Annotated in this window: 54 protein-coding genes and 7 pseudogenes (2 of these 61 cut by a window edge); 13 read left to right on the top strand and 48 right to left on the bottom strand. The window is 39.8% G+C overall.

Going from position 1 to position 57,671, the window contains the following annotated elements:
• Nucleotides 1-246, bottom strand: partial view of a molybdenum cofactor guanylyltransferase gene (locus NKR21_RS07660; RefSeq protein WP_144455897.1) — the 5' end (the start) only. It extends 336 nt beyond the left edge of the window; 246 of the gene's 582 nt are visible here — the first part of the coding sequence; the start codon lies at nt 244-246; the stop codon falls past the left edge of the window.
• Nucleotides 247-330: 84 nt separating this feature from the next.
• Between NKR21_RS07660 and NKR21_RS07655 the strand changes: the two genes are divergently transcribed.
• The gene (locus NKR21_RS07655) at nt 331-1,248 is read left to right on the top strand and encodes a coiled-coil domain-containing protein (protein WP_012009793.1); all 918 of its coding nucleotides are present in this window, start codon (nt 331-333) and stop codon (nt 1,246-1,248) included.
• Nucleotides 1,249-1,298: 50 nt separating this feature from the next.
• Here NKR21_RS07655 and rok read toward each other — a convergent pair whose 3' ends face one another.
• The 3 genes from rok to ahpA all read right to left on the bottom strand — a co-directional run bounded on the left by rok (nt 1,299) and on the right by ahpA (nt 3,434).
• Entirely contained in the window at nt 1,299-1,880 is a 582-nt protein-coding gene (gene rok / locus NKR21_RS07650; RefSeq protein ID WP_012009792.1) for a transcriptional regulator Rok, read from the bottom strand.
• Nucleotides 1,881-2,350: 470 nt separating this feature from the next.
• Complete coding sequence (locus tag NKR21_RS07645; RefSeq protein ID WP_012009791.1) at nt 2,351-2,809, bottom strand: TlpA family protein disulfide reductase; 459 nt, start codon at nt 2,807-2,809, stop codon at nt 2,351-2,353.
• 82 nt (nt 2,810-2,891) lie between these two features.
• Nucleotides 2,892-3,434: a biofilm-specific peroxidase AhpA gene (gene ahpA, locus NKR21_RS07640; RefSeq protein ID WP_144455895.1), complete on the bottom strand. Its 543-nt coding sequence runs from the start codon at nt 3,432-3,434 to the stop codon at nt 2,892-2,894.
• A 271-nt stretch (nt 3,435-3,705) separates the two neighbouring features.
• Here ahpA and NKR21_RS07635 point away from each other — a divergent pair, with 271 nt between their 5' ends.
• Nucleotides 3,706-4,515, top strand: a complete 810-nt coding sequence (locus tag NKR21_RS07635) for a mechanosensitive ion channel family protein (protein ID WP_088003924.1) — start codon at nt 3,706-3,708, stop codon at nt 4,513-4,515.
• 26 nt (nt 4,516-4,541) lie between these two features.
• Here the strand turns inward: NKR21_RS07635 and NKR21_RS07630 are convergent, their stop codons facing one another.
• The 16 genes from NKR21_RS07630 to fadH all read right to left on the bottom strand — a co-directional run bounded on the left by NKR21_RS07630 (nt 4,542) and on the right by fadH (nt 17,154).
• Nucleotides 4,542-4,784 (bottom strand): YkuS family protein, encoded by a 243-nt coding sequence (locus tag NKR21_RS07630; RefSeq protein ID WP_003211408.1) that lies wholly within the window; start codon nt 4,782-4,784, stop codon nt 4,542-4,544.
• Between the two features lie 50 nt (nt 4,785-4,834).
• Nucleotides 4,835-6,013, bottom strand: coding sequence for an N-acetyldiaminopimelate deacetylase (locus NKR21_RS07625; protein WP_144455893.1), 1,179 nt, complete (start codon nt 6,011-6,013; stop codon nt 4,835-4,837).
• A 32-nt stretch (nt 6,014-6,045) separates the two neighbouring features.
• Nucleotides 6,046-6,756, bottom strand: coding sequence for a 2,3,4,5-tetrahydropyridine-2,6-dicarboxylate N-acetyltransferase (gene dapD, locus NKR21_RS07620; RefSeq protein ID WP_012009788.1), 711 nt, complete (start codon nt 6,754-6,756; stop codon nt 6,046-6,048).
• A 109-nt stretch (nt 6,757-6,865) separates the two neighbouring features.
• The gene (locus tag NKR21_RS07615; protein WP_119124785.1) at nt 6,866-7,324 is read right to left on the bottom strand and encodes a flavodoxin; all 459 of its coding nucleotides are present in this window, start codon (nt 7,322-7,324) and stop codon (nt 6,866-6,868) included.
• Nucleotides 7,325-7,340: 16 nt separating this feature from the next.
• A complete protein-coding gene (locus tag NKR21_RS07610) occupies nt 7,341-8,234 on the bottom strand; it encodes a WD40/YVTN/BNR-like repeat-containing protein (RefSeq protein WP_119124784.1) in 894 nt (297 codons plus the stop codon).
• The gene (locus NKR21_RS07605; protein WP_012009785.1) at nt 8,224-8,700 is read right to left on the bottom strand and encodes a flavodoxin; all 477 of its coding nucleotides are present in this window, start codon (nt 8,698-8,700) and stop codon (nt 8,224-8,226) included. Before NKR21_RS07605 ends, NKR21_RS07610 begins: the two co-directional genes overlap by 11 nt.
• A 186-nt stretch (nt 8,701-8,886) precedes the next feature.
• Nucleotides 8,887-9,309 carry a DUF4275 family protein gene (locus tag NKR21_RS07600; protein WP_144455891.1) on the bottom strand — a complete coding sequence of 141 codons (423 nt, stop codon included), beginning with the start codon at nt 9,307-9,309 and terminating at the stop codon, nt 8,887-8,889.
• Nucleotides 9,310-9,395: 86 nt separating this feature from the next.
• The gene (locus NKR21_RS07595) at nt 9,396-10,277 is read right to left on the bottom strand and encodes a transcriptional regulator CcpC (RefSeq protein ID WP_003211236.1); all 882 of its coding nucleotides are present in this window, start codon (nt 10,275-10,277) and stop codon (nt 9,396-9,398) included.
• A gap of 96 nt (nt 10,278-10,373) precedes the next feature.
• Nucleotides 10,374-10,817 (bottom strand): cyclic-di-AMP-binding protein CbpB, encoded by a 444-nt coding sequence (gene cbpB / locus NKR21_RS07590; protein ID WP_003210874.1) that lies wholly within the window; start codon nt 10,815-10,817, stop codon nt 10,374-10,376.
• A gap of 147 nt (nt 10,818-10,964) precedes the next feature.
• The gene (abbA, locus tag NKR21_RS07585; RefSeq protein WP_003210802.1) at nt 10,965-11,156 is read right to left on the bottom strand and encodes an antirepressor AbbA; all 192 of its coding nucleotides are present in this window, start codon (nt 11,154-11,156) and stop codon (nt 10,965-10,967) included.
• A 149-nt stretch (nt 11,157-11,305) separates the two neighbouring features.
• The gene (locus NKR21_RS07580; RefSeq protein ID WP_144455889.1) at nt 11,306-11,821 is read right to left on the bottom strand and encodes a ribonuclease H-like YkuK family protein; all 516 of its coding nucleotides are present in this window, start codon (nt 11,819-11,821) and stop codon (nt 11,306-11,308) included.
• A gap of 147 nt (nt 11,822-11,968) precedes the next feature.
• Nucleotides 11,969-12,211, bottom strand: coding sequence for a YkuJ family protein (locus NKR21_RS07575; RefSeq protein ID WP_003212254.1), 243 nt, complete (start codon nt 12,209-12,211; stop codon nt 11,969-11,971).
• 183 nt (nt 12,212-12,394) lie between these two features.
• Nucleotides 12,395-13,291, bottom strand: coding sequence for a manganese catalase family protein (locus NKR21_RS07570; protein ID WP_144455887.1), 897 nt, complete (start codon nt 13,289-13,291; stop codon nt 12,395-12,397).
• Between the two features lie 335 nt (nt 13,292-13,626).
• The gene (locus NKR21_RS07565; RefSeq protein ID WP_253602500.1) at nt 13,627-14,982 is read right to left on the bottom strand and encodes an IS1182-like element ISBpu1 family transposase; all 1,356 of its coding nucleotides are present in this window, start codon (nt 14,980-14,982) and stop codon (nt 13,627-13,629) included.
• A 122-nt stretch (nt 14,983-15,104) separates the two neighbouring features.
• Nucleotides 15,105-16,325 carry an EAL domain-containing protein gene (locus NKR21_RS07560; RefSeq protein ID WP_144458573.1) on the bottom strand — a complete coding sequence of 407 codons (1,221 nt, stop codon included), beginning with the start codon at nt 16,323-16,325 and terminating at the stop codon, nt 15,105-15,107.
• A gap of 64 nt (nt 16,326-16,389) precedes the next feature.
• A complete protein-coding gene (gene fadH / locus NKR21_RS07555; RefSeq protein WP_012009780.1) occupies nt 16,390-17,154 on the bottom strand; it encodes a 2,4-dienoyl-CoA reductase in 765 nt (254 codons plus the stop codon).
• Nucleotides 17,155-17,290: 136 nt separating this feature from the next.
• On the opposite strand from fadH, the gene NKR21_RS07550 reads away from it, so the two are divergent.
• The 4 genes from NKR21_RS07550 (at nt 17,291) to NKR21_RS07535 (ending at nt 21,632) form a co-directional block, all read left to right on the top strand.
• The gene (locus NKR21_RS07550; RefSeq protein WP_012009779.1) at nt 17,291-18,148 is read left to right on the top strand and encodes a metallophosphoesterase; all 858 of its coding nucleotides are present in this window, start codon (nt 17,291-17,293) and stop codon (nt 18,146-18,148) included.
• A gap of 156 nt (nt 18,149-18,304) precedes the next feature.
• Nucleotides 18,305-18,802 (top strand): L,D-transpeptidase family protein, encoded by a 498-nt coding sequence (locus NKR21_RS07545; RefSeq protein WP_144458574.1) that lies wholly within the window; start codon nt 18,305-18,307, stop codon nt 18,800-18,802.
• Between the two features lie 73 nt (nt 18,803-18,875).
• Nucleotides 18,876-20,153, top strand: coding sequence for an MFS transporter (locus tag NKR21_RS07540; RefSeq protein WP_041815467.1), 1,278 nt, complete (start codon nt 18,876-18,878; stop codon nt 20,151-20,153).
• 138 nt (nt 20,154-20,291) lie between these two features.
• Nucleotides 20,292-21,632, top strand: a complete 1,341-nt coding sequence (locus NKR21_RS07535; RefSeq protein ID WP_253602499.1) for an IS1182 family transposase — start codon at nt 20,292-20,294, stop codon at nt 21,630-21,632.
• A 147-nt stretch (nt 21,633-21,779) separates the two neighbouring features.
• Here NKR21_RS07535 and NKR21_RS07530 read toward each other — a convergent pair whose 3' ends face one another.
• Nucleotides 21,780-21,947, bottom strand: coding sequence for a hypothetical protein (locus tag NKR21_RS07530; RefSeq protein ID WP_161985290.1), 168 nt, complete (start codon nt 21,945-21,947; stop codon nt 21,780-21,782).
• A 176-nt stretch (nt 21,948-22,123) separates the two neighbouring features.
• Between NKR21_RS07530 and NKR21_RS07525 the strand changes: the two genes are divergently transcribed.
• Complete coding sequence (locus tag NKR21_RS07525) at nt 22,124-22,339, top strand: hypothetical protein (RefSeq protein ID WP_144458578.1); 216 nt, start codon at nt 22,124-22,126, stop codon at nt 22,337-22,339.
• Nucleotides 22,340-22,506: 167 nt separating this feature from the next.
• Here the strand turns inward: NKR21_RS07525 and NKR21_RS07520 are convergent, their stop codons facing one another.
• Nucleotides 22,507-22,695, bottom strand: a complete 189-nt coding sequence (locus tag NKR21_RS07520; protein ID WP_144458577.1) for a hypothetical protein — start codon at nt 22,693-22,695, stop codon at nt 22,507-22,509.
• 420 nt (nt 22,696-23,115) lie between these two features.
• Between NKR21_RS07520 and NKR21_RS07515 the strand changes: the two are divergent.
• Nucleotides 23,116-23,306, top strand: a pseudogene (locus NKR21_RS07515) (hypothetical protein).
• A 128-nt stretch (nt 23,307-23,434) separates the two neighbouring features.
• Here NKR21_RS07515 and NKR21_RS21180 read toward each other — a convergent pair.
• The 8 genes and pseudogenes from NKR21_RS21180 to NKR21_RS07475 form a co-directional block, all read right to left on the bottom strand.
• Nucleotides 23,435-24,673 carry a beta strand repeat-containing protein gene (locus NKR21_RS21180; RefSeq protein WP_301287561.1) on the bottom strand — a complete coding sequence of 413 codons (1,239 nt, stop codon included), beginning with the start codon at nt 24,671-24,673 and terminating at the stop codon, nt 23,435-23,437.
• Between the two features lie 355 nt (nt 24,674-25,028).
• Nucleotides 25,029-26,206 (bottom strand): annotated as a pseudogene (locus NKR21_RS07505) (IS3 family transposase).
• 110 nt (nt 26,207-26,316) lie between these two features.
• A pseudogene (locus NKR21_RS07500) lies at nt 26,317-26,706 on the bottom strand (peptidoglycan-binding domain-containing protein); the annotation flags it as partial.
• A 661-nt stretch (nt 26,707-27,367) separates the two neighbouring features.
• Nucleotides 27,368-28,756, bottom strand: a complete 1,389-nt coding sequence (locus tag NKR21_RS21175) for a collagen-like protein (protein WP_301287560.1) — start codon at nt 28,754-28,756, stop codon at nt 27,368-27,370.
• Between the two features lie 573 nt (nt 28,757-29,329).
• Nucleotides 29,330-30,070, bottom strand: a pseudogene (locus NKR21_RS07490) (peptidoglycan recognition protein family protein).
• 378 nt (nt 30,071-30,448) lie between these two features.
• A pseudogene (locus NKR21_RS07485) lies at nt 30,449-30,568 on the bottom strand (phage holin); the annotation flags it as partial.
• 1,424 nt (nt 30,569-31,992) lie between these two features.
• Nucleotides 31,993-32,280 carry an ArpU family phage packaging/lysis transcriptional regulator gene (locus NKR21_RS07480; RefSeq protein WP_238389174.1) on the bottom strand — a complete coding sequence of 96 codons (288 nt, stop codon included), beginning with the start codon at nt 32,278-32,280 and terminating at the stop codon, nt 31,993-31,995.
• Nucleotides 32,281-32,296: 16 nt separating this feature from the next.
• A pseudogene (locus tag NKR21_RS07475) lies at nt 32,297-32,693 on the bottom strand (DnaB-like helicase C-terminal domain-containing protein).
• A 621-nt stretch (nt 32,694-33,314) separates the two neighbouring features.
• On the opposite strand from NKR21_RS07475, the gene NKR21_RS07470 reads away from it, so the two are divergent.
• Nucleotides 33,315-33,776 carry a YkyB family protein gene (locus NKR21_RS07470; protein WP_012009774.1) on the top strand — a complete coding sequence of 154 codons (462 nt, stop codon included), beginning with the start codon at nt 33,315-33,317 and terminating at the stop codon, nt 33,774-33,776.
• A 34-nt stretch (nt 33,777-33,810) separates the two neighbouring features.
• On the opposite strand, the gene NKR21_RS07465 is transcribed toward NKR21_RS07470, so the two are convergent.
• The 3 genes from NKR21_RS07465 to NKR21_RS07455 form a co-directional block, all read right to left on the bottom strand.
• A complete protein-coding gene (locus NKR21_RS07465) occupies nt 33,811-34,719 on the bottom strand; it encodes a chemotaxis protein (RefSeq protein ID WP_144458071.1) in 909 nt (302 codons plus the stop codon).
• Nucleotides 34,720-34,792: 73 nt separating this feature from the next.
• On the bottom strand, nt 34,793-36,106 hold the full coding sequence (locus NKR21_RS07460; RefSeq protein WP_144458068.1) for an MFS transporter: 1,314 nt from the start codon (nt 36,104-36,106) through the stop codon (nt 34,793-34,795).
• 125 nt (nt 36,107-36,231) lie between these two features.
• Nucleotides 36,232-36,771: an RDD family protein gene (locus NKR21_RS07455; protein WP_144458066.1), complete on the bottom strand. Its 540-nt coding sequence runs from the start codon at nt 36,769-36,771 to the stop codon at nt 36,232-36,234.
• Nucleotides 36,772-37,072: 301 nt separating this feature from the next.
• On the opposite strand from NKR21_RS07455, the gene NKR21_RS07450 reads away from it, so the two are divergent.
• Nucleotides 37,073-37,225 (top strand): hypothetical protein, encoded by a 153-nt coding sequence (locus NKR21_RS07450; RefSeq protein ID WP_169056411.1) that lies wholly within the window; start codon nt 37,073-37,075, stop codon nt 37,223-37,225.
• Between the two features lie 62 nt (nt 37,226-37,287).
• Here the strand turns inward: NKR21_RS07450 and NKR21_RS07445 are convergent, their stop codons facing one another.
• A complete protein-coding gene (locus NKR21_RS07445) occupies nt 37,288-38,172 on the bottom strand; it encodes a cation diffusion facilitator family transporter (protein WP_088003941.1) in 885 nt (294 codons plus the stop codon).
• Nucleotides 38,173-38,463: 291 nt separating this feature from the next.
• On the opposite strand from NKR21_RS07445, the gene NKR21_RS07440 reads away from it, so the two are divergent.
• Nucleotides 38,464-39,633, top strand: a complete 1,170-nt coding sequence (locus NKR21_RS07440; RefSeq protein ID WP_088003942.1) for an aminotransferase A — start codon at nt 38,464-38,466, stop codon at nt 39,631-39,633.
• 25 nt (nt 39,634-39,658) lie between these two features.
• Here NKR21_RS07440 and NKR21_RS07435 read toward each other — a convergent pair whose 3' ends face one another.
• On the bottom strand, nt 39,659-41,488 hold the full coding sequence (locus NKR21_RS07435) for a PAS domain-containing sensor histidine kinase (protein ID WP_144458064.1): 1,830 nt from the start codon (nt 41,486-41,488) through the stop codon (nt 39,659-39,661).
• A gap of 155 nt (nt 41,489-41,643) precedes the next feature.
• Nucleotides 41,644-43,770, bottom strand: a complete 2,127-nt coding sequence (locus NKR21_RS07430) for a peptidoglycan D,D-transpeptidase FtsI family protein (RefSeq protein ID WP_144458062.1) — start codon at nt 43,768-43,770, stop codon at nt 41,644-41,646.
• Nucleotides 43,771-44,106: 336 nt separating this feature from the next.
• On the opposite strand from NKR21_RS07430, the gene NKR21_RS07425 reads away from it, so the two are divergent.
• Complete coding sequence (locus tag NKR21_RS07425; protein WP_144458060.1) at nt 44,107-44,901, top strand: CAP domain-containing protein; 795 nt, start codon at nt 44,107-44,109, stop codon at nt 44,899-44,901.
• A 236-nt stretch (nt 44,902-45,137) separates the two neighbouring features.
• Here the strand turns inward: NKR21_RS07425 and NKR21_RS07420 are convergent, their stop codons facing one another.
• From NKR21_RS07420 to NKR21_RS07375, 11 genes and pseudogenes are all read right to left on the bottom strand, one after another.
• Entirely contained in the window at nt 45,138-46,010 is an 873-nt protein-coding gene (locus NKR21_RS07420) for an NAD(P)-dependent oxidoreductase (RefSeq protein ID WP_144458056.1), read from the bottom strand.
• 13 nt (nt 46,011-46,023) lie between these two features.
• The gene (locus NKR21_RS07415) at nt 46,024-46,809 is read right to left on the bottom strand and encodes an SDR family oxidoreductase (RefSeq protein WP_012009763.1); all 786 of its coding nucleotides are present in this window, start codon (nt 46,807-46,809) and stop codon (nt 46,024-46,026) included.
• A gap of 74 nt (nt 46,810-46,883) precedes the next feature.
• Nucleotides 46,884-47,831: a methyl-accepting chemotaxis protein gene (locus NKR21_RS21375; RefSeq protein ID WP_372585406.1), complete on the bottom strand. Its 948-nt coding sequence runs from the start codon at nt 47,829-47,831 to the stop codon at nt 46,884-46,886.
• A pseudogene (locus tag NKR21_RS21370) lies at nt 47,823-48,845 on the bottom strand (HAMP domain-containing protein); the annotation flags it as partial. The pseudogene NKR21_RS21370 and the gene NKR21_RS21375, both read right to left, overlap by 9 nt.
• A gap of 117 nt (nt 48,846-48,962) precedes the next feature.
• Nucleotides 48,963-49,991 (bottom strand): spore photoproduct lyase, encoded by a 1,029-nt coding sequence (gene splB, locus NKR21_RS07405; RefSeq protein WP_012009761.1) that lies wholly within the window; start codon nt 49,989-49,991, stop codon nt 48,963-48,965.
• An 82-nt stretch (nt 49,992-50,073) separates the two neighbouring features.
• Nucleotides 50,074-50,316: a transcriptional regulator SplA domain-containing protein gene (locus NKR21_RS07400; RefSeq protein WP_044331928.1), complete on the bottom strand. Its 243-nt coding sequence runs from the start codon at nt 50,314-50,316 to the stop codon at nt 50,074-50,076.
• A gap of 97 nt (nt 50,317-50,413) precedes the next feature.
• Entirely contained in the window at nt 50,414-52,132 is a 1,719-nt protein-coding gene (ptsP, locus tag NKR21_RS07395; RefSeq protein WP_012009760.1) for a phosphoenolpyruvate--protein phosphotransferase, read from the bottom strand.
• Entirely contained in the window at nt 52,132-52,398 is a 267-nt protein-coding gene (locus NKR21_RS07390) for a phosphocarrier protein HPr (RefSeq protein WP_003211078.1), read from the bottom strand. The genes ptsP and NKR21_RS07390 overlap by 1 nt, the downstream gene beginning before the upstream one ends.
• 93 nt (nt 52,399-52,491) lie before the next feature.
• Entirely contained in the window at nt 52,492-54,591 is a 2,100-nt protein-coding gene (gene ptsG / locus NKR21_RS07385; protein ID WP_012009759.1) for a glucose-specific PTS transporter subunit IIBC, read from the bottom strand.
• 202 nt (nt 54,592-54,793) lie between these two features.
• Nucleotides 54,794-55,648, bottom strand: a complete 855-nt coding sequence (gene glcT, locus NKR21_RS07380) for a glucose PTS transporter transcription antiterminator GlcT (RefSeq protein WP_012009758.1) — start codon at nt 55,646-55,648, stop codon at nt 54,794-54,796.
• 17 nt (nt 55,649-55,665) lie between these two features.
• Nucleotides 55,666-56,694: a LacI family DNA-binding transcriptional regulator gene (locus tag NKR21_RS07375; protein ID WP_144458054.1), complete on the bottom strand. Its 1,029-nt coding sequence runs from the start codon at nt 56,692-56,694 to the stop codon at nt 55,666-55,668.
• A gap of 93 nt (nt 56,695-56,787) precedes the next feature.
• Here NKR21_RS07375 and NKR21_RS07370 point away from each other — a divergent pair, with 93 nt between their 5' ends.
• Nucleotides 56,788-56,931 carry a hypothetical protein gene (locus tag NKR21_RS07370; protein ID WP_162900848.1) on the top strand — a complete coding sequence of 48 codons (144 nt, stop codon included), beginning with the start codon at nt 56,788-56,790 and terminating at the stop codon, nt 56,929-56,931.
• A 53-nt stretch (nt 56,932-56,984) separates the two neighbouring features.
• Here NKR21_RS07370 and NKR21_RS07365 read toward each other — a convergent pair whose 3' ends face one another.
• Nucleotides 56,985-57,671: the 3' portion of a M24 family metallopeptidase gene (locus tag NKR21_RS07365; protein ID WP_012009756.1), read on the bottom strand. It continues 408 nt past the right edge of the window; the window shows 687 of its 1,095 coding nt (coding positions 409-1,095); the start codon falls outside the window, past its right edge; the stop codon is at nt 56,985-56,987.

The raw sequence follows: 57,671 nt of genomic DNA, 5'->3' as shown, positions 1-57,671 counted from the left end.
CGCCGTATACATACCGGCAAGCGGCCCGTATCCGCGTACCTGCTCATCATCTAACCACACATCTCGTTCACCTCTTTCTTTAAAAAAGGTCAGAAGTGATGGATGGCTGATGATGACCGTCTGTCCTTTCAAAAGCTGTTTTTTCACATGCTCATATAGTGGTTTTCCTTGATACATATAACTTGCCTTTGGCTCTCCAAAACGTCTCGATGCTCCTCCAGCTAAAATGACATTGACTACGTCCATCCGCTCTCCCTCCTTTGATATGGTTGTTCTAATCACTCTCATCTCGCATACTTTATTGATAACATGAATAAGGAGGGTCTATCGATGAACAGGCGTCCTGCTTCTCCCCTATTCCATGATCTATCTCAAGAGAATTTGTACTTAAAAGCGGAAGCAGCAAAATATCAACAAATGATCTCTGATTTACAATCCTCATATACGTATTCTAAAAATAAGAAGTTAACTCAAGAATATCATGAGATGAAAAAGGATTACACGCAATTAAAGCAACAATTGGATGAAATGACCATTGATCAAGATCATACGGCCTCAAAAATACAGGATCTTTCCTACAGCAAATCTGAATTGTTACATAAAATAGTCCTGCTTCATGAAATGCTCCAAAAAGAAACCTTTCATAGAAGGAAAGAAACGGAAGAAAAACACCGATTGCATTTAAAAGTCATTAAATATAAGGAAATCTCTCAACAATTAAATGAACGGATGCAGGATCAAGATAAACGGCTTGCAAAAGAGGAGAAAAAAGGAAATACTTTATCCGCTGTGATTGAGAAACTGCAGCAAACATTAAGTGATAAAAACGCAGAGCTTCATCTATTACAAGAAGGCGTTAAACACCTGCAAGAGCGTTTTTATGAAACACAAGAGAAATTACTGCAAATCGAAAAAGCAAAGGAAGCGATTTTTTATGAAACGCTCATCAGCTATCAAAAGCAGTTAGCCGAAAGCGAGGAATGGATCGCATCTCATTTTGCTGATATTGATCAGTCAGCCCAAACAAATTCACAGCCATTCTCGCGAGAAACCCTCCTGCAAACAACGGAAGAAATCGAACCTATCTTGAAAAAGCTGAACGAACAAGTTCAAACGCTCCAAGCACAAGTTGATGCGGTGCAGCAAAATGGAGAAATCATGACAGTGAAGATTGATGGCTTCAAAAAACAGCGTGACCACCTGCCAAAGGAACGAAGAATTGTCTATACGGTTGATCAAAAAAAGTAATTCTCGCAATAAAAAAACTGCTGGCTTGACGTCAGCAGTTTCTTTTTTATTTATTCGTCTTCTGTTTGAATATCGCCTTCTAGAATATACTGTCCGCGATATGGCTTTTTCACTTCAGGATACATTTTAATTAAGCTTTGCATAAACGTTGTCATATTTGGAATTTCAAGACCGCTCTCTTTTTCAATTTCTTTTTGAAGTTCAGAGCTTTTAATCGCCGCATTATGACGCTTTAACGTTTTAATTGCAGCTTCACGAAGTTTAGCTGCCTTTGAACCAGGGCGGGCTGTGCCTCTTCTACGTCTTGTAGATCCTTCAGGAATACCTACAGGTGCACCGTTTAGCTGCCCTGTTCCTAAAGATGATGCAGAATTAGATTGTGATTGTGCAGGCGGCTGGTAACTTCTCATTTCCTGTGCAGCCAGCTCAGCTAATACAGGCAGTGAATCCGTTTTTCTTTCTGTACGCACTTCTTTTTTTGTATCTGACACTAGACCTGTTCCTTGACGGTCTAATTCTCTTAATTTTGCATAAATCGCATCTCGCTCAATTTGATATTCACGGATGACCTTTACTTCTGCCTCGTTTAATTGTTCCAATCGTAATCGTAACGCTTCCCTCTCATTAAACAATGGATTTCCCCCTCATCATATAAAAAATATTCTATAGTAAATATTAGATTAGAAAACTAATTTTATCAACTATTTTTTTATCATTTTACAGTTTGTTATCAGATAGGTATTTTCAACTAAAATTTTGCCAAAGAGGAACAATCGGCATCCATTTCATTGCCACTAAAGGCTTTTGACAAACCTTAAAATATTGTAAAAAATTTGAATAAACACTTATACTACTTGATTTACATCGTTATTTACCAAACTGAAATTTCTTTTGTGCAAAAACGTTCTGAATAGTAAAAAGTTAAAATCTTTACATTTTCATTTCAAAACAAAAATGTAAATAGGTCTTTACGCCTTTTTGTTTCAGGAATATTTTTTAATAAACTCCCTCAATTTCTCTTTTCTTAAGAAGAACAAGTCCATTCCGTGCAATAGGTCGCCTATTTTTGTCCATGAAAAAACCCCCAATGATGGGGGAAGGCCTATTCTGCAGCCTTTTCAGACTCTGAAAGCACTCGATTGACACGTTTCTCAAGCATCTTCATCCCGCTTCCGCCAGCTTGGAAGTGACGCAGAGCACCTGTTTTATCAAATACATAATATGCTGGTACATATTCATTTTCAAAGGCTTCTGTTAATTTATGATCACTATCCACAAAAATTGGCTGCGTGATTTCATGCTCATTCGCAACTTCCTTGATCTTATCCAGATCTAAGTCATCCTCTGATCGCGGCATATGAACGGCTATCACGTTTAATTGATCCTTGTATTCATCACGGAATTGATTGACTTGAGGCATTGCCTCTTTACAAAGATGACAGCTGACTGACCAGAAATGAATCAATGTTGGTTTCTCACCAATTAGATCTTCTTTTGTTACTTCTCCATTTAACCATTCTTTTGCACCAGTTAGTTCTGGCATTGGTTGACGTAATTTCATTATGAAGCGCCTCCATCCATTGTATGTGTCGAAACAAAAAGGTCTAACATCAGTTAGACCCTCCTGTTTCTTCAGCTATCAATTAAAGTGTTTTTTGACCAGGCTTCCAGTTCGCTGGGCAAAGTCCACCAGTTTGTAATGCTTGAAGAACACGTAATGTCTCATCTACATCACGACCGATATTGTTGTGGAATACTGTTTGATATTGAAGTTCGCCTTCTGGGTTGATAATGAATAGACCGCGAAGTGCAATTCCTTCTTCTTCAATTAAAACGCCGTATTCTCTAGATACTGTGTGGTTTGTATCAGCAGCTAGCGGATATTTCAATTCACCTAGACCATTGTCTTTACGGTCTGTGTTGACCCAAGCAAGATGCGTATGGATTGTATCAGTAGATACACCAATAATTTCAGCATCTAAATCTTCGAACTCATCATAACGATCGCTCATTGCTGTAATTTCAGTTGGACAAACAAATGTGAAATCCATTGGATAGAAGAAAAGAACTGTCCATTTGTCATTCTTCATGTTTTCTTCTAGACTCACTTTACCAAATTCCTTGTTAGCAAGTACTGCTTCCATTTCAAAACGTGGAGCTTGTTTTCCTACAAAACGCTCTGCCATATGTAAATCCCTCCAAAAATAATATCTTTATACAGACTTCTAAGCTGTATATAAAATGAGAATCAAAAGTTGAAATTCTCATTTAGTTAATAACTTCACAATTATAATTATAATACTTAAGCGGTTTTTAGTCAATATTAATTAATAATAAATTTAATTAACGACTTGTCACAATCTCTTGCTCCACTTAACAAAAGTTTAACATGTCTTGCAGAAGGGAACAAATGATTAGCTTCTCTATTAGAGCATACATAGAAAGGTTTTGAAGATCATGAAAGCATTTGAACAAGTAGATTGGGTTTCCATTATCCTCAATAGCAGTATGATTTTGCTAAAACTAATCGCTATTTTCGCGATTTACTTTATCATCAGAGCCATCGGAAATAAGATGATTAAGCGTGCCTACTCCACATTCTCTGAAAAGCATGATGTCTCTTTATCAAGGGCTCAGACGCTGCAAAGTCTTACGTTGAATATTTTCGCCTACATATTGATTTTTATTCTAGTCGTCATGATCCTCGACTTATTTCATTATAATCCGACCGCTTTGCTAGCTGGTGCAGGGGTTGTGGGGCTTGCGATCGGCTTTGGCGCTCAAGGTCTAGTGAGTGATATTGTGACAGGTTTTTTTATCCTGTTAGAGAAACAATTCGATGTGGGAGAATATATAACAGTTGCTGGATTTGATGGGATCGTAGAACAAATTGGACTTAGAACCACGCAGCTTAGAAGCTTTGACGGCACCCTTCATTTTATTCCAAATCGAAGCATATTGAACGTGAGCAACCATTCAAGAGGCACTATGCAGGCACTCGTTGATATCGAGCTATCTCCAGAAGAGAATGTGGATCAAATGATCACTGCCCTTCAAGCGGCGTGTGATGAAGTGCGGGAAGACATTCCTCAAATTATCGAAGGGCCTCAAGTTGTCGGCGTGGAGGCGTTCGGTTCCTCTTCCCTCGTACTGCGCATCATTGCAAAAACCGAAACAATGGAGCAATGGCGAGTAGAACGAATCCTGCGCAAAAAAATGAAAGAAGTACTCGATATAGAAAAAGAGCAAAAAGAACCGGGACGATAATCTACCGGTTCTTTTTATTGTTTGTTTTATTGAACACGCTGTTCTACTTCTTGACAAATTTCATCAGCCGTCATACCAGACGCGGTAATCACAGATGCCTTTGTCGTTGTGTCTGAAATGCCAAGAACATTTGAATCTAGTCCTGTGACGACATAGCAGTCACACTGATCCATTTGCTGTTCATTTTGAATACGTACGACGTCATATCCTTTTTGCTTCAGTAGTTCTTCTACATCAGATAAAGATGGTTCTACACCAATTCTTGTCATAATCAAGAACACCTCCTGTTCATAAGGTGTACAGGAGGCAGCTTGTTTATTCATTCACCTGCTTGCTTTTTGAAATAAGCCGTCATAACATTTACTGCTGTTTCTATCGCTTTTTCATCAGGCATAAGTTTTGCATGATGCAGACCATATTCTGAATCGACCCCTAACCAAAACATGAATCCAGGGTATTTTTTCAGCATGTAACCAAAATCTTCTCCTGTCATGGCCTCTCTGCATTCAACCACATTCGCAAGTCCTTCTTCAGCAACATAAGACATAAATTCTTCTGTCAGTTCCTTTGAATTATCCACTTCGTAATAAGATGAAGGGTATCGCACGGTTGCCTTACATTCGTAGCCAATTTCAATCCCTTTTGCTAGTGCTTCAATTCGCTTTCTCACTTTTTCCATAGATTCTGGTGAAAGTGTACGAATGGTGCCATCAAGCTTTGCGTGCTGCGCAATGATATTTTGAGCCGTTCCCCCGGTAATCGTGCCAATCGTAATGACGGCACTATCAAGAGGATCCACATTACGAGAAATAACCGATTGCAGTTGACCTACAAGTGCACTCGCAGCCACAACCATATCATTCGCTAAATGAGGGTAAGCAGCGTGTCCACCTTTTCCTTCAAGATCAATCACAAGCTCACTCGTATTGGCAAAAAGCAGCCCTGGCTTTGTGGCTATCGTTCCGACAGGATATTCAGGTGCAATATGCAGTGCTGTAATAAAATCTGGCGTCCATTTTTTCAGCACATCACTTGTCAGCATCGGTTCAGCTCCGCCCGGACCTTCTTCTGCCGGCTGGAACATAAATAATAGATCTTCTTTAATTGGCTCATGAACGAAATGATCAATGATCCCAAGTGCAATGGTCATATGAAGATCATGTCCACACGCATGCATCTTCCCTTCATGTACTGATTGAAATGGATACCCTGTATCCTCGGGAATAGACAGACCGTCCATATCTGCTCGATACGCAAATACTCGCTCAGGATTTGTTCCCTTTACTTTAACAAAAAGTCCAGTTCGCCATGTTTCCAATTCAATGCGATCTTTTGAATAAGCATCAAGATGCTTGATGAGATACGCTTGTGTTTTGAATTCTTTAAAACCAAGCTCAGGGATTTGATGTAAATCTCTTCGAATGGATATCAATTGCTCACGATTTAACAAGTGAACTCGCTTCCTTTCCTCTATACGAATAAGACGTGGATATATCATCCACGTCTATGTCTTCAGCTGCGAATTATGAATTAAAGCTGACGCAGTTCTTGTTTAATTTCTGTTTTACCTTTTGTTTTTTCATCAATGTCTTTGATTTTCTTTGCAGGTGTACCTGCTACAACTGTGTAAGGTTCTACATCGTTCACAACGATCGCACCTGCAGCTACGACTGCACCTTTACCAATTGTCACACCTTCTAGAACAACAGCATTCGCACCGATGACAACATCATCTTCTACGACAACTGGCTTAGCAGACGGTGGCTCAATGACACCTGCAAGAACAGATCCAGCACCGATATGACAGTTCTTACCTACTGTCGCACGGCCGCCAAGCACTACGTTCATGTCAATCATTGTTCCTTCGCCGATCACAGAACCGATATTAATAGAAGCCCCCATCATGATGACTGCATTATCACCGATTTCAACTTGGTCACGAATAATCGCACCTGGCTCAATACGTGCTTTAATGTTCTTTAAATCTAACATTGGGATGGCAGAGTTGCGGCGATCATTTTCCACAACAACATCTTCAATTTTGTCTTTGTTCGTTTCTAGCGCTTCTTGAATGTCGCTCCACTCACCGAAAACAACTCCAGTGTTTCCTGTGATGAACGTTTTTGCCTGTTCACCAAACTCAATACCTTCTAAATCACCTTTAATGTAGACTTTGACAGGTGTTGATTTTGTACTATTTTGAATAAATGAAATAATTTCATTAGCGTCCATTTGTTTCATGTATGTATGTCCTCCTCTTAATTTATACTTCATTACTGTACCAAAGGAGAGTTTTAATGACAAGTGAAAGAGTTGACTCTTCAATGGAAAATAAAACAAGCGGGACTGATTACCCCGCTTCCTGCTGGTGCACATGAACAAATTGTTTGCCAAAAGAAATCAATTTCTCTTCTTCGTCTCCTTCTGGATTTAGCTCGATCTTGACGGATGGCAGGACAATGTCACCGCCAAGTTCCTTCACTTTTTCTTCGATTAGGTCAACAGCTCCGCAAAAATGCTCATAAGATGTGTCCCCGGAACCGAATACCGCAAATGCTTTTCCCGTTAAATCAAGCTCTTCCATTTCTTCATAAAAATCAATAAAATCATCAGGAAGGTCACCATCCCCCCATGTGTACGCTCCTAACATAATGTGCGTGTAATCATTGAGAAGCTCTGCATCAATATCCATCGCTTCATGACGGTCCACGCCAGCCCCTGCTTCTGTGATTCCTTTTTCAATTAGATCTGCCATCGCTTCTGTATTCCCAGACATTGTGGCATACACTAGTAAAACCTTTTCTGTCACTTTTTCTTCCTCCTTATCAATGAATCAATGCCGGCTCCTCATATGGCCTTACAAACTTGCTTTCATATAAACCAGCACAGAAAAAGTTTTCATTTTGATTGGCTACACGAAAACCGTGTCCTTTAATCGTATCAAACCATTTGAGCTCTTTTTGCTCTATATCAAGCTGATACACTTTAGAAAACCCGTGTTCGTCTTGTGAAGTTGTCACATACACAATGCCATTATCCTCTGACACATCCAAAAATGATTCCTCTCTAGCAAAGGCTTGTGATTGAATATCATGCAGTATATTGGTATGTAAATCTAAAATTTGAACAGATCCCTTTTTGCCTTTTTTTGACCCCAATGCGCAAACAAGCAGATGCTCCTGACAGAGCAGCATAGAAGCTGTCATCCGGTGCTTCTCTCTGTTTAGGAGGAAAACCTGTTCACTCTCCAAGTCATACACCCATATTCCTCCGTGAACCTCATGAATTTGAGTGCCAATATAAAGATGATCACCCGCAGCACATAAAGAACGAATAACAGGCGGATGGTTCACATGAGCAAATGGCTTCATAATTTCCCAGGAAATCCCGAAATCATTTGACACATAAATACTATGTTTTCCATGTGCACACACAAACCCGTCTTTGCGTCCTGTAATAGACCAAACGACTGCATTTGTTGGAAAGGATGATAGCGCCCATGTATAGCCTTCATCTCCAGATCTAATCACTGTACCGTTTTCACCAACACCGAATAAATAAGGTCCAATGTAGCTGATGGCATGAATTTTATGCTTGAGTTTAAACAGTTGCTGCCACCCGCTCTCCACATTGTAGTAAAAAATACCTTCACGTTTTACAGCAACAAAGTACCCGCCGCTTTTAGATGCAGCAACGGCCGTCGCTCCTTTATGAAACATGATTTTCAACTCGTTTCTCAGATAGCGCCGCCCACGTTAAAAAGCTTGTCGCAAATTCCTGACAGCACGCCACATCCTCATCTGTATCAGGCGCAAGCTCCATTTTCAATGTTTCAGGAAATACAGATGCACCAGTTGATTTGAGCATGTCATGAAATGTATGGACAGCCTCACAAAACTTCGGGTAGCTGTAATCTCCAGATCCGAACACAGCTGCTTTGATGTCACTTAGTTCAAGCGCAGAAACCTCTTCATAAAAATCCTCTGCTTCATAAGGTAAATCACCATCACCCCATGTATAAGAACCGATGAACACATAATCGTATGAAGAAAGGTCCTCTGCGCTTGTATCATCAAATTCCAACATCTCTGTATCGATCCCTTTTCCTTCTAGTGTTTGTTTTATGATCGCTGCCATATCTTCTGTATTACCAGACATACTCGCAAATGCAATTAGTGCTTTCATCTATTGGTCACCTCATCTAAATGATAATCATTTTCAATTATTATATGTACACTTTAAATGATAATGATTTTCATTGTCAAATGATTTCATGAAAAAGCTTTGACTAATCATTTCTATCACTCAATGAAAAACCCGCTCTTTCCAATTGGAAGGCGGGTTTTTCGTATTGAAGAGATCATCGGTTTCTCATTCGTTCGTTTCTTCTATCTGAATAAAATATGGACCACAATCCGTTTCGTGTGTCATTACAAATGTCCATTTTTCATTCCAATCCATCACATACATATCGTTATAATCCATATGATTCGTTTGATATGGTAAATCATTGATTGAAAGAGAGCTTGCATTTTCGAAAAGATATGCATCGTCCACAAATTGATAAAAAACTGTACATTTACCCTTTGATTGTTGAAGAAATGCGTCTATCGCTTCAGCCTTTTCAAGACATGTAACCATTTCAAAACTGCATAAATGCCATAAAAAAGCATCTATTGATATCTCGTTTTGTTCTTTCAGTGAAAGATGACTAGCAAAACGTTCACGCCACCTCGCACGCAAACGACCTCCCCATTCAGGTTTGTTGATTTTGATTAATTGATTGTTTTTCATAAGATTGTAGTCTCCTCTATCATTCGCTCTATCTAAGTAAATGATTACTCACCTAAAAAAAGCACCTTTCTCTTCCAAGAAGGTACTTATACCGCATCGCTTTCAAGCATTTCTTTGACCACACCAACAAATGCTTGCACCTGTTTTAATTGAAAAGAAGCTTCATAGCCTAGCAGCCATGTGTCACGTCCGATTTGCTCTCCATTCACGTCAACAAGCGGTGTTTTATGAACACTTTTTTCATGGTCGTATAAGGTTACTGAAGGCAAAATAGCGTAACCGATGCCGTGGTAAGCCATTTGTTTACACGTCTCAATCTGATCCACTAGTATCGTCTGCTTTGGAGACACTTTGAATTTTTGATGCCACCAGTGCTGAATTTCTTGATAATACGTGCTGTCGCTTTTAAATTGAATAAACGGGCGTTCTGTCTCGATTAACTCATCCACGTCTTTGATAACAGAATCGACTAAATATAAATGATCTGTCATCAAGTATTCCTTAGTTCCCTTCCAATCAGGGTTTCCGCGAATGATCCCAATGTGTACGTGATCCTCGTATAAGCTTTTGAGCATTTCACTACTCCAGCCGGTCACAAGTGATACCTTCGCATTTGGGTATTTTTCGACATATCGCTTTAACACTTTCGGTAGCCAGTGCTGCCCAATAATAGATGCAACCGCAAGCTTTAGCGTACCGTGAATTTCCCCTTCAAGTTCATCAATTCGTTCTCTCACTCGATCTTGCTCAACTGTCACTTCTTTTGCAAATTGAATGATCTGTTCACCTGCCGAAGTTACGGTAAGTCCTTTTTGAGAACGAAAAAAGATTTTGGTTCCCCACTCTTTTTCGATCGTCTGCAATCTTTGGGATAACGCAGGCTGAGAGACAAAGAGCCGCTCCGAAGCCTTTCTCATATTCAATTCTTCACTTAGCACAACAAGCATATGTAACTCCTGAAGCTGCATGGGCGTCCCCTTTCTCTCTATAAGTTTTTCTTATTCCATATTGACATTATATAAATTTTTGCTTATGAAGGCAAAAAAAATAAGCTGGGCTTCAGCTCATTTTTTCGCAGCATGTATCACTTCGTTTAAGCGCTTTAATACAACACGTCGTGTAAATATTCCTTCAAAGACTTGCTCCTCATTTACGACACAAACAAATCCATTATTCGTTACAGCGTGAACACCTTTTAGCACAGGATCTGTCGTTTTAAGTCTAGGGATATCAGTGAGCATAACCTCTTCTACCTTCAGTTGGTCCAGTTTTTCGAATTCAATTCGTTCTAAACCAAATATCTTATCCATAATCATATTCGTTCCAATTAACCCATGCAGGTGGTAAGAAGGATCTAGTACCGGGATGGCTGTATATCCTGTTTTTGTAAGGACCAATAGAGCATGCTCAAGATTATTTCCAATTTGAACATGTGCCACTTTATCTGCATCAATCATATGCTCAGCTACTGTTGACTCAAGCAATTGAGTTGGTTCTATCTCTATCATGTTTCTTCGACCCCTTTTCTCTCAATCATCAATCATACATTCCCCTTTACCATTAAGCATAAACTAAAACGAAATTTGTCGAAAGATTTTTTTCTGCATAAAAAAGATACTCAGCTCCCGAGTATCTAATAGAATGTTAAATCATTATTAATTCTCAAACCTTACTCTGTCATACAATGTGATCAATTGCTTATACGTATTGTCATCGACATTTTTTGTTCCACATTCTATATCATTGATCTCACTGCTTAGTAATTCGACAGCATATTCCTGATTCAGCAATACGTTTAATAATAGCTTTTTCTCTTCTTCATTAAAACGATTTTCGATGACGCTCATCCAACATCAGGCCCCCTGTTTCATATATGCTTTTATATTGATTAGCAGGCTTTTGAATGTCTGCTTCCTCTCTATACAGCTAGAATAAGGAACTAGAATCGAATCGTCAACCGCACGTTTCGACAAGGTTTGGAGAAAAATGACGGAATTTATTTTGTGTATCGATTGGCATAGCAAAATGCTGCGTATGAGTCGGGTTTTATTTTAGCTTCAATTCCCATAGCTGTGATCATTCCGGTCATTTCCTGGATCAGCTCTTTTGTACTTCCTTTTTTGCCAATATCTAAATGGGCTTCAAAACGGAGGTCTGCCCCTTCCTCAGCAAACGGAAGAAGCAAATCCATCAGTTCTGTTAAAGGCCCCTCAAGGATGTCTGCACATACCTTTTGGCTAAACGCTGTCTCTAATGAAATTTTTTCTCTAAGGCTTTGCACGGGCCTCTCGATCACTTGTTGCGTGAGGCAGCCCCAAGCCCCTTTGCCAATCCGGTGGAGATGAATTGCAGTCATAAATTTTGTGACATTTTGATTGACCTGCGAGTCCGTACCGATGGATAACACATAGACGGATCTAGGGTCTTTTCGAATAAAGTCTTTCGTTCTCATGACGACATCAGAAAACGCTAAATGATCTTCAGAAAGATTGTAATAAAAAGAATCACTCACAGAAAGGAACTCCTTTTTCATGGTCTCTTATCCGAAATATGCGCTGAATGATCATCTTCCCTTAGTACACTGCGCCAATGATGACACATGTATATTGCCGCAAATAAACGAAGGAATCCTTAGAAAAAACATTTCATACGATTCAGCTTAGGATTGTAAAAGCTCAAAAATCTCAATCGAAATCATATCAATGTTGTCAAATGGGAAAGTGTTTGGCTTATCCCCTTGTTGAAAAACAGTCAATTCAAACGTTTGATTCTTTTCGAAATACTTCACACTACAGATTTTCTCACCGTTCACTTCGAAATAACGCTGTGCCGGCTCGTTTGCAGCTTCTGCTGTCTCTTGAAGACTTTGCAGCCTTGTAATGATACCCATTAATTGTGACATTCTAAAAAAAGACTCCTTTCAAAAAAACAACTCAAGATGAACCCGTATTGATTATACACAAGTCCTACAAAGCATCATACCATAAAGTGTTCTCAGATGATATTTTTCCTCTTGAATTCAAAAAAAGAAAAAGAATCTGTTTTTTTAGTTTGAGTCTTTTTTCTGATCTCATGCACCATGTTTTTATAAACCAGCAGATCTCATTAGACGTTTGGCAATTTCGTCAAAATCCTCTTTGGAAATGCCTGGGGCAAACTCTTCCGGTAATTCTCTATAATCTGGCACAGGTGCTCCTTGCGGGGTGCCCTCAATCACTGTGAGCGGTTTTCCATCAATCGGATGGCTGCCCTTCCAAATTTTATTGATATCTTTGTAATCCGTATCACTAAATGTGTACAGTTTTGTATGAATATTTTGGTCTTCAAATTTTCTCGCAGAATCAAAGTATTTGTTGTCGAGGTTTGGAATCGGGAGCATTTTCCCTACATCTACTCCTGTGGCTACTTCAAGCGCCTTTGCATATGCCACAACGTGCACACCGCCCCGCACAAGTAAATAACCGATCATCTCTCTTGCTGTAGGATGATCTGTCATTTCATATACGCGCATTTTGTGCGTACGAGCCCCGCATTCAAGGAAGAAATTATGAAGGAGGTCAAGAATCAGGTTGCCGCTTGAGAACACATTCTCTCCGGTCCAAGGTTTTGCCATGGAATCAAACGGATAACCTGTTTGAGCCGTTTGAATAAAATGCTGTGTATTTCGTTTATCGACAGCCGCTTTCATCGGTGTCGTATCTGGATCTCCGCCATGGGTGGTCCCTGTAATCAGGAGATTCACAGCAGTGGTCACAAGTTCTACATGACCGAATTCTTCAGCCGTAATACTGGATACGAGATCATAAAACGGTTTGAGTTTTCGTTTTCCTCTAAAGTTAAAGGATTGGAACATGTAATTATTTAATGTGGACATTTCACCGAATTTTCCGCCGAGTAATTCTTGCACAGCAGCAGCACCATTTGCATCTGGATGATCTGGTCTTGGCAAATCAATTAGCAGCCGCTTGTCACGTTTGATCATGATGTCCCTCCTACCGTCTAACTGTCATCACTTAAGGTGTATGGAGTGATTGGGCTGTCCTATGCATGAGGCGAAGATGAAAAGCACAAAAAAAACTTGGCGGGGGTAGCGCCAAGTTTTTTGGATCTTGATCTGATAGAGGGGTTGGGGAACAGAGAGTAGCTTCTCTCTATAACTAAATGATAATGATTATCAGTTTCGTTGTCAACCATTTTTTATTTCTTTTTTTCAATCAAAAAAAGTAGCCTAAAAGGCTACTCAGACCGTAGACAAACCCCACTTTTACTTCAAGTAAAAGTGGGGTTTTCACATTTTTTGAAAAAACATCATGTGTTTTACGCTGGACATGGTACTTTCCATGTCCAGTTAGCTAGCTTTTTAAGGTTCATGGCAGCGAAAGTAAGCATCGCTTGCATTGAAACTTTTTTTAGTCCACGAAGTTTCGTCCAACGCATACCATGCTTTTCTTTTGCATCCGCAAAAACGCGTTCAATCGTTTCTTTCCGTTTTGCGTAGATGCTCTTATTTATTTCAGTGAGTCTCAGATTGTCTGCTTCATCTAGGTAATCCTGCCAAATATGCCGATGAATTTGTTTGGTGTGGTTTTGACTTTGGGTACAGTTATCTAAAAACGAGCAGGACTTACATACTTCTGAATCGGACGCATATTGCTTATAGCCTTCTCTAGTCGTTGTACGATAAGAGAGAATTTGCCCGTTGGGGCAAATGTAACAATCAAAATATGCATCATATACGTATTCATTTTTTTTCAAATAACCAGCTTTTGTTCTTGGACGAGTGTAGGGCATGACAGGTCTTATCTCTTGATCCATTAAAAACTTAGCGATGTAAGGTGTTTTATATCCAGCATCTACTGCGACTACATTTGGTTTTCCGACTTTCTCTGTCACTTTTGATACGAGTGAATCCAACACACGACTATCATGAACATTTCCGCCTGTGACCAGCGAGCCTAAAATAAATCCTTTTGAATCACAAGCTGTATGAAATGAATAAGCAAATGACTTTTCACGTTCATCCTTTACATAATAGCCACTCTCTGGGTCAGTTGTACTGACCTTGATTTCTTTTGTTTCTTCTTTATTCTGTAGGGGTAAGGGCTTTTTTCCATGTTCTTCACGATCAATATTGATCTCTTCATGAAGCAGATTTTGATAACTTCTTGTCTCAACTCGAACGATTTTCTTTTCAAGTTTTTTCTTATTGGCGTTCGCTTTAACATGAGTCGAATCAATGAAGGCGATAGACGGGTCAACGAGCCCTTTTTTCATCGCTTCTCTTAAGATTCGATAAAAAATTTGTTCGAATAAATCTGTATCGTGGAAGCGTCTCACGTAGTTTTTACCGAAGGTAGAAAAGTGCGGAAATTTCTCCGAAAATCCATACCCAATAAACCAACGATAAGCCACATTGGTTTCAATTTCTTTAATGGTTTGACGCATGGAGCGAATGCCAAATAGATATTGGATTAAGACCATCTTAATGAGAACAACAGGATCAACACTTGGTCTACCATTATCAGAACTATAATGATCTTTGACAAGATCATAAATGAAATCGAAATCGATTGCTTGTTCAATTTTCCGCACAAGATGATCTTCAGGCACTAATTCATCTAAAGCCACTACTTCTAATTGATTTCTTCTTTCTTCTTCACGTTTCGATAACATGTTTATCCCCCACAGATTATTGTTATTACCCTTATTATACAAAAAAGCTTGTAGACTTTGTCTACAAGCTGAGTAGCCTAAAAGGCTACTCAAATTGTTCATGAGATCTTCTCACTGTACTTTTAAATTAATCCATCTTGCTCATATAAATAGGCATACGGAAGATCTATAAACAAATACATATCTCCCTCTAACGGGTAAGAAAACGTACGTATCCTCTCACCAGTTTCTAAATCGCTGTAAATATCACTGAAAAATCCTTTCCCGCTCATTCTCATTTGGAGAATATTTGCTAGAAAATAAGGACGCCAGCTCCAGTTTTTCTCGATATATTCAGGTTGAAACAACCATTCTCTTTCTTTTTTAAACACATTTCCAGTGATTTGAAAGCCTTCTTCGTTACACATATAAATCCGAAAGCTGCAATCCGTTAATTCTAATGCCAGCTTTTGAATAAGTTCATCATTTGTACTGCATGATTTTTTTAAGGTCGTGACAGCTTGGTGAATTCGTTTATAAAATGTTTCAGAATGTTCGTAGACCGTTTGAAGTTTCTTTTTCTCATGGGCAATAAATTGCTGGAATTCTTCTCTCAGCTGATCTTTTCGTTTATTGCGATCGATTAATTCCGCCGCAGGCTCATGAAGATAGAACCCTTGAAAGTATCTTCCGCCATTTCTCCAAGCATACTGCAGCTGAAAATTTGCTTCAATGTCTTCATAAATTAAAGCCGCCCCTATTTTTCTCGCAAGCAATGAAATGCTGTACAAAACATATTCATAGGAAGGAGAAGGAGCCGATGCTTTTAATGCGTGTAAATCTATTTTTAATAGATCGGGTGAGAGCAAAGCAATCCGATCAAGATTGCTGCTTTCTTTTCCGATATTCGAGATGGCGATTTTAATACCATATGTACGAAAATACGTTAACGTATGGTAAAGCTGTTCAATATCGCCGCTAAACGTATGCTCTGTAAATTCGATAACAAATCGATTCAGCTGAATACCCCTTGCTTCATATTCCTTCAAAAGTTCCAAAAAGCTTTCACCATGATCAAGCATCAAGATATTTGCATCATGATTAATAAAAATGAGCAAATCATCATCTTCTTTTGTGAAAAGATCGAGTGCTTGCGTCAGTACTTTATGATCTACTTCCACTTTATATTCGTCAGGAATAGATGAATCCGTAAAGAAGGAGCCTAGGCTAACTGTTTCAGACTCGAGCTTCATTCTTCCTAAAATCTCATAGCCTATCACTTTTTGCTCTTCCGCACTGAATATCGCTTGATAGTGCGGGAAAACATCTTCAATATTCGTTAAAATATCCAATGGATCGACCATTTTCATCACCTGCTTCTCTCTTTGTGTGATTATAACACATCAAAAGCAGGTCTTACATCGTCATTCAAAATGGGGATTGGTTGAGCCATTGTCCTCCATCCATTGTGATACAATCGCCATTTATATAAGACGCTTGTTCAGATAATAAAAAGCTTGCGAGTTCTGCAATTTCCTCTGGTGTGCCAAGTCTGCCAAGAGGAACACTATCTAATGTTCTTTGCGCTGCTTCTTCCGATTCCCATAGTTTATCCGCACCGCCTGTTCTCTCAATTGGACCTGGCGCGATGGCATTGACGCGAATTCGATATTGCTTTCCCCACTCCACTGCAAGCGTTCGAGTGAGGGATAAAACGCCTGCCTTTGCTGCTGCTGAATGCGCCACACCTACACCAGCACCCCATGCATAGGTTGCCACCATATTGACCATACTTCCCCTTTTCTTTTGACGAATCCAGTAATTGCCCACTGCATGACTGCAAAAAAATGTTCCATTTAATACAATATCAATGACAGCCTTCCAGCCGTTTGGAGATAGTTTTTCTGCTGGAACCAAAAAGTTTCCTGCAGCATTGTTAATCAGAGCGTCCACATCACCAAATGTATCTACAGCAAATTTGACCATTTGATCAGCATCCTCTGGGTTTCGCACATCCATTTGGAAGTAAGCGATCGAGCCGCCATTTTGTTTGATTTCATTTGCTACCTTTTCTAACGTTTCTTCTGTTCTTCCTGTAATCACGACATTCCAGCCTTCGTGTGCCAAATGGACAGCCATCGCCTTCCCCATTCCGCTTGATCCCCCTGTGACAATCACTGTTTGTTTCGTCATTGTTCTCCCCCTTTGTAGTTTTGAATGACTATTCATTCATTATTTCCTATCATATCATGATTGACCCTAGATGCACCATATGGGAGATTCTTTAAATATGATGCTATACTTAATTTTATTTATAAAGGAGTCTTATATGAAGCAACTTTCTCGGAGACAGTTTTTAAAAGGAGCTGCTGGCGCGAGCATTCTCGGTTTTTTAGCTACAACATGTGGATATGGATATGCCAGATACATCGAACCACGCATGATCGATACTGTGTCAATGACCATTCGGGATGCTCAGCTTCCAGCTTCATTTGATCAGTTTAAAATTGCTCAATTTAGTGATGTTCATTTAAGTGATACATTTCCTTCAAAGGAATTAGAATCCGTCGTGCAGCAAATCAACGCTGAATCTCCAGACCTCATTGTGTTCACAGGGGATCTCGTTGATTTTCAAGCATCGATTGAAGAGCATGAAAAAGCGAAAGCCTATTTGACTAAGCTCCACGCCCCGTTTGGTAAGCTTGCGATATGCGGTAATCATGACTACGGACCATTTGGCATTGATCTTTATGAGAAAACGATGGAAGATTGCGGCTTTACAATATGTAAAAATGATGTGTTTCCATTAGAAAAAGAAGGGGCACATATTCAGATTGCGACAATGGATGACTTGATGATGAGTGTGCCGGATTATGACCTGATAAAGCGAGAAGTATCATCTGATTTATTTACCTTGCTGCTCGTACATGAGCCTGATGCAGCATTGGAGCTGGATACAATCCCTATTAACTTGCAGCTTTCTGGACATACCCATGGCGGTCAGGTGCAGCTCCCTTTTTATGGACCCATTCTCACAGCACCTTTCGGCCATACATATGTAGAAGGTTTATACGGAAGTTATCAGCACCGCATCTATGTCAACCGCGGACTTGGGACAACAAGACTGCCGCTTCGATTTTTAGCCAAACCTGAATTAACGTTTTTCACACTCTCTTCTCGCATTTAGACAGAAGCCAAACCGCTTCCTTGTGCATATACATAATCAAAGATCTTTCTCATGACATATGTTAGGAGAAACCTTCCTTAGCCTGATTCCGTCCATATATATAGCAAGTGACGGATATCATGGCTTCTTTTATTTGAGCAAAAGGAGTGTCCTTTGGTGCTGCGATATACGGTAAAACGCGGAGAAACGCTTACTTCTATAGCGCTTGATTTTCGAACAACAACAGATGCTTTAAAGGCTGCAAACCCTTCACTGCAAGGCCAAGAGCCGGTACAAAATGAGGTCATCATCATTCCTGGTCTGCCCGATCCAAATACGATCCCTTACCGCATATCTGTTTCAATTTCAAGCAAACGTCTCGTCTTGTTTTCTGGATCAGAGCTGATTCGGTCGTATCCGATTGCAACAGGAAGAATTTTAAATATGACACCGACAGGTTCTTATTATATTGTGAACAGACAGCCAAACCCAGGAGGTCCCTTTGGCGCCTATTGGCTGAGCCTCTCGAAAGTTCATTACGGCATTCACGGTACGAATAACCCGTCTTCAATTGGTAAAGCTGTGTCTAGAGGATGCATTCGTATGTATAATCAGAATGTCATCGAACTTGCTTCAATCGTTCCAAATGGAACACCTGTGACCATTAGCCAGTAATAGAAATCAATTGTATGAATGCTTAAAATTTTATATGATATAAAGTGGGATCTTCAGGTTAAGGAGCGTATTTATGGATATTTTTAAAAACAGAAATTTTGTTCGTCTCTTTTTTGCTGCACTTGCTTCGCAAATGGGGACAACAGTCGGCAATATGGCGTTCGCCTTTTATTTGCTCGATCATTTTAGTCATCAGCCCGCCTATGCCACATTAGCAGAGCTCATGTATTCACTTCCAACGATCTTTGTCTTTTTTATGGTCGGTGTCGTAGCAGATCGTTTTGATCGTAAAAAAGTCGCAGAGAATTGCGATTGGATACGAGCTGGGCTGACGATTGTTTTATTTATTGTTATTTATTTTAATTCACTTCCACTTATTTTCTTGATCTTGTTTATTCGAAGTGCCATTACGAAGTTCTTCTATCCAGCTGAAGCCTCTCTCGTTCAGGCGATTTTAAATAAAGATCAATATGCAAAAGCCGCTGGCTTAAATCAAATGCTATTTAGTTTATTCATGGTATTTGGCGTTGGAATCGGTGCGATTATGTATAAGACGATTGGACTCCACGGTGCCATTACGATTGATTTGATCAGTTTTATTGTGTCAGGCATCCTGATTCGTTCATGTAACATTCCAATTGAAGCACGTCAGCCAAATGGACAAGCAGGCTGGAGAGGCATGACTATTAAAACGTCTCTAAAAGATTTTAAAGAAGGCATACTTTACATTATAAAAAATAAATTGTTGGCTTCTTTAATTTTTGGCTTTTTTGTTTTTGGTCTAGTCAATGGCGCATTTGCTGTACTTCCGATGTTTACAATGAAATATGGCCTTTCACCGGACCATTTTGAACTGCATACATCGTTCTTTACAATTGCAATTGGTGCCGGTCTACTTGTTGGTAGCTTAATGGGCTCTATTCTTGCTAAAAAAGTAAAGATGCAATATCTCATGTCGCTTCCAATTTTGGTTGCAGGCATTCTGATTTTCGTACTTGGTTCCACCCACACACTATGGTTGTTCTATGTCACATCATTTGTTATTGGTACATGTATTGGACCAGTCAATATTGTCATTGGCGGCTGGCTGCCGAGAATTGTCCACCCTCGTTTGATGGGACGTGTATCGGGTTGGGTTGACCCACTTACCATGTTTGCTCAATCCATGACATTAGGTTTGATTGCGGTACTATTTCCAAAACTCATTACAAATGTTTCTTATATTTATTACGGAATGGGCGTTATTATTTTACTCGTTTTCCTTTTTTACTTCTTTACACTGCCAAAGTTCAGCAGAGAAGCTGACGACTTAGATGTGCAGCGTGAACTTAAAGGTCAAGGCGCGCAATAAATGAAGCGAAAAGGACTTTCTTCTATAGAAAGTCCTCAGGCTGTCGAGAAAATCTCGGCAGCTTTATTTTTTCCCTTAAATTTTCCACCACTCCATTTTATAATAGAGAAAAGCATTCTAAAGGAAGGTGTTTTTCTCATGTTCCACACTAGAAATTCTTCTCAGCACGAAGCCGAATTTGTATTGCTAGATCAACTGGTCGAAGAGGATCACCTGCTTCGTAAAATTGATCAGTATATTGATTTTTCATTTATCGTAGATAAAGTAAAACCCTATTATAGTGAAAATAAAGGTCGTCCTTCCCTTGATCCGCTTATTTTGTTCAAAATGATGTTTATCGGATACCTTTACGGTATCCGTTCTGAAAGACAACTCGAAAAAGAAATTTACTATAACATGGCGTATAGATGGTTTTTAGGTTTGAACATCAATGATCCCGTTCCCCATCACTCCACTATTAGTTGGAATCGTCGTACTCGATTTAAAAATACAACGATTTTTCAAGACATTTTCGATGAGATTGTACTTCAAGCTATCAATCATAATATGGTAGGAGGTCACGTTCTTTTTACTGATTCAACTCATCTTAAAGCCAATGCTAATAAACATAAATATACGAGAAAAACGATTGAACAAGATACCCAGAACTATATCAATGATTTAGAAGAAGCAGTCCAAGAAGATCGTGTGGCACATGGAAAAAAGCTCTTAAAGGTAAAAGAGGAGGTGAAAACAGAAAAAGACATTCGTCAAAGTATGACTGATCCTGAAAGTGGCTATCTATATCGCGAAAACAAGCCTGAAGGCTTTTTCTACCTAGACCACCGGACAACAGATATGAAGTATAATATCAATGTCACGCCTGGAAATGTCCATGATTCTGTTCCATATCTTGATCGGTTAGATCACCAAATCGCACGATTTGGTTTTCAAGTAGAAGCTGTTGCGCTTGATTCAGGTTATTTGACAACACCAATTTGTAAAGGTTTATCTGATCGACATATTTTTGGTGTCATTGCCCATAGACGTTTTCATCCAACAAGAGGATTATTTGAGAAGTGGAAGTTTCAGTATGATTCTGAAAATGATCATTACATATGCCCAAAAGGTGAGAAGCTTTTATATACGACAACAGATCGAAAAGGTTATCGATTCTACAAATCAGATCCTAAAAAATGTGCATCTTGTCCTTTCCTTGAAAGATGCACAAGGTCGAAAAATCATCAAAGAGTCATCTCAAGACACATATGGGAAGAACATAAAGAAAAGATCAGACAGAATCGTCTAACTGTTTCTGGAAAAGAGCTATATAAAAAAAGAAAAGAAAAAATAGAGCGAAGCTTTGCAGATTCAAAACAACTGCATGGGCTTCGCTACTGCCGATTAAGGGGGAAACAAAATGTGAGTGAGCAAGTTCTCCTCACAGCTGCGTGTCAGAACATGAAAAAGATTGCCACACACCTAGCGAAGCTAGGCTAGGTGTGTGGGAGGCCTTTTTCATTAAATCTCATCCATCATAATTACGATGAAAATAAAAAAGCCTGTAGAAAAACATGAGTTTCTCTACAAGCTGAGGACTTTCTTCTATAGAAAGTCCTTTTTGTATGGCGGAGACATAAATGGCGGTTATTTTTTCTGCTTATCGAAATGATTGGAAGCAAAATGAATGATTCTTTCAACTGCATAAATGCTAATAAAAAGGAGGAGGAATAGAAGCAAAGGATGAACGGGCCGATCATCTATCACATACAAAATGCTTCCAACGACAAGTGCGACAAATAAAGGAGTTAACATATCTTTCAATCCTAACAGTCCTTTCTGTTCTCATTAACTTTAATCTCCTTATCTTATAACATATTTTACTTTTTATGAAATAAAAGGAATGAGTATAAAATCGCAATATTTTTAATTAAAAATCTTTACATCATTGGAAGTTTTATAGTAGGATAGTCAGGTTGGAGGTGAATGGTATGCTAAAAAGTTATTATTTTATTCATACAAAAGATGATCAAGGTCAGTATGTTGTACATACTGAGGATTGTGCATTTTTAGGTGATGCTGCAAGCCGTAAATTGATTGGTCTGCACATGAGTGGTGAGAGCGCCATTGATGAAGCTAAAAAAATGACGAATGAAACTGATTTTAATGGTTGCTTCTATTGCGCTTATTCAAATCATAAGAAATAGACTTATGATGAAACCATATGTTCGACATGTTGTCTGGCATATGGTAAAGTCTCAAATGCAAAATGAATACAATTGAGAAACTACCCATTTATTTAAAATAGGTAGTTATCATGAACTAATAGTTCACTTCATATATATTTGATTCAGTCAATTATTATGCAATTCAGTCAATGAATTTCTTTTCTCCTTTGTCCATTAATGCCAATAGCACCGCCAGCACAAGTTATGTGAAGAATATGTTTAAAAGAATGAATATACAACACCTTTAGCATATATAAAATGAACTGCGCCGGTATCTTTCCACCTTCAACAGAAAGTCTTTGCTCATCATTCTGCCATATTTTATTTCCAAACAAGTTTTAGACCACTCCTGAATGGTTATTGTAGATAAGAGAGGTATAGGAGTCCTATCGCTTTTTACAATATCTCTATTTACAATTTACTAATAATAATCCAACACGTTACCAAACGTACGTTCTTGACAAATTAAAGTATTGATATGACTGACATTCTCCTATTTCACAAAAATTCTACCTTCTTAAAGTCAACTATATGATAGTATTCTTTTTGGGGGAAGTTTTTTATAATGGACAGACGTAAAATGAACATAAACAAAATAAGATCATTCCTTTATAAGACATCAAAATACCTAGGTGACGTCAACGCCGTTCAAAAAGGTACTATAGGAAAACGAGTTATGCGACGGGCTGCGGGTAAAGCAAGTGGCAAACTAATGAAAAAGATATTCAAATAAAATAGTTCACGGTGGTGATTTCATGAATGATCTTGAGAGGAAGCTATACAGGATCATATATAATATGAGCAGATTCCGCAAGAACCCCACAATGACGACTTAAAAATAAAAACAGGTAAAGACGAAAAATCTATAAAAAAAGCCGTCAGAAATCTAATATCTCGAAAAGAACTTGCTTGGGATAAAGAGAAAATAGAATGGCGGTTCAAATAAAAAGAAGCTCTAAAATGGATTTTTCTAATGGATCTTCTAAACAGATACTAGTTTTATTTATAGAACTCTAAATGAATTAACTCTTAAATAATTGTTTTACATTTAATTTCCAGTAATTCAGTAGTGTTTTAAACTGGTCCGTCTGCAAATCTGACAATCCGTATACTAGCAGCAGAACCAGACCCATCAATACCAGGAACTGTTACTAAATCCCTTGCTCCAACTGAGCCATTTTGCAAGATGACATTAACTGGGGTTCCTGGAAACACTCTAATTACTGCTCCACCTCCCATATTCCCTCCGCTTGCTGAATTACCTATAGCTGAAAGTATATTATTATTCCCAATTAAATTAAAAACACTACTCCCAGAATTTTCTGCTGTATTCACATCATATTCTACATGATAAAGACCAGGTTGATTAAGAGTGAATGAATTTGTTCCATTAAACGTAATTCCAGTTCCTATAGTTTCAACGTTACTAAAACTGACTATACCACCTGCTGGGACAGTTTGATCGTTGTTCTGTACTCCTGCAATTGCACTACTAAAAAAAAGTCCGGTGGCTCCTGTGACACCCGTTACACCGGTTGCTCCGGTGGCACCTGTGACGCCGGTCGCACCTGTATCTCCGGTGGCTCCTGTAACTCCTGTAGCACCCGTGTCTCCTGTTGCGCCGGTATTACCCGTTACACCGGTTGCTCCAGTAACACCTGTGACGCCGGTCGCACCTGTATCTCCGGTGGCTCCTGTAACTCCTGTAGCACCCGTGTCTCCTGTTGCGCCGGTATTACCCGTTACACCGGTTGCTCCAGTAACACCTGTGACGCCGGTCGCACCTGTAACTCCGGTGGCACCCGTGTCTCCTGTTGCGCCGGTGGCTCCTGCACCTGCTATTAACGTGTAATCTGGTGATGTTGCTGGCGTTCCTGTTGGAGATGCCGTATTCACTAGATATGTGCTTCCATTGGACGTCACCACTTGGCCAACTGGATAACCTGGTGCTGCTGCTGGATCAAATGCTACAATTCCTGTTAAACCTACACCCGTCGCTCCCGTTGGACCTGTTGGTCCGCTAGAACCAGTAGCTCCACTAGAACCGGTGGCTCCTGCACCTGCTATTAACGTGTAATCTGGTGATGTTCCTGGCGTTCCTGTTGGAGATGCCGTATTCACTAGATATGTGCTTCCATTGGACGTCACCACTTGACCTACTCGATAACCTGGTGCTGATGCTGGATCAAATGCTACAATTCCTGTTAGACCTACACCTGTCGCTCCTGTTGCCCCTGCTGGGCCGGCTGGACCTGCTGCACCCGCTGGACCGGCTGGACCTCTCCTACCTGGTCGACCTTGAATAACACACACACAAGGATCCTTTCCACAACATGGGTTTTTCCTTACTCTCTTACAGCTATCACACTCCCAACCATAATCTTCATGCGAACCATACCAATTTCCTCTTTTATTATTTCCTGAATGAGATGTACATAATTTTCCACAATGTTTACATCTTCTCATTTTAACATCACCCCTTAAACACTCTATGTAACTAATCTGAATATGCTCCTGTTTCTCTACATAAATGATTAAAAAGACTAGGGTTAACAGAAGATTTATAAAATCATTTTTATCTTGTAAGAAATTAAAATAAATTATTCCTTTCCACAAGAAAAAAGATAAAAATGGTCTTACCCCTGTCAAGTATACAATGATAAAAAGCCTAAGCTGCCAGTGTGTGACGATATTCTACCGGAGCGCACTGGTTTAATTTTTTCTGGAATCTATCGTGATTATAGAATTGAATGTAATCTTCTATGCTTTTATGAAGCTCTTTTTCCGTTTGACACGAAGAAAAGTAAGTGTTCTCTGTTTTGAGATGGGAGAAAAATGATTCGATACAGGCATTATCTAGGCAGTTTCCCCTTCGGGAATGACTGCCCTTCAAACCAACATTTTCTAGTCGCTTTTGATATGCTTTTGTTGTGTATTGGAATCCTTGATCTGAATGAAGCACAGCTCCTTTGACATCCCGTTGGGATGTCAAACTCTCTAATGTCTCCATGACCAATTCAAGATCATTTCGTTTTGACAGTTTCCATGCGACAATTTCATTGTTATATAGATCTTGTATAGCTGAAAGAGAAGTGATGCTAGCAAGCGATATAGGTAATATCAGTTACGTATAACTGATTGAATTGATTGGTTTTAAATTTTCGGTTTAATCTATTTGGATGGATAACTGAAGCTTTTCTTCCAAAATACCGACGCTTTTTTCGAATGATTGATTGGATGTTCATCTCTTTCATCAACCTGTAGACACGCTTATGGTTGATGTGAAATCCTTCTTTCTTTAAAGCGATTGTCACCCGAGGATAGCCATAGAAGGGTCTTTAATGATGAATGGCCATGATGTGTTCTTTTAGGGTTTGTTCTTTCAGCTGTCGTTCCATTCGAATCTTTTGATTCTTACGCCATTTATAGTACCCCGATCGTGATACTTTGGCGATACAGACGAGCCATGTCAACGGAAAAAAGCTCTTTAATTCGTGAACAGCCTCAAACCGATCATTCTTTAAAATCCGTCCTCCCCGTGAAGATTTGGGTAACGCTTTTTTAAGTATTCTACCTGTGCCTTTAAGTAATCTATCTCTTCTTCTACACTTTTAAATATGGACTTAGGACGTGTCCCCTAAACGGATTGACTGATGTACCTCTTTGATCTTCAAAAGATTGTCCCTCACGATATTTTCTGACCCAACTTTTTAACTGAGTGGAACTTCTAATACCTAATTCTTCAGATAATGACTGGTAACTTTTGTTTCCTTCTTCGTACATTTTGACAGCTTTCATCTTAAATTCTTTCGAATAGTGTTGAAATTGTTGTCCTTTTCTCGCCATAAAAAATCCCCTCCAAGTATAGTGTAACAGCCAAGATATGTTCTTGGGCTTTTTACTCTGTCTACTTAGAGGGGATAATATCAATGATGCGAGGTCTTTTATCTTGATTTTTATTTCAATGCTCTTTGAAGAGCTGCTTTTGTCTTTGGACCACAGATGCCGTCGGCAACAAGACCATGCATCAATTGGAATCGTTTGACCGCATCCGCTGTTTTCGGTCCGTAATAGCCATCGACGCCGTTGTTTTTTGCTCCTTTATCAGGGTAGTAAAACACTGCAGCCAGAGCTTCCTGCAATGCTTTTACTCCAGCGCCCTTTGTCAAAGGCTTGGTTACTTTAATAATGCCAGATGGCAAGTTAAATGTTTTAAGAGGTTTACTCGCTTTTGGCTTGGATGGTGTATTTTTGACAGGTGTTGCTTTCACAGGCTTTGCTGTTGCCTTTTTTCCTGTATGAGCGGTTTCAATACCCACCTTGAAACTGTCCCAACGATTAAGCAGCATAAAAAACAGAAACTTCATGGTCTGTTTTAATTTTGCCTATTAGTTTTGAAAAGTTGTATTTCGATCGATCATAGTTGTGTTTCGATCAATTGTAACACTATACATTCCTGCAGCTAAAATCACCGTAAGAGCAATCATCGTAAAACACTTTTTAAAAGTCATACCAACAATCCCCTTTTTGTGAATTTTGAGTTGTGTTACTAATACCTTTGATAAGCAGTCGTAGCTTCTTCAAATCGACATGGTTTCCCATACTCACCTGCAAATACTATATAGGAATATGCGAAAAGTTGTTTCTGCTCTAAATACTGAAGTACCTCAAAAGTGCCATATAAAACAAGAAAAGAATAAATAAGAGAAGCTTAGCAAATTCAAAACAAATGCATGGGCTTCACTACAGCCGGCTGAGGGGAAAACGAAATGTGAACGAACAAGTTCTCCTCACAGCCTCTTGGCAGAATATGAAGAATGTATGTAGGCTTTTTTCATAAATAATTAAAGTTCATAGATACTTTAAGAGATTGTAGAAAATCTTGAGTTTCTCTACAATCTCTTAGGGTAATACCTAATTTAACCTTTTACAACTCGAAAAATTGTTACTGTGATAAATTATTCCTGCTCACAATGGCTAGCAGCTTCACCTGTATAAATTTCCCTACTATGCAAGTTTTACAATATTAATATTGGTTCCTTCGACATCTAAAGCATGACCTGAAGTATTAACTAATGTCAAAATATTTGCCCCAGCTCCTGTATTGATCACTGCTGATGAGCTTTGTGATACTCTGGTGCTTACGGGAAAAGTAGGACTTAAACCTACTAAATTAAATTCACTTTGTGTACCGCCTAATATACCACCATTCAGCTGTAATTCTAATATTGAGGTACCTTGATTCGCAAATCCTAAATTTGTTGCAGCCTCATAAGTCACGTAATAAGTCTGGTTAGGTGCTAACGTAATGTCTGTTGATCCTGCTACATGAGAAATAAGTGCTCCATTGATAACATTATTGTTAGTAAGAGGAACTGCATTCCCATCTCCTACTTGCACAATAGCTGGAGAAGTAATACGTGCATTGTTAGCGGTAATAAGCGGACCGGTGGCTCCTGTAGGGCCTGTAGCACCGGTGGCTCCCCTGGCTCCCGTTGGACCTGTAGCGCCGGTCGCTCCTGTACCTGTAGCACCGGTCGCTCCTGTTGCTCCCGTGGCTCCTGTACCTGTAGCGCCGGTGGCTCCCCTGGCTCCCGTTGGACCTGTAGCGCCGGTCGCTCCTGTACCTGTAGCACCGGTCGCTCCGGTCGCTCCTGTTGCTCCCGTGGCTCCTGTACCTGTAGCGCCGGTCGCTCCTGCACCTGCTATTAACGTGTAATCTGGTGATGTTCCTGGAGTTCCTGTTGGAGATGCCGTATTCACTAGATATGTGCTTCCATTGGACGTAACCACTTGGCCAACTGGATAACCTGGTGCTGCTGCTGGATCAAATGGTACAATTCCTGTTAAACCTACACCCGTCACTCCCGTTGGACCTGTTGGTCCGCTAGAACCAGTAGCTCCACTAGAACCGGTGGCTCCTGTTGCCCCTGCACCTGCTATTAACGTGTAATCTGGTGATGTTCCTGGCGTTCCTGTTGGAGATGCCGTATTCACTAGATATGTGCTTCCATTGGACGTCACCACTTGACCTACTCGATAACCAGGCGCTGATGCTGGATCGAATGGCACAATTCCTGTTAAACCTACACCCGTCGCTCCTGTTGCCCCTGCACCTGCTATTAACGTGTAATCTGGTGATGTTCCTGGCGTTCCTGTTGGAGATGCCGTATTCACTAGATATGTGCTTCCATTGGACGTCACCACTTGACCTACTCGATAACCTGGTGCTGATGCTGGATCAAATGCTACAATTCCTGTTAGACCTACACCTGTCGCTCCTGTTGCCCCTGCTGGGCCGGCTGGACCTGCTGCACCCGCTGGACCGGCTGGACCTGCTGCACCCGCTGGACCGGCTGGACCTCTCCTACCTGGTCGACCTTGAATAACACACACACAAGGATCCTTTCCACAACATGGGTTTTTCCTTACTCTCTTACAGCTATCACACTCCCAACCATAATCTTCATGCGAACCATACCAATTTCCTCTTTTATTATTTCCTGAATGAGATGTACATAATTTTCCACAATGTTTACATCTTCTCATTTTAACATCACCCCTTAAACACTCTATGTAACTAATCTGAATATGCTCCTGTTTCTCTACATAAATGATTAAAAAGACTAAGATTAAAAGATGTTCAATAAAAATATTTTTATTATTGATAACGTATATAATGTTCTTTTTCTTATATAGTTTTCAAAAAAGTATTTGTAAGATATTAAAATAAATTTTTCCCTTTCACAAGAAAAAAGATAAAAACACAAAAAGAAAATCTCCCCCTAGGAGGAGATTTTCTCTAGATGGGGAAAAACATGAGAAATGAAAGACATGCGCTCTGTATAATATATGTAAGTAGAATTGGAAAGTGATTATTTACATATAGAAGTTATAACCATTAGGAGATTTGGTCAAAATATGACAGAGGAACCTCCTATGATGTGAGGTCTTTTTTCATTTTGTTACTTATTTCAATGCCTTTTTAAGAGCCACTTTGGTTTTAGGACCATAGATGCCATCGGCAGCAAGCCCCTGCATAAGCCGGAACCGCTTGACCGCATTCGCTGTTTTTGGACCATAATAGCCATCAATGCCGTTACTTTTTGCGCCTTTATCGGGGTAGTAGTAAACCGCCGCTAGGGCTTCCTGTATGGCTTTTACGCCTGTCCCCTTTGTAAAAGGCTTTGTAACTTTTAAAATTCCTGTTGGCAAGCCATATGATTTTTTAGCAGGCTTTGAAGCTGCTGTTTTGGATGGTTCTGCTTTTGTTGGTTTAACAGTCGGCTTTTTACTTATGTGAGCAACGGCGATCCCGGCTTTGAAACTGTCCCAGCGATTAAGCAACTTACGAGGGCATTCTTTCCCACTCCATCTCTTATGCGGTACAACATTTGCCAATGGAATGCTTTGCTCTTTCATTAGCTGGCGAATTAACCTTTGAGCGTTCTCGACCGCCTTCTCAAAATTACCGTCTGCGTTTTCACAAATTTCAATTCCAATTGACTTCATGTTTCCCGTTCCTCTACCGTTCCTGCGTGCCATCCGTTTTCATTTAACGGCAGATGTTGATAGATAACTTTATCATCCACCGTGTAGTGCCAGCTTACACCTGTACTAGATCGGTTTCACAAACGATGCGTGACTCGCTGCGTTTGCCCCTTTTGCTGTGTTAGCTGTATTATGAACCGTAATATATAAAGGTTTCATATAGTTGCCTGGTCTGTTGCGGTTACTCTTTCTCCTCTGATTATTTTAAATTGGAAAAAGTAAAGGCATCGTTCCAATAGATCAGATTTAAGACTAAGATTCTTTAAAATATTTTGAAATCCATAAAAAAGTTTCCTATTTCCAACTTATATTAAAAATGATTTTGGGGAAAATACGCAAAAAGAGAAAGTAGGAAATTTCATTGACTAATTGGAATGGTGTATTAGTTATAACGTTAATAATCGTTCTCGGTATAGGATTTATTTATTTATTTTCAATTATCGCTTGGGAAATTTTCAAGAAATTCACCCGATAAAACGTTAAAAATTAATTGTTTATTTAACGAATGCGAAAGAAAGTAAACAATGTGGCAGCTCTTTATTTTGTTAATCTATTTTGTAGAACTTCTTTTTGCAGCCTACCTTTATCGGTCACATAGTTATTTTTAAACCATGCGACAAAGATTGTTACTATCGTAAAGGTCATTGAGCCAGCAATTGTCATATCGTTCAGCATCCACTTTAAATCGGTATGTTCCTTTTTTATTCCCTAATGCTTCTTTAATAGACCATTCATCATGATCTTTTTGACCAGGCTTGAGTGGGTTTGGGCTGTTCGTTTTAAGTGTTACCCACTTACCATCTTCCTTATGTTGAGGAATAAGGTTAGTCCCTGCGTATAGTCATTGACTACATAGACCAATTTCATGAATCCATTTTTTTATTTGCTGTAAGCCGCCCCTGTCTGTCCGTTTGTTAGCCGCCAATTTTTAAACAGACAGAGACGCCTTACAGCAAATAATTTCATCAAGCACTCATTTCAAATCCAACAGCACTTTTTAAATGTAATTCAAAAAAATCCACATAGTGTAGAATAGACTGTGTCTATTCTCAATTTAGTTTGCCAAAAACACAACCGTCACATTTTAGACACATTTTAAGAGGGAAATAGGAAAAAGTTCTTAATTTCTGATCTTTTTATATTTTTCAAGCACTCATAATCTATAGGTCATTACAGAGGTAAATGATCCATTTCCATCAATGTAATCATCCCTCGATATATTGAATATGCCCCCTCTGTCCTCTAGGTTATGCATAATACAATACTACAACCTTTTTCCCGTCATGCTGCGCCAACATTACGCCAAAAACACGCCACTTTTACGCCAATAAAAAGCCAAAGATAAAAAAGCAGCCTAAAGAATACTTAGAGATTACAAAAAGAATAAAATACATCTCACAATCATTTTCATGTACTAAATTCAGTACTAAACTAAACGTTAATCAACCAAACAGATCTTTAATAGTATTCAGTTCTCTTATTGTTTCGTTAGTTACGTGCACACTTACAATCGTTTTAATCTAAGGATTTTATACCCGACACCTCTAAAAGAAAAATTTACCATTAATATAAAATTTCAATTAATGGGATAATATTAAAAGACTCATGAATATTTAATTCGATAAGATAAGGAGGAGTTTTATTTGTTATTTGTAGGCATAGCAATTTTAATAGTAATCTGCGTTTTCGGCTCGAGGATCGAGAACAGGTTAAAAAACATAGAGCAACAAAACGACACCACCAAGGAGTAGAATCAACAAAAGTCTTTTAAACGACTTATAAGGCGCGGTCAGATTGTAGAGAAACTCATGTTTTTCTACGATCTGTTTTATTTTTAGCTTAAGTATAATGAGGTGCTTTAGTGAAAAGGCCTTCCACATACCTAACACCCAATACCATATGCTTTGCCAAGGTTGTGCCATAAGTATGCCATTTAAGCCCCCCTTTAGCCACTCACTTAACTTTAACGATGCTAACAATGGTCACATTATCTAACTGAATGAGATAATCTGCTTTCCTAAACCACTTTTATATTGACAGGTCAGCAGCATTCGAACCAAAATTGCTAACAAAAAACACCTCTAAACGGGTGCTTTAAATACAACTTCATTGAGCGCGTAAGCCAGGTCTAGGAATGTCTTTCCTTTCAAGCGTGTATATGATCTTTCACTCATTCCAATTTCATTATAAACCTGGTAATCGAAAACAGATTCTTGCTGCATGTAACGTTTAATAATTATTTGTCTTTCATAAGCAGGAAGACGGTTGACAGCCTTTTGCACTCTTTCAAGATATACATTTCGTTTCTGTTCCCAATCAATACGTTTCATGGCCGTACTCTCTGTAGATGAATGAAAAGCGTTCCTCACAGCTGGAGGGACGATACTAAATCCGGCAGTCAATAATGATCATCATGTCCTTTCCTTCAAATTCCCGTTTCATTTTACGAGCCTTTGCCCAAATGTCATTTATCGTCATGCCTGGTTGATCAAATATTCTAAGAGTGGCACAATCTAAAACCCCGTTCACTTTGCTTAATCTGCCCCACTCATCAGCGTTTAAATTACTCGTACGAATGGATTGGGCGTTAATGTTACCGATGCTTGATTGCATCCGTTTTATTAATTTTTTCAAGCGAGAAGATGCCAACCGCTCCGCCTTTACCTAAATTAAGGGGGTTTTCCATGAAGTTGCTTGCTACATTCAAACAAAAGGCGGTTTTTCCTAAGGATGGACGAGCGGCAACGATTATAAATTCTTGCCGCTGAAAACCCGACGTCATTCGATCCAATTCGGTGAAGCCGCTCGGCATACCAGTTACATCATCTTTTTACGCTCCAAAAAATTATTAATAGTTACCGCACTATAAAAATCGGAAGGAAAGTAATAAACAATTAAAAATATACAAAAAATGGTTTAAAGAGTTGCAGCTTTCCTTTGATCAACCTCTAAAAGAAGAAGATTTCATATTAATCAGTCGGACAAGTGGAAAACCTATATCACCTAACTCACTTAATTATGCTGTAAATACTGTCGCTGATAATCAGAAACTAAAAAAATAACTGTTCATGGTTTAAGGCATACTCATGCACTATACTGATAAGCAAAAGAATACCAGTCAAAGTCATAGCTGATCGTCTTTGGAACAGCCCTCAAATGATTAATGATATATATAGCCATACTTTTGAAGAATTAGAAATAGAATCAGTTGAAGTTTTGAAGAGGCTATGAATTTAAATTTTGGGGGTGTTTTTGGGGGGATTCTAAACAATTAAATTTCTAATCCTCCCTAATCCCTCTATACGAAAGGTTTTCTTTTTACAATAACTCTATTTGCAATTTACTAATAAAAACGTATAATTTATACTAAGCACAGGAAGACGAAAGACAAAGGAGAGAAAAAATGGACGATTATGCTCATACTAAAGACATAGAACCTACAGCAGAAAACATCGCAAAAGCCATTTATACTGTTAACCGCCATGCTAAAACCGCACCAAATCCCAAATTTCTTTATCTTTTGAAAAAACGTGCGCTGCAGAAACTATTGCAAGAAGGTAAAGGAAGAAAAGTGGGCCTACATTTCTCTAACAATCCCAAATATAGTCAACAACAGTCCGACGTGCTGATTGAAATTGGAGATTATTATTTTCACCTGCCACCAACTAAAGAAGACTTCGAATTTTTGCCACACTTAGGAAATTTAAATCAATCATATCGCAATCCGAAAGCGAATATGTCATTAAACCGAGCAAAGCAACTGCTTCAAACGTATGTCGGTTTAAAAGAAAAACCTACCGCCACAAAACAAAAATCACATTATACAAAGCCCGTCTTCAAACGACTCGGGGAAAGTTATTTTTAAACAAAAAAACCACTCATGACGAGTGGTTTTTTGTTTAGATAATAAAGTGATCGACTTTTTCAATTAGTTGATGAATTTCTGGCTTGCTAATTTGATCATCTGCACCGATTGTTTCCCCTTTATGGCGTAAATCTTCCGTGATGAGCGAAGAGAAGATGAGAATTGGTATGGAACTCGTTAAAGGATTTTCCTTCAACAATTTCGTTAAGCGGTGACCATCCATTTTAGGCATCTCAATATCTGTAATAATCATATCAATTTCTTCTGTCACAGTAATTCCTTTGCTGACAAGGTCCATCACGTGGTCATATGCCTGTTTCCCGTCTTCAAAGGTCACAATGTTTTTATAGCCTGCTTCGGTTAATTCATTTGTTAATAAACGCATGAGCAGCGGAGAGTCTTCAACGACATAAAGCTTCTTCCCTGTTCTTCTCTCGTCTTTCTCACCGTCAAACATATGATACGTTTCTACTCCAGAAGCGGATTCAATATCATAAATGATTTTCTCGTAATCTGGAAGGAAAATCATTTTTTCATCAAGCTTAATGATACCGGTTAAATGACGATCCATCCCTTGATTGAGTGCAGTTGGCTTTTCAATCTCTTCCCAGCTGACGCGGTGAATTTGTGATACCTTTCCTGTATGGAACACAAATTTCCGTTGGTTGAATTCAGTCACAATATATTTCTCTTGTTCTGACTGATCTGACTCGACATTAAAAAAGGAAAATAGATTGATGACTGGTAAAATCTCGCCTCGTAAACTAATCATCCCTTCTACATCTTGATGAGAGTGCGGTACTACCGTCACCTCAACCGGCTGAATGATTTCTCTTACTTTCATGACGTTAATGCCGAATTGATTTGAACCAATTTCAAACTTCACAATTTCCAATTCATTGGTACCAGAGTCAAGTAAAATTTCTTGTTTGTTTAAAGCCACGGAAATCCCTCTATTCTTCAATATAAGATTGTACTTTTTATATCGGCAGCATAGGTAAAAAGTTGACGTTTCTTTACGCTTTCTCTCGTACGAATTGATGAATCACGAGTCCTATCGCTGCAAGAATGAGTAAAGACCCTAGTGCAAGGCGACTTGCGAGATTTCCGTGCTCTGCAAACAGCAGAGTGACTGACCCATAAATGATAGGGCCAATAATGGAAGACACCTTCCCTGAGAATGCAAAGAGACCAAAAAACTGTCCTCTTTTTTCCTTTGGTGTCAGCTCGATAATCAATATTCGTGATGCCCCCCAGCTTGCGCCGAGTGAAATTCCGAATAAACTGCCGGCCACCCAGAAGACCCATTCCGTTGTGGCTGTCACAGCCAGAATCAGAGCAACGATCAAAATCACATACACGACTGTAATCGAGCGCTTTGCCCCAATCGCTTTTGTGATATATCCAAATAGAAAGGAACCAATGATACTTGAAATGGTCGACACAAGATAAAGCAGGATAAATTGCCCAGCAGTAAAGCCAATGATGATTTTGGCATACACAGCCATCATCGCAATCGCTGTCTGCAAGGCATCATTCATAAAAAAGAACGCGATCATAAAGATAAAAGCCGGCTTGTAATGCTTCATCTCTTTAAACGTGCGAATAATTTCTTTATACCCGCTGAAAAAGGACGCCTTTTTCTCTTGCTGTGGCAGTGGATGAGGGTCTTTTACAAAAAAGAAAAATGGCAGGAAAAAGAGAAAGAATAATAGTGCTGTCGGAATAAATGCTTCATGAAATTGGTCATTGCCAACAAGTAAATAAACTGTGAGGCCGACGAGTGTCCCTAAATAACCAACGGCAATGCCAAATCCAGAGATAAGCGGTATTTCATCCTTTGTCCCAAGATCGGGCAGGATGGTGTCATAAAACACTAAGCTTGAGTGATAGAAGAATTTTGCAATCACAAACAAGGTGACCACGACTAATAAAGAGACAGGCAATCCAAACCATTCGCTTGAGAAATCAATTCCAGCAAAGATCCCCATTAAAAACGTACAAGCTATACATATGAGAGTAAACACTGTGATGTAGCGCTTCTTTTTTCCTGTCCGATCAATCAGGACTCCGTATAATGGTGTGAAAATGACGAGAAAAAAACTGGCTAGTGCGTTTGCATAAGAAATAAATGTACTAGCAATTTGATCCATTCTCGCACTGTCTCCGATCGTTTCTTGCAAGTAGAACGGGAAGAAAATGGTGATCATATTCGATGAAAATATCGTATTAGCAAAGTCATACAATGCCCAGGCCAAAATGGGTGCTGTCAAAAACAGCCCGAAGCCTGCTCCTTTTTTCTGCTGCTTGGTCTTTTTCCCTGTTTTCAATCGTTTGTCTCCCTTCCCCGCCTAATTTTTCACTATCATTCTATTTTATGTCATGCGTCCCTCTTCCATACAAGCAATCTATACAAAAAGCACCCCTTACATTTGAGCAGAGGTGCTTTTTTTCATTATTTCTTCACACCAATGGTACTTGCGATTAAATCGTGAAGTGCTTGTTGTTTCTCAGTGAAAAAGGCAATGATATAACCAATACATAAGATTGGAGATAAAAAGCCTTTTGCAAAGAAGCGACCGGTTGCACGGCCGAATGTTACTTTTTCGCCCGTTACTCTTGTCACTTTAATCCCAAGAGCCATCTTACCAAGCGTTCCTTGCAGTTTTGATGATTCCATGATGGCGTAATAAAGCCATGTCACCACGATACCGATTAAGATCGCTCCTATATAAAAGAAGATAAGTCCCATAATAATTTCCCATTCTTCATCTGTCATAACAGTTGTTGAATAGTAATAGCTGTCGTCATCCATCATCATTGCTGCCTCAGGACTTGAGACAAAAAAGAGTGTTGCCAAAATAAACATGATAAAAGAATATGGTACGCCGATGATGATACCATCTAAAAGGTGTGCAAGAAAACGATAGCCTACGCCTGCTAGTTCAGGATGCTTCTTTTCTTGAATGTGTGGTTCTGTTATGTTTGTTTCCATCCTATTTCTCCTTTATTATGTATGTTTTCTATAAATTTCTTATAATCATTCGTTATTATATCTTATGAATATCGCAAGATCAATGTAACTTTACACTTTTACATATATTTTAGATCAGGTCGTCCTCAATGATTTATGTGAATAAATACTGAAAATTTGTGAAAATCATGGCACTTCTAGTTCTTTTACCTCCTGCTTTTTTAACATTTTGTGATATTTTTGTCTTGTTTCCATTCTGCTGTTGACAATGATTCTTCACATGGTACAATAGTCAAGGATTTTTTAAAGAAAGGTGTTCATGATGGGAACTGTCGTACTATTAAAGAACAATGAAATGACTGTGATTGAAGATATTTGCGAAGCTGATTTTTTAGACATGAAGCATGATTTGTCAAATGATGACACAGCTTATATCTCTTGGTATGAAGATTACGATACTGCTTATGGATATTGATTTCATTGCATAGATGAAACGTAAAAAAAGGCGATACAACCTAAGGTGGTTGATCGCCCTTTTTACGTTTGCGTGCTTCTTTCACTTTCAGGTTCTACATGAATAAAGATTTGTGCATGCGGAAATTCTTTCTCAATCTTCTCTTCAATTCGATCACATAATTGATGAACATCTTCAATCGTTGTCTTGCCGTCTACAATCAAATGAAAATCAATATACTCCTCTGCCCCGGATCGTCTTGTTCGAAAATCATGATATTCGATAAACTCTTGACTGAATCCTTGAATGATTGCTTCGATCGATTGTTCTTCCTCGGGCGTTAGCCGGGCGTCTACGAGCGGCGGGAAGGCTTCTTTCATGAGCTTAAACGCTTCTCGCATAATAAAGAGAGCAAGTATCATCCCAATGATCGGATCTAAGAAATACCAATCGGTTAATGCGACAAGCAATAAACTGAATGCGACCCCTAATGACGTATACACATCTGTTAACAGGTGCAATGCATTCGATTTCATGGCGACAGAATGGACCCTTTCCGCCTCTTTGTTCACAACTTTTGATACGATAAAATTGATGATCGCACCTATTAGCATCACCACAATGCCAAGTACAGGCAGCTTGACTGGCTCTGGATGCATTAATTTGTGAACACATTCGTAGATGATCCAAATGCCAGCAACGAAAATCAGCAATGTTTCAATCGTTCCAGAAATATTTTCGACTTTTCCATGGCCATACGGATGTTTAGAATCTGCTGGCTTTCTTGAAATACGAACAGAGATAAATGCAATAAAAGATGCCATCAAATCGAGAAAAGAATGGATGGCTTCTGATAACACCGCAACAGATCCAGTGAGCAGACCCACAATGATTTTTAAGATGACAACAAATGTGTTACTCATGACGGATAGAAACGCTATTTTCGATGTCTTCGCTGATTGTGCCATTACCGTCCTCCTTTAAGAGATCGTATGTCTATAAAAGCACTTCCCATGACTTGATTCTTTCGTTCTTTCAGTTTACACAGTTTTGCCGCTTTCTAATCATGTTCATCGCAGCCTGTATTTTCTCGTGAGGTTACGCTATAATAAATGTTGCTCTTTCTTCAATATATCACTCATGCTGTGATGAATAGAAGAATAGACTACAGATAATGATATCCAGTGCCTTTCGCAGGTGACATTTATGCAGTGAATGGTAAAATAGGATAAAAACATAAATTTTTAAGGTGATGAGAAATGGAGCATTTGCTGAATCCAAGAGTAAAGGATATTGAAATTTCAGGCATTCGAACATTTTCAAATCTCGTATCGTCATATGAGGATGTCGTTTCTTTGACGATAGGCCAGCCCGATTTTTATACGCCGCATCATGTCAAAACAGCTGCCAAAGCAGCGATTGACGAGAATTTCACTTCGTACACACACAACGCTGGTTTCCTAGAGCTAAGACAAGCGATCCAGCACTACATCAAGAAGAAAGTCAATCTTGATTATGAGGCTGAGTCGGAGATCATTGTAACGACAGGTGCTAGTCAAGCGATTGATGCTGCGTTTCGAACCATTTTGTCAGAGGGTGACGAAGTGATTTTACCTGGACCTGTCTACCCTGGCTATGAACCGATCATTCGAATGTGCGGTGGGAAGCCAGTACATATCGATACAACGAATGCTGGCTTTAAATTAAATGCCAAGCTGATTGAGGATGCATTAACGGAAAATACAAAGTGTGTTGTTCTTCCTTATCCTTCAAACCCAACTGGTGTCACGCTTTCAGAAGAAGAATTGAAAGAGATTGCCCAGCTACTTGAAGGGAAAGATATCTTTATTTTATCCGATGAAATCTATAGCGAGCTGACATTTGACCGGCCGCATCATTCGATCGCTTCTTTCTTAAAGGAACAGACCATTGTGATTAATGGACTGTCTAAGTCTCATAGCATGACCGGTTGGAGAATTGGCTTTTTATTTGCTTCAGCTCCAATTGCTAAACATGTATTAAAAGTACATCAATATAACGTGTCTTGTGCCTCGGCTGTCTCACAAAAGGCGGCACTTGAAGCTGTGACAAATGGTGTAGATGATGCACTCATCATGAGAGAGCAGTATAAGAAAAGACTCGATTATGTTTACGATCGGCTCATTTCTATGGGGCTTCCGGTTATTAAGCCTTCTGGCGCTTTTTATATTTTTCCATCCATTGAATCGTTTGGGATGAGTTCCTTTGATTTTTGTATGGAGCTGTTAGAAAGTACAAGACTTGCTGTTGTACCAGGGTCTGCTTTCTCTCCACTCGGCGAGGGGTATGTGCGTCTATCCTATGCTTATTCACTTGAAACACTGAAAGAAGGACTTGATCGCCTAGAACAATTCGTTCTTGAAAAACGTTCCATTCATTTAACAGACTGAAACAACGGCTCTCCTGCCGTTGTTTTTATTTTGCAGGAAACATGATGTGAAATGCGGTGCCCTTTTCTGGATGACTATCCACACGGATCGTCCCGTTGTGATTTTCTAAAATATTAAATGTCACCATAAGCCCTAGCCCAGTCCCTTTTTCCTTTGTCGTTAAAAAGGGCTCTCCTATTCGCTTCATAACCGATTCAGGAATGCCGATCCCTTCATCACGAATGGTGACGTGAATTCCATCTCTTTCTGCTTTGGCCGTAATATCAACCTTCCCTCCGTCCGGCATGGATTCTACGGCATTTTTGATTAAATTGATAAACACCTGCTTGAGCTGATTTTGGTCCCCATTCATCAGGAGACCCTCTTCTATCTCACTCGTGTTCATTAAAATGCCATTTAAATTCGCTTGTGTTTCTAATAAAGCCGTGACTTCGCTGATGATTTTTTTCAAATCTAGTGTTTGCATGGATGCCGTTTGCTGCGGTTTTGCCAGCATGAGCAGCTCGCTTAAAATAATTTCTATCCGGCTCAGCTCAGAGAAAACGATCTCAAAATATTGATCCCGATCTTTCGTTTTCGGTTTAATGAGCTGCAAAAAGCCTTTGATGGCAGTCAATGGGTTCCTAATCTCATGTGCAATGCCTGCAGCCAATTGACCTGCGATCGATAATTTTTCAGATCGAAGCATGAGCTCTTCTGTCTGCTTGCGTTCGGATATATCTCTTAAAATAATTTGAACGGCTGTTTCTCCAAAAAATGTAGTTGGGATACACACCATTTCTGTATAAATCAGCTTGTGTTTAAACGTATGACAGCTCATCGTGACAATCTCAGAATCTGAAGCTCTTTCAATAATACGTGATATGCTCTTTTTCACTTTTTGCTGGTCACATGAATGGATTTGATGGAAAATATCTTTTCCTATTAATTTATCGTAATGCTCGGCTTCAAATAATTTAATGCCTGATTCATTCATAAACACCCATTTGTGATCATGAATGACCGCAATCGTATCAATGGAGTTTTGGATGAGCAGCTGATACCGCTCCCGGCTTTTTTGCAGAACGGTTTGGAATTTCTTACGGGATGAAATGTCTACTAACAGCAAAAGCTCTGCCCGCTGATTTTGATAGATCGTTGGTGATGACTTCACTTCAATATGAATGCTACTCCCATCTTTCCGCTTCCATATCTGTTCAATCATTCCGACTGGAAGGCCTTCTTGCAGCCTCGTAATTCGGCTTCTCACAATGTCATGGTACTCCTCAGCAATAAAGTCAAATGCAGTTTTGCCGATCATATCATCTCTTGTACTGACCCCCATTAATTGAAGCATCGCATCATTCGCATAAACAATTTCCCCTAAAATCGTAATACATAACGGATTTGGCAGCATGGCAATCAATTGTTCAGCTTCACTGACATGTTGGAAAGCCGGCAGACTGCCTAACGACTGTTCTGACACTTCTGATGTTGTTTGAAATACTGCTTTTTGCGGTTCAGCGTCCAGCACCCTCATTTTTAGGATCATTTCTCTACTTAATTCACTGTCTAGCTCATCACAAGCAACAAAATCAATACTAGCCTCAATCCATACAGCTGTTAGATCACTTCTAAGCAACCTAAAGTGGCAAATCTCTAGCATGTGCTGATTGTAGAAATAACTCTCGACGAGAAATTGATCTTCGGTATGAACAAAGTCTTTCAAAAAACACCCTAGTAAATCCTTTTGTTCATAGAGCAAAAGCTGCTTACAGTTAGAAGAAATGTAGAGAAAGCGGCCATTAGAAGAAAGAACGGCATGTAAATCGATATTCGAATAAAGCTGATTCGAATCTTTCATTTTTTGTTCCATCGTCGTCCGACCCTCCTTTTCATTTTTTAGGGTTGTCCTTAGATTGATGTATAAAAAAGATTCGCTAGAAAACCCGTATTTTCCTTCCGTCATCGAGGGAAACGTCCATATTTTCAGCAAAAAAGAGCACATTCTCTTGCTGTGCTCTCTGCTGTTTACTGCTTTTCGTATTTCTTTTGTAATTCAACGTACTTATCAACAATTTTACTTGGGATGGTTTTAATGACGGAATCTTTGTCTGAGACATAAGGTGTCACGACACTAAAAGCCACTTTTGGATTGGACGATGGATAATATCCTCCAAAGGTTAAATTGTACGTGGCATTCCCCCACCAGCTGCGGTTAGCACCATAGTAGAAGGTTTGGGCTGTGCCTGTTTTTCCTGCGACATCATGCTGACCAAAGCGGCCTGCGGCAGTACCGCCGGTCGATGTGACCATTTTCAGCCCCATTTTGACGCGGTCAATATCTGCTTTCGAGTTGTTAATCGTATTCAGCACTTTCGGCTCATATTTTTTCACAACTGGGCCGACTTCATCCTTCTTCGTTGGAAGGTGAACGCTTTTCACTACTCTTGGCTGTACGCGGCTACCTCCATTGGCGATCGTCGACATGTACTGCGCCACTTGAAGCGGTGTATACGTGTCATACTGGCCAATTGCTTCATCGAGCAAAAGTCCGCCGACCGTCTTCGGATGTGTCTGCATCCCGCTTGATTCCTGCGGCAAATCGATCCCTGTTTTCACGCCAAGACCGAATTGCGCATAGTAGTTTCTCATTTTTTGCAGATGCTCAGGTCTTGCTGGTAATGGACCATTCTGTTGATAGGTAATACCTGCCATTCTCATCGCTACATGAAACATATAGACGTTCGAACTTTTTTGGAGTGCTCGCAGATCGTTGACCCACCCCAGATCGTTGTAAGACTTCTTGGGCTTTCCACTTCCTGCAAAAAAGAGCGGTGTATCCATATAGGATTGGTTGTGCGACATTCCGTCCTGATAACCGCCGAGTACTGTGGCTCCTTTGACTACAGAGCCCATTTCATACTGGGTCGTAAATGTTCCGATGGCATAATCTGTGACGTCTCTGCCGTCCATTTTCTTCCCTGACATCGCAAGAACATCACCTGTGTTAGGGTCCATCATCACAACAAAGGCACGATCCATCATATAGTTTCTTGCACTAGCGGATCTTAGCTCTGATTCAACGATTTTGTCGACTTCCTTTTGCAGCTCCATATCAAATGTGAGTGCCAGATCAAGTCCTCTTCGTCCTTCTGTCCGCTTGATTTCATCGAGCAGTTTCCCGCCAACCTGCGTATACTGAACAGTCGCTTTCTCTGGGTTCAGAAAATCCTCGTATTGATACTCTAAATAGCTCTTCCCTACTCGGTCATTACGTGAGTAGCCTCTTGCCATATAGTAATCTTCACGCTCTTTGATAATCCCCTGCTCTGGTGTAGTCACACCGCCAAGTACATTATAAAGGGTTTTCTCATACGGATATTTTCTTGTCCAATCATTGATAACATTCACTCCAGGCAGCTCATCAAGATGCTCTGACACAAGTGAAATCTCTTCATAGGTCAAACTGACAGATGATGTCTGCTTTGACTCTTTTGTTTCATCGAGTAAAGCAACTTTTTCGTCCCCTTTTTTCTCTTCATTTGGGTCCATTGCTTTCACGATTTGAGGCTCAAAGGCATATCCGCCTGTAAACCTGCGATAGATCGCTGCAACTGCTTTTTCCTCTACATTTTTTTCGATCGCCTTGACCTCTTCCTTAGGCACGCGCTCGACTTGGAGCGGATAGACATCTTTTGCATTAAGTTTCTTTTGCTCTGCTTTTGAAATGAGCTTATCCGCTTCTTTTGGATGGCTTGCCAGCCAAAAATCTCGAATGTCACGCTCTCTTATAAAATCAGTATCCATTTTTATATAAGTCGCAAGTTTTCTTGCTACTTTAATCTTATCCTCCGCTTTCACACCGCTTTCTGATGTATAAACGATGGCAGGTACACTTTCATTATCAACAACGACTCTTCCTCTCGCGTCATACATTTTTCCTCTCGGAGACGGGTATGATGCTGTTTTGACCTCTGTTCGGTTTGCCTGCTTTTTATAATCCTCACCATTGACGATCTGCAGCACACCAAGCTTGATCACAAGTACAGCAAATAAACTAAAGACAGCGAAGAAAAAGAGATTAATCCTCCAGGCGTTCCGGCGCTTGATTTTTTTCTGCTCGGCACCACCTTGATGCTGCTGTTTCTCTCCCACTTATGTAGCTCCTCTCATCCTTTCAATCTTTTACAATTACCACTCATTATTGTAACACTTTTGTAATAGTTGTTACAGCGAAACAAGTGAAAAAAAGCTGTCAATCCCTATTATGCAAAAAAATATACTAACACTTTAAAATATTGGTATGTTTATGTCGTTTTCATTAAATGGTAAAATTCCCTATCCTTTGATATGAAGCGTGTTATTTTATGACTTTAACAAAAATGACAAACAGGCATTGTCAATGGAGGATGCTGGTACGTTTATAACAAAAAGTCCATGTTATGATTTTCTGTGAGAAAACAAAACAAAGATTTTAGGAGGAGTTACAATATGAAGAAGAAATCATTCTTTTTTTCAGCGCTAACGGCTGCTGCACTCATCACGTTCACTGGGGGACATTCAGCTGATGCGAAGGAGCTTAACCTGAAACAAGTGATACAAGTACAGCATCAAACCATTGATCTTCATACATTAGCTGCAAAATTACATATCTCTTCAGATGTAAACAAGCTAAGCAAGTCGAATCAAAAAGAGATCGAAGCTCTTTTAAACAAGTTGATCAAAAGCGGTCAACCTGTTACTGGCACAAAAGTGGTGAAAGAAGTAAACAAAGCAAAAAATGAACAAAAACAAGAATCAGTGAAAAAAACTACTGCTTCTAAACCAAGTACGCCAGCAAAACAAAACACAAATAACAATACAAAAGCTGACCAAAAAGACACAACGGCAACAAAAGCTGACAGCAGCTTGAATGCATTTGAAAAAGAAGTCGTTGAGCTTACAAACAAAGAGCGTGCAAAGCAAGGATTAAAAGCACTTTCTGTTGATTCAAAATTAAGCAAATCTGCTCGCGCAAAATCTCAAGATATGAAAGATAAAAACTATTTTTCTCACACAAGCCCAACTTACGGATCTCCATTTGATCAAATGAAGCAATTCGGGATCACTTACAAAACAGCAGGTGAAAACATTGCCCAAGGTCAAAGATCTCCTCAAGAAGTGGTAACTGCTTGGATGAACAGTAAAGGTCATAGAGCCAATATCTTAAACAAAAACTATACACATATCGGTGTTGGTTATGTGAAATCTGGTAACTACTGGACGCAGCAATTCATCGGAAAATAAGATCAATAAAACCTGTCCCTCTATGGGACAGGTCAGATTGTTGACAAAGTGCTAAAATGATCTTGATTTTAGCATTTTGTCTTCTTTTCAGCGTGATAGAAAACCTTTGAATTCTAGGAAGGACGAGTACTGGCGCGGAGCGAATTTGACATTCGTGAGCACCAGCACGCAGGACTGACAACGAATGCGAGGGTTTGTCTACACGCTGAAACCTGTCCCTCTATGGGACAGGCTTTTTATTTCACCCACAATTTATATATACTCTGTGTACCGCTGTTTTCTTCCCCCTGCTCACTCAGCTTTTCATAAAGCGACTTCGCAAGCGAGAGCCCTGGCATTTCTTCTCCCATGAGCTCTGCTTCTTCAAGAGCAATGCCCATATCTTTAATAAAATGCTTCACGTAGAACCCTGGCTCGAAATCACCTTTCAGCATTCTTGGTGCAAGGTTTGACAAGGACCAGCTTCCTGCTGCGCCCGTCGTAGTACTTTTAAGCACATGCTCTGGATCAAGTCCTGATTTTTCGGCATAGACCATCGCCTCTGCGACACCTACCATACCTGCTGCAATCGCAATTTGGTTACACATTTTAGTATGCTGACCGCTTCCTGCAGGTCCTTGATATTGAATGTTTTCGCCCATTTTCTCAAATAAGGGCAGACACGCTTCATAGGCTGATTTTTCTCCGCCAATCATGATCGCAAGCGTTCCATTTTTTGCGCCTACGTCTCCGCCCGAAACTGGTGCATCTAATGCAAACAGCCCTTTTTCTTTCGCTTTCTCTTCAATTTCTTTTGCCAGCTGAGGCTTCGATGTAGTCATATCAATCAGATAAGTACCAGGCGTAGCATGTGCCACAAGCCCCTCTTCACCTAAATAGATTTCTTCTACATCCGATGGATATCCTACCATTGTGATGACAGCATCTGCATGTTGTGCAATTTCCTTCACTTCCGGCTTCCATGATGCGCCTTTTTGAATGAGTGCATCTGCTTTCGCTTTTGTTCTTGTATAAACGAGAACTTCATATCCAGCATCCATTAAATGCTCTGCCATACTGCGTCCCATTACACCAATTCCAATAAAACCAACTGTTTTGATTTGTGTCATCACTTGTTCCTCCTTAAAGAGACTTTGTCAATCCACCATCAATGATGAGTGTTTGACCTGTCATGTATGTATTTGCTTCAGATAAAAGAAAAGCTGCATATGCTGCAAATTCCTCTGGCTGTCCATAACGGCCAAGCGGAATCGTACGTTCAGCCTGTGCTTTGATTTCTTCAACTGTTTGGTGTTCTGCCTGCGCGCGGTGCTTGTCGAGCTGTTTGACGCGGTCTGTTTCAATTTTCCCAGGGGCTAACGTATTGATCAAAATTTCATCATTGGCAAGCTCCTGAGCGGCTGTTTTTGTCCAGCCGACAATAGCCGGTCTAAACGTATTTGACAGCATCAAGCCTGGGATCGGTTCTTTCACTGACATAGACGCAATGTTTAACACGCGTGCACCGCGTTTTTTCAAATAAGGCAATGCCTCTTTTAATAATCGAATATAACTGAGTAAATGAAGCTGAAATGATTCCATCCAGTCTTCATCTGTTAAGGTTTCAAGTGTCCCTGTTTTAGGACCGCCTGTATTGTTCACAAGAATGTCGAGACACTTCTCATCACCAGCTGCCACTTGAACTAGCGCCTTGATTTGCTGCGCGTCAGACACATCACATACTTGATAAGTCAGCTTTCCTTTTACAAGCGGAGATAATTCTTTCACCGTTTCTTTCAGCGTGTGCTCATGTCTTCCTGAAAGCATGACATCTGCTCCCTCTTTTGCTAGAGCAAAGGCAATCGCTTTTCCGATACCTTGACTGCTTGCAGCGACCAATGCTTTTTTTCCAGATAAATTGACATTCATGTCAACACCACCTCTGCTTTATTTTATCATACAAAAAGAACCTTGCTCACGTCGCAAGGTTCCTTTCTGCTTGATTACACTTTAAATCGGTCAACCGCCTGACGTAGCGCCTGGCTTGATTCGTTCAGCATTTCGGTCGAAGTTTTCGTTCTTTCTAACGCTTGAACTTGTTCATCTGTAGACGCGTGCACTTCCTCAGCTGAAGCTGCAGATTCTTCAGAAATTGCCGCAATACTTTGAATGGAGTCACTCATCTTCTGTTGTTCTTCTGTCATTTCATTGATCTGTGAATGAATACTGTCGATTGATCCGACAAGTGCCTGCATTTCCATTGTGATGCTGCTCAGTGCCTCGCCTGTTGCATTAATGGCGTCACCTTGTTCCTCATTCATCTTACTTGCTACTGTCATCGCTTCAGCCGCCTTCTTCGATTCATCTTGAATGAGTTTGACGGTTTCACTAATGTGTTTTGTTGATTGCGCAGATTGTTCAGCAAGCTTTCTAACTTCTTCTGCAACAACAGCAAAGCCTCTTCCGCTTTCTCCAGCTCTCGCTGCTTCAATGCTTGCATTCAGTGCAAGTAAATTCGTTTGATCCGAAATTTGAGAAATCGCTGTCACCACGTTTTCAATATTTTTCGTTTTATGCTCAAGGTCTAGCAGCATTTGCTCTACCTTTTTCGATTCTTCGCTCGCTTTTGTTGATTTTTGGACGAGCACACCAAGTGCATCTAGCCCTTTATAGCTTGCATCTTCAGATGATTTTGAGTTGGTTTGCATTTGTGAGGCAAGCTCACCCATATGGCGCACTTTCTCATACAAATGCTCTGATTTCTCATTAATCGTTTCTGCATCTGATGCCTGTTTAGACGCCCCTGTTGCCACCTCTTGAATGGCCGTTGCGATCTGCTCACTCGACAGCAAGGTTTCATTTGAAATTTGGGTCACTTCATCTGTTGATGTCACAACTTGATCTGAAGCCCCTTTCACTTTTTCAATTAACTCCCTGATGTCCTCTATCATTTGATTAAAGCTTTTCGTGAGGAGACCAATTTCATCTTTGGACTTCACTTCAAGCGTACTTGTTAAATCGCCTTCTGACACCTTACGCACATGCCCTGTTAGACGCTTGATTGGTGTTGTAATGCTTCTTGCCAATAAGAAGCTAAGGATCATCGCAAGAATAATGGCAATGACGGATATAATGATACTTGTCTGATTCATTTGTTCTGTGATCCAAAGCAGTTTCTTTTTCTCAAAGCTCACGCCAACCGTCCAATCGGCTTCTTTGATTTTAGATATGACCGTCAGTTCTTTGCTGTCATCAATACCTGAGTTGTCAAGCGCTTTTTTTACAGAGGCGACCTTTGAAATGTTTTTTCCTTGCTGCGTTGGATGCGCCAAAATGGTGCCTGTGTTATCAACTAAGAAAGCGGTCCCTTTATAAGGGATCTCTTGTTCATTTATATAAGATTGAATGGAGGAGAGCTTCAAATCAAGTCCAGCGACTCCAATGACCTTTCCATTTTTGACAATCGCCTTCGTGGCTGAGACAATCACTTTTTTCGTTGCTTCATCAATATATGGATCTGTCCAAACAACTTGATCAGGCTTTTCGACTGCTTGTTTAAACCAGCCTTGTTTAGATGGATCATATCCTTGGCCAAGATCGAACTCCGGGAAGCCGAGCATTTTGCCATCAGTTGTTCCAATATAAGCAAATGAAATGAGTTTATCCTGTTCCTGCAGGTTTTTTATTGCACTTTTTTCAAAATCAAGTGTTTGCTTTGTTTGTTTTTGCGCAAATTCTTCAGTTATTTTACCTGTTGCCAATTTGTTAATGGTATTGCCGTAATTATCAAGCTTTTCTGTAATAATGTCTTTCAGGCTTTCTGCCGTTGCTGTGGCGGTCGTTTTTGCATCTCGTTCAATCAGTGGTGTTAATACCAAATTGGAACCCACTTGAACTGCCACAACGGTTAAAATTAAAATAACTGAGATGAAAACAGCTATTCTCACTTGAAGTTTCTTAAACATCTCCTCACATCCCTATATCCTACTTTCATACCTTATTGTATATATCGGCATAATTGATACCGCATTCAATAGTTGTGAGAAAATTTAAATAGAAAAAACAAGCCATAAAGGCTTGCTTTAAGTAAAATATTCAATTTTTGCATTCGGAAAGTACTGATCGATATATGATTCTAACGTCTGTCTTAGTTCTTGCTCCTCATCTTTTTGATAGATATATTTCCCAATTCCATATCTACCCCACTTGTATCGTCTTTTTTCTTCATCTAGTTCTAATTTTGATTTCGGATAGTTTTTTTGAATCACACGCTTCGCTGGTTTTGTAAAACGATGCTGGATCATTTCAAAGGTGATATCGTGTCTCACATCCTCAGGAAGAGCTGCATCGAGCTTTTCAAAAAGAACTTTATACCCTTCCTGCCAGCCTTCGTGGATGTAAATTGGGGCAATAATAAAGCCAAGCGGATAACCTGCTTTCGCAACCTTGACAGCCGCTTCAATCCGTTGATCTAACGGTGATGTACCAGGTTCGAAATATTTAATGACATAATCCGCATTGATGCTAAAGCGGAATCTTGTCCGGCCATTATGCTTTGCATCAAGTAAATGATCGACATGATGAAATTTGGTCACAAAACGAAGCTTACCAAGATCAGTCTGACCGAAGTATTCAATTGCTCTTTTTAATGTGTGTGTCAAATGGTCAATTCCGACAATATCTGACGTACAAGAAGCTTCAAATCTTGTGATATCTGGCGCACGCTCGTTCATGTACTGCTCCGCTTGATCTAATATTTCTTCAACATTTACATAGGTTCGAATGTATGGCTTACTTCCCATCGTCGTTTGCAAGTAGCAATAATGACAATGACCCATACATCCTGTCGCAAATGGAATGGCATATTCTGCCGATGGTTTAGACGTATCGAACTTCAACGTTTTCCTCACACCAATGACAAGCGTTGATTTTGCATTACGATACTTTTGTAAGTCATTTTTACCCGGAATATTTCTTACTTGGTTATGTGAAGTCGTTTCTCTTATTTCAATCCCCATACCCTCGAACTTTTCCTTCAGCTCTCGTCCTAACGGGTACTCTAATGCACGTGGTTCAATGTACACAAGCTGGGGTACAAAAGGTTTGATCATATTTAGCACATCCTTACCTTATAGGTTTTCATACCGTTACTTTAACCGTGCAGGATGGCTTTTATCCTTTCTAAAATCTCCCTTATTCAAACAAATCTTGATAAAGAGCTTCTGCTTCTTCATATGTTGGAAAGACCGCATCATCTGGAGCTAAGGGATGGTACGTTTCAAGTAAAAAGAGGGCAAGCTCCTCTTCATTGTATGGATGTGAAACAATTTCTGCTTCTTTAATTTGTGCTACGTTAGCTGCATGTGGATTTCGATAAATCACATATACTTGATCACCCGGTTTATAGTCTGAGAAAGGCAATCTGGTCACCTCCATTTTTCTTATAGAATGCCCTTCTCTCTGACGGATATGACCCAATATGATAAAATTCGACAAAAAAACCAGACAGGGTCACTGTCTGGTTTGAATTCACTTAGTTATGTTGAAACGTTTTCTTTACGAAATCAACCACTTCTTCTGTCGTGCTAAGTGATAAAATATGCTCTTTAAATGATGCAGCTTCTTCCTTAGAAAGCTTGCTTAGCTGAGTTCTTGCTGGAAGAATAGATGTTGCGCTCATTGAGAATTCATCTAATCCTAATCCAAGTAGAAGAGGAATGGCGATTTCATCTCCTGCCATCTCACCGCACATGCCAACCCATTTACCTTCTTTATGCGCTGCTTCAATAACAAGCGTAATGAGACGTAAAATGGCTGGATTGTAAGGCTGGTAAAGATAAGACACTCGTTCGTTCATTCGATCAGCAGCCATTGTGTATTGAATCAAGTCATTCGTTCCAATACTGAAGAAATCAACTTCTTTTGCAAATTGGTCTGCGATGACAGCAGTTGATGGAATTTCCACCATCATTCCGATTTCAATGGAATCAGAAACGTCTGTACCAGCGGCAACCAATGCTTCTTTTTCTTCAAGTAAAATAGCTTTTGCTTCTCTAAATTCAGATAACGTCGCGATCATAGGGAACATGATTTTCAAGTTTCCATATGTACTTGCACGAAGTAAGGCGCGTAGTTGTGTTCTGAAAATCTCCTGTTCTTCAAGGCAAAGGCGGATCGCTCTATAGCCAAGGAACGGGTTCATTTCTTTTGGAAGTTGCAAGTAAGGTAGTTCTTTATCGCCACCAATATCTAGTGTGCGGACAACCACTGCTTTGCCTTCCATTTTCTCTAAAACCGTTTTATACGCATCGAACTGCTCTTCTTCTGTAGGAAGCTGATCTCTGCCCATGTATAAAAATTCAGTACGGTACAATCCAACTGCTTCGCCGCCATTTTCAAGTACACCTTTTACATCTTCAGGTGTTCCGATATTTGCAGCTAGCTCTACGTGAACGCCGTCTTTTGTGACCGTTGGCTGATCAACAAGTTTCGCCCATTCTGCTTTTTGAGCTAAGTAGTCTTCATGCTTTTTTTGATACGCTTTCACTTCATCTTCAGAAGGCTGAATGATGACGTCTCCGCTAATACCATCCACAATGATTAGATCATTGTTTTTCACTGTTTTTGTTGCTTCTTTTGTTCCAACAACAGCTGGAATCTCCATTGATCTTGCCATAATCGCTGAGTGAGAAGTACGACCTCCGATATCTGTCGCAAAACCTTTGACAAATTGTCTGTTCAACTGAGCAGTATCAGAAGGAGTTAAATCTTCAGCAATGATGATGACTTCTTCAGAAATCATGCTTGGATTCGGGATGTCAACGCCTAGCAAATGTCCAGTTACACGTTTTGTTACGTCGCGAATATCCGCTGCACGTTCTTTCATGTATTCATTGTCCATTGCTTCGAACATCGTGACAAACATTGTTGCTGTTTCTTTTAAAGCAAATTCAGCATTTACTTTATCAGAGTTGATTTTATCCTTTACTGGGTTTAGCAGCTCTGGATCACTTAACACAAGAAGGTGTGCAGAAAAAATATCTGCTTTGTCTTGGCCAAGCTCTTTTAGCGCATGTTCTTTAATTGCTTCAAGTTCTTGTTTAGAAACATGAATTGCTTCTTCAAAACGCTTCACTTCTGTCTCTGGATCATTGATGTCTTTTTGGTGAACTGTTAAATCTGGTTCTTCCAGACGATATGCTTTTGCAATCGCAACGCCTGCTGAAGCACCGATTCCTTTCAGTTGTTGCATTACTCGCCTAGGCCTTCACTTTTCATTGTGTCTTTAAGCGCAGCAAGTGCATCATTTTCATCAGAACCAGAAGCAGAGATTGTGATTGTAGCACCTTTCGCAATTCCTAGAGACATTACACCCATAATAGATTTCAGGTTCACTGTTTTACCATTATATTCTAAGTTGATATCAGCATCATATTTACTAGCAGTTTGTACAAGAACTGTTGCAGGACGTGCGTGAATTCCAGAATCTGCAGTTACTTTGAATGTTTGTTGAGCCATTTTTATCAATCTCCTTTTTATACAATTAATACATCCACAATATTATATCATACTGCCGAGCTTGTCATCTAACAAGAACGGCAGTTATGAAAATTATTTTGAAATTTTCATGATGTTTTCTTGACCAGCTTTGATTTCACCGGTTTTTTGAAGGTCAATAAATTGTCCTTCACTTAAGTTGGTAAATACAATTGGTGTCATTAAAGATGGTACTTCAGACTTAATTTTATCAATATCAACCACTAAGAGTTTTTGACCGATTTCTACTTGATCTCCCTCTTGTACAAATGCTTCAAACCCTTCTCCTTTGAGGCTGACCGTATCAATACCGAAGTGGATCAAAATTTCAAGTCCACCATCAGATTGCAGGCCAATTGCGTGTTTCGTTGGGAATACATTTAAGATCTTCCCTTTTACCGGTGAAACCACCGTTCCATCTGTTGGTAAGATGGCGAAACCGTCACCCATCATTTTCCCTGAGAATACTTGATCTGGTACATCTGTAATCGGATGAAGCTCCCCTGTAATTGGTGAAGCAAAGATTTCTTCACCTTGCTCATTTTGAAGCGGTTTTGCAATGACTTCTTCGACCTGCTGGCTGACTTCTTCTTTTGCAGAAGGGTCTTTCGCTGGACGAGGCGTGCGGCCTGCAATGATGTCCTGCATTTGTGTTTTTAAATTATCAGAGCGTGGTCCGAAGATGGCCTGGATGTTGTTTCCTACTTCAAGAACTCCTGAAGCACCAAGTTTTTTCAAACGGTCTTTATCCACTTTCTTCTGATCATTCACAGTAACACGTAAACGGGTAATACAAGCATCAAGGTGTTTAATGTTTTCTTGGTCACCCATTGCTTCAAGAATTTCATAAGGTAAGTCATTACCCTTTTCAGACTTAGCACTACTTGCATCGTCATCAGCTTCGTCTTCACGGCCTGGCGTTTTCAGATTAAATTTACGAATAGCAAATCTAAATCCGAAGTAATAAATAGCAGCAAGTACAAGACCAACTGGAATCACAAGCCACCAAGCGGTTCTGTTTGGCAAGATTCCGAATAAGAAGAAGTCAATTAACCCTCCTGAGAAGGTCATACCGATTTTCACGTTTAGAATATCCATTATCATAAAGGATAATCCAGCAAATACACAGTGGATTGCAAATAACACTGGTGCAACAAACAAGAATGAGAATTCAAGCGGTTCAGTAATCCCTGTTAGGAAAGAAGTCAGGGCTGCTGATCCCATAATTCCAGCGACAAGCTTTTTATTCTTTGGTTTTGCTTCATGGTAAATCGCAAGTGCTGCTGCTGGCAGACCAAACATCATGAACGGATATTTTCCTGTCATGAATGTACCAGCTGTGAGCTGAACACCATCTTTGATCTGTGCCATGAAGATACGCTGATCACCACGGATAATATCTCCTGATAAGCTCTTATAGCTAAAGAACTCATACCAAAATGGTGCGTAGAATATGTGATGCAAACCAAACGGAATTAATGAGCGTTCAATGACACCGAATACAAAGGCAGCAAGCGGCTCATTCGCTGCAAGCAGTCCTGTTGAGAACGAGTTCAGTGCCCCTTGAATTGGCGGCCAAATGACGAGCATCAAAAGCCCTAAAATAAGTGCTGAAATAGATGTTACGATTGGAACAAAACGTTTTCCAGCAAAGAAGCCAAGATATTGTGGGAGCTCAATTTTATAAAATTTATTAAACATATAAGCTGCCAATACCCCGACAATAATCCCGCCGAAGACGCCGGTAGACAAGGTCGGTATTCCGAGCATATTAACATATGCTGGATGGCTTTCCTTAAAGAACTTAGCCAATTTGATGGAATCGGATGGAATCGATCCATTGGCCATTAATACGGCACTCATTGTTACGTTCATAACTAGATAACCGATAATTGCGGCAATCCCTGCCACACCGTCTCCATTAGCAAGACCGATGGCAACCCCTACAGCAAATAAGAGCGGAAGATTCGAGAAGACAATGTTCCCTGCATTTTCCATGACACTTGCAACAAGCTGAATTGTATCATTGCTTAAAAATTGAGCTACATCAATCAGTTGCGGATTTTGCATCGCATTCCCAAGTGCTAGTAAAATACCAGCAGCAGGAAGGATCGCAACTGGAAGCATAAGTGCTCGTCCAATTTTTTGCAATACACCAAAAAGTGATTTAAACACTAGTTGAACCTCCTTTTATTTTCGCTTACAACATACATGCGGGACGCTCCTTGACATACATTTCATAGTTAACCGTTTACATTTCACTTTCAAACACAAAAAAAGGCATGGTGATATAAGGTTGCGCAAATAACAGGATCTTATCCTGTATTTACCTTAAGTCACTCATGCCTGATCGAATCAGTTACACGTTTCAAGGAAACTATGAAATTTTATTTGTCAATCTGTACAGATGAAGTGTCAGGTAGACAGCCTCTGCATCCTGTACAGGCTTTTTCAATGCATGTTGTAATATTTTGATCATTTTCCAAGCAGTATTGTAGCATAAAGGATATTCATTTTTCAATAGATGAAGCAATTTTTCTGGCTCCTCTAAAGATTCTTCCCGTTTAATACGCTCAATCGAAAATGTAATATGGCGCAATAAGCGTAAATAATGAATACTTTCTCTGTCTACTTTCATATGAAATGAATCTTCTATGACTTGGACCATTTGTGTGATGAGCTGCGAATGACGATTCACCTCAGATAATGGCCGATTCGTTAAAGCTGAGTGAATATGGAGCGCAATAAAACCAATCTCTCCTTCTGGCAGCTTTGTTTTGACATCAGGGCGTTTGTTAATTAGCTCAACAACTTCCTTTGCGACCTCATATTCTTTCGGATACAGCGACTTCGTCTCAAGCATAAAGGGATTGGTGATATCATATCCTTGCTGCACTCGCTTAAAACTAAAGGCAATATGGTCAGTCAGGGCAATATGAATATGCTCATTCAAACGGTGTCCCATTTTTTCTCGTATATGATAAATGACGTCATTGGCAAGCTCGATCATGTTCTCATCAATGTGGTGAAGCAGCTGTTTATATTCTGTTTGTTCCTTTGTATTTTTAAGGACAAACATTTTTTCAAATGTATCTTGATCGAGAACATCACCCGATTTTTTTCCGAAGCCGATCCCTTTCCCTATCAGAACTACTTCGCCCAAAGAAGGGTGTCTTGCAATGATGACATTATTATTTAACGCTTTATCAACGGTGAAGGATTCCATGAACATCCCCACCTCCTTCTTATTCAATCCCTCTTATCGTACAAAACAGATGAAACGTGCGTCAACGAATTGTTTTTGAAAACGGTAGTTGATCGTTCGATCAGGCGAAATGGCAGCATTCTTTTCTCTGGTGCCTCCCCCTTTATGGCCTGGTCGAACAAGTCAAACGCTTCCTGTCCCATTCGTTTCAGCGGAATATCAATGCTGGAAATCCTAAGCGCCTCACTCAATTGATCATTTTGAAAGCCGAGTATGGCTGGAGATTCACCTACTTTGATATCATGACGTTGCGCCTCTAATAAAAAGCCTGCTGATACGTCATCATTTGTGATGAATAATGCTGTGGGGCGATTCTTCATCTTCTGCCACTCTGCAAATAATTGTTTTCCATCAAAAAGTGTTAGCTTCCCTTCAATGATCCATTCTTCATCAATCTCCTGCCCGAGCGATCGCATCATGTTTTGATAAGCTTGAAGGCGCGACTGGCTGTTTGCGCCTTCTATTCTGGCAAGGACAATCGCAATTCGCTGATGTCCGCATGCTGCTAAATGATGTAACCCTTCTTTAAATGCTTGATCATGCGCAATCGATACGGTTGAGCAGTTTTCACTTGGCACCGGGTGGCAAAAAATAATAGGCCCGAATTCCTGCCACCTTGAAATGTCTCGGTCACTTAATGCATTTGAGCAAAAGATTAATCCATCCACGCGGCGCTCTTTTAAACTCATCAATGCTTCTTTTTCTTTTAATGGATCATATCCTGTTTGAAACAAAGAAAAATGCATACCGCGCGCCTGTGCTTTTTCTGCAATACCTGTGACAAGTCTGCTGAAATAAGAATGATCAATCGTTGGAAGAACGATGCCAAGCATATTTGAATAACCTTTGGCTAAATGAACAGCCTGAATGTTTCTCGTATATTTGAGCTCTTTCATCGCATCAAGAACACGTTCTCGTTTTTCTTCTTTGACATAAGGATGATGATTCAACACACGTGATACAGTTGTCACAGATACGCCCGCTCTTTTTGCAATCTCCCTTATGTTTGCCATTTTTTCTCCTACTTTCTCTTGATATGGTAAGCGTTTCATACTTTAAGATGTATGTGAGCTGAACAAATCACTGGATGGAAAGGGGAATTCAAGATGGGGTTCATCATATGGATTATATTATGTATGACTGTTTTGTTTTCTGCTCGTTTTGCACTACATCCTTTAGGAAAAGAACATAAAATCAAACCGTTTCAATCAATTGATGATTTTTTTGTTGATAAGGATCGAAAAGAGTGACAAAAAATCACGATGACACTTCCAAGACATGGACGTTCATCGTGATTTTTTTATTACTTGATAATCGTCAGCTCTTTCGGATAATTGGTTAAAGTGACTGGACCATCCGCTGTAATCAGTACATCATCTTCAATTCTGACACCGCCGACTCCTGGGACATAGATTCCCGGTTCGATCGTATACACCATGCCTTCTTGGAGAAGATCATCATTTGCCTGGCTCATCGAAGGAAACTCATGAACAGACACCCCTAGACCATGTCCAAGGCGGTGAGGGAAATAGTCTCCATATCCAGCATCTGTGATCAGCCCGCGTGCTTTTAAGTCCAGGTCCCCAATTCTCACGCCCGGCTTACTCATTTCAAGTGCCTCCATTTCTGCCTTTAGGACGGTTTGATAGATGTCCTTTTGCTGATCAGAAGCTTCCTGATAGATGAATGTTCTTGTAATATCTGAGCAATAACCATCCACGATGACACCAAGGTCAAATAACACGAAGTCGCCTTTTTTTAAGGCTGCCTGTCCTGGATTTCCGTGAGGCTCTCCTGATTTTTCGCCAAAGAGAACCATCGTCGAAAAGGACATGCCTTGAATGCCTTTTTTCTTTAGCTCATATTCAATGACAGCGAGCACTTCTGTTTCGGTGATCCCTTCTTTTAAGGCGTTCACCCCAATTTTGACCCCTTCGTCTGCCAATTGAGCGGCTTTTTTCAGTGTAGCAATTTCAGATTCATCTTTAAT

The sequence above is a fragment of the Bacillus sp. 1735sda2 genome (assembly GCF_024159245.1).
In the GTDB taxonomy this organism is placed as follows: domain Bacteria; phylum Bacillota; class Bacilli; order Bacillales; family Bacillaceae; genus Bacillus; species Bacillus pumilus_O.
Note: the sequence above shows the minus strand (reverse complement) of the source record. Positions and strands in the feature narration are given on the sequence as shown.

What these genes read in the sequence shown, in the direction of transcription:
- NKR21_RS07470 (WP_012009774.1), top strand. Translation starts at nt 33,315, where the DNA reads ATGGACGATTATGCTCATACTAAAGACATAGAACCTACAGCAGAAAAC.
- NKR21_RS07450 (WP_169056411.1), top strand. Translation starts at nt 37,073, where the DNA reads ATGGGAACTGTCGTACTATTAAAGAACAATGAAATGACTGTGATTGAA.
- NKR21_RS07605 (WP_012009785.1), bottom strand. Translation starts at nt 8,700, where the DNA reads ATGAAAGCACTAATTGCATTTGCGAGTATGTCTGGTAATACAGAAGAT.
- ahpA (WP_144455895.1), bottom strand. Translation starts at nt 3,434, where the DNA reads ATGGCAGAGCGTTTTGTAGGAAAACAAGCTCCACGTTTTGAAATGGAA.
- NKR21_RS07645 (WP_012009791.1), bottom strand. Translation starts at nt 2,809, where the DNA reads ATGAAATTACGTCAACCAATGCCAGAACTAACTGGTGCAAAAGAATGG.
- cbpB (WP_003210874.1), bottom strand. Translation starts at nt 10,817, where the DNA reads ATGATAGAGATAGAACCAACTCAATTGCTTGAGTCAACAGTAGCTGAG.
- NKR21_RS07420 (WP_144458056.1), bottom strand. Translation starts at nt 46,010, where the DNA reads ATGACACAAATCAAAACAGTTGGTTTTATTGGAATTGGTGTAATGGGA.
- NKR21_RS07535 (WP_253602499.1), top strand. Translation starts at nt 20,292, where the DNA reads ATGTTCCACACTAGAAATTCTTCTCAGCACGAAGCCGAATTTGTATTG.
- NKR21_RS21375 (WP_372585406.1), bottom strand. Translation starts at nt 47,831, where the DNA reads ATGATAGAGGACATCAGGGAGTTAATTGAAAAAGTGAAAGGGGCTTCA.
- NKR21_RS07570 (WP_144455887.1), bottom strand. Translation starts at nt 13,291, where the DNA reads ATGATCAAACGTGACAAGCGGCTGCTAATTGATTTGCCAAGACCAGAT.
- NKR21_RS07655 (WP_012009793.1), top strand. Translation starts at nt 331, where the DNA reads ATGAACAGGCGTCCTGCTTCTCCCCTATTCCATGATCTATCTCAAGAG.
- NKR21_RS07435 (WP_144458064.1), bottom strand. Translation starts at nt 41,488, where the DNA reads ATGGAACAAAAAATGAAAGATTCGAATCAGCTTTATTCGAATATCGAT.
- NKR21_RS07455 (WP_144458066.1), bottom strand. Translation starts at nt 36,771, where the DNA reads ATGGAAACAAACATAACAGAACCACACATTCAAGAAAAGAAGCATCCT.
- NKR21_RS07415 (WP_012009763.1), bottom strand. Translation starts at nt 46,809, where the DNA reads ATGAATGTCAATTTATCTGGAAAAAAAGCATTGGTCGCTGCAAGCAGT.
- NKR21_RS07445 (WP_088003941.1), bottom strand. Translation starts at nt 38,172, where the DNA reads ATGGCACAATCAGCGAAGACATCGAAAATAGCGTTTCTATCCGTCATG.
- NKR21_RS07370 (WP_162900848.1), top strand. Translation starts at nt 56,788, where the DNA reads ATGGGGTTCATCATATGGATTATATTATGTATGACTGTTTTGTTTTCT.
- NKR21_RS07635 (WP_088003924.1), top strand. Translation starts at nt 3,706, where the DNA reads ATGAAAGCATTTGAACAAGTAGATTGGGTTTCCATTATCCTCAATAGC.
- NKR21_RS07530 (WP_161985290.1), bottom strand. Translation starts at nt 21,947, where the DNA reads ATGTTAACTCCTTTATTTGTCGCACTTGTCGTTGGAAGCATTTTGTAT.
- glcT (WP_012009758.1), bottom strand. Translation starts at nt 55,648, where the DNA reads ATGTTCATGGAATCCTTCACCGTTGATAAAGCGTTAAATAATAATGTC.
- NKR21_RS07390 (WP_003211078.1), bottom strand. Translation starts at nt 52,398, where the DNA reads ATGGCTCAACAAACATTCAAAGTAACTGCAGATTCTGGAATTCACGCA.
- abbA (WP_003210802.1), bottom strand. Translation starts at nt 11,156, where the DNA reads ATGAGCGTCATCGAAAATCGTTTTAATGAAGAAGAGAAAAAGCTATTA.
- NKR21_RS07440 (WP_088003942.1), top strand. Translation starts at nt 38,464, where the DNA reads ATGGAGCATTTGCTGAATCCAAGAGTAAAGGATATTGAAATTTCAGGC.
- dapD (WP_012009788.1), bottom strand. Translation starts at nt 6,756, where the DNA reads ATGAAACAAATGGACGCTAATGAAATTATTTCATTTATTCAAAATAGT.
- NKR21_RS07560 (WP_144458573.1), bottom strand. Translation starts at nt 16,325, where the DNA reads ATGGTCGATCCATTGGATATTTTAACGAATATTGAAGATGTTTTCCCG.
- NKR21_RS07565 (WP_253602500.1), bottom strand. Translation starts at nt 14,982, where the DNA reads ATGTTATCGAAACGTGAAGAAGAAAGAAGAAATCAATTAGAAGTAGTG.
- NKR21_RS07550 (WP_012009779.1), top strand. Translation starts at nt 17,291, where the DNA reads ATGAAGCAACTTTCTCGGAGACAGTTTTTAAAAGGAGCTGCTGGCGCG.
- NKR21_RS07400 (WP_044331928.1), bottom strand. Translation starts at nt 50,316, where the DNA reads ATGGAGGTGACCAGATTGCCTTTCTCAGACTATAAACCGGGTGATCAA.
- fadH (WP_012009780.1), bottom strand. Translation starts at nt 17,154, where the DNA reads ATGACGAAACAAACAGTGATTGTCACAGGGGGATCAAGCGGAATGGGG.
- NKR21_RS07600 (WP_144455891.1), bottom strand. Translation starts at nt 9,309, where the DNA reads ATGAAAAACAATCAATTAATCAAAATCAACAAACCTGAATGGGGAGGT.
- NKR21_RS07625 (WP_144455893.1), bottom strand. Translation starts at nt 6,013, where the DNA reads ATGATATATCCACGTCTTATTCGTATAGAGGAAAGGAAGCGAGTTCAC.
- NKR21_RS07525 (WP_144458578.1), top strand. Translation starts at nt 22,124, where the DNA reads ATGCTAAAAAGTTATTATTTTATTCATACAAAAGATGATCAAGGTCAG.
- splB (WP_012009761.1), bottom strand. Translation starts at nt 49,991, where the DNA reads ATGATCAAACCTTTTGTACCCCAGCTTGTGTACATTGAACCACGTGCA.
- ptsP (WP_012009760.1), bottom strand. Translation starts at nt 52,132, where the DNA reads ATGCAACAACTGAAAGGAATCGGTGCTTCAGCAGGCGTTGCGATTGCA.
- NKR21_RS07575 (WP_003212254.1), bottom strand. Translation starts at nt 12,211, where the DNA reads ATGTCACAATTAATGGGTATCATTACAAGGCTGCAAAGTCTTCAAGAG.
- NKR21_RS07630 (WP_003211408.1), bottom strand. Translation starts at nt 4,784, where the DNA reads ATGACAAGAATTGGTGTAGAACCATCTTTATCTGATGTAGAAGAACTA.
- NKR21_RS07610 (WP_119124784.1), bottom strand. Translation starts at nt 8,234, where the DNA reads ATGTTTCATAAAGGAGCGACGGCCGTTGCTGCATCTAAAAGCGGCGGG.
- NKR21_RS07375 (WP_144458054.1), bottom strand. Translation starts at nt 56,694, where the DNA reads ATGGCAAACATAAGGGAGATTGCAAAAAGAGCGGGCGTATCTGTGACA.
- NKR21_RS07425 (WP_144458060.1), top strand. Translation starts at nt 44,107, where the DNA reads ATGAAGAAGAAATCATTCTTTTTTTCAGCGCTAACGGCTGCTGCACTC.
- NKR21_RS07540 (WP_041815467.1), top strand. Translation starts at nt 18,876, where the DNA reads ATGGATATTTTTAAAAACAGAAATTTTGTTCGTCTCTTTTTTGCTGCA.
- NKR21_RS07595 (WP_003211236.1), bottom strand. Translation starts at nt 10,277, where the DNA reads ATGCAGCTTCAGGAGTTACATATGCTTGTTGTGCTAAGTGAAGAATTG.